This window comes from Chitinimonas taiwanensis DSM 18899 (assembly GCF_900119825.1).
Classification (GTDB): domain Bacteria; phylum Pseudomonadota; class Gammaproteobacteria; order Burkholderiales; family Chitinimonadaceae; genus Chitinimonas; species Chitinimonas taiwanensis.
Genome location: NZ_FPKR01000008.1, coordinates 1 through 55,529, shown reverse-complemented (window position 1 = coordinate 55,529; position 55,529 = coordinate 1). Strand labels below are relative to the sequence as shown.

The 55,529-nt window shown below is 63.6% G+C and carries 57 protein-coding genes, 1 rRNA gene and 1 pseudogene (1 of these 59 running past the window's edge); 42 read left to right on the top strand and 17 right to left on the bottom strand.

Annotation, left to right across the window (positions count from 1 at the left end; translation table 11 throughout):
- Positions 1-504 carry the 3' portion of a potassium transporter Kup gene (locus BT173_RS10930; RefSeq protein ID WP_072428699.1) on the top strand. It extends 1,389 nt beyond the left edge of the window, so 504 of the gene's 1,893 nt are visible here — the last part of the coding sequence; its start codon lies off the left edge, out of view; the stop codon is at positions 502-504.
- A gap of 67 nt (positions 505-571) precedes the next feature.
- Here BT173_RS10930 and tal read toward each other — a convergent pair whose 3' ends face one another.
- A complete protein-coding gene (gene tal, locus BT173_RS10925) occupies positions 572-1,645 on the bottom strand; it encodes a transaldolase (RefSeq protein ID WP_072428698.1) in 1,074 nt (357 codons plus the stop codon).
- Between the two features lie 180 nt (positions 1,646-1,825).
- On the opposite strand from tal, the gene BT173_RS10920 reads away from it, so the two are divergent.
- From BT173_RS10920 to arsC, 5 genes are all read left to right on the top strand, one after another.
- Positions 1,826-2,149 (top strand): ArsR/SmtB family transcription factor, encoded by a 324-nt coding sequence (locus tag BT173_RS10920; protein ID WP_072428697.1) that lies wholly within the window; start codon positions 1,826-1,828, stop codon positions 2,147-2,149.
- Positions 2,150-2,166: 17 nt separating this feature from the next.
- Positions 2,167-2,649, top strand: a complete 483-nt coding sequence (locus BT173_RS10915) for an ArsI/CadI family heavy metal resistance metalloenzyme (RefSeq protein WP_072428696.1) — start codon at positions 2,167-2,169, stop codon at positions 2,647-2,649.
- Positions 2,650-2,680: 31 nt separating this feature from the next.
- Positions 2,681-3,178, top strand: coding sequence for an arsenate reductase ArsC (locus BT173_RS10910; protein ID WP_072428861.1), 498 nt, complete (start codon positions 2,681-2,683; stop codon positions 3,176-3,178).
- Between the two features lie 63 nt (positions 3,179-3,241).
- Positions 3,242-4,315, top strand: a complete 1,074-nt coding sequence (arsB, locus tag BT173_RS10905) for an ACR3 family arsenite efflux transporter (RefSeq protein ID WP_072428695.1) — start codon at positions 3,242-3,244, stop codon at positions 4,313-4,315.
- A gap of 17 nt (positions 4,316-4,332) precedes the next feature.
- The gene (arsC, locus tag BT173_RS10900) at positions 4,333-4,764 is read left to right on the top strand and encodes an arsenate reductase (glutaredoxin) (RefSeq protein ID WP_072428694.1); all 432 of its coding nucleotides are present in this window, start codon (positions 4,333-4,335) and stop codon (positions 4,762-4,764) included.
- A 74-nt stretch (positions 4,765-4,838) separates the two neighbouring features.
- Here arsC and phoR read toward each other — a convergent pair whose 3' ends face one another.
- Both phoR and phoB read right to left on the bottom strand, forming a co-directional pair.
- Positions 4,839-6,149: a phosphate regulon sensor histidine kinase PhoR gene (gene phoR / locus BT173_RS10895; RefSeq protein WP_072428693.1), complete on the bottom strand. Its 1,311-nt coding sequence runs from the start codon at positions 6,147-6,149 to the stop codon at positions 4,839-4,841.
- Positions 6,150-6,184: 35 nt separating this feature from the next.
- Entirely contained in the window at positions 6,185-6,871 is a 687-nt protein-coding gene (gene phoB, locus BT173_RS10890; RefSeq protein WP_072428692.1) for a phosphate regulon transcriptional regulator PhoB, read from the bottom strand.
- Between the two features lie 210 nt (positions 6,872-7,081).
- Here phoB and BT173_RS10885 point away from each other — a divergent pair, with 210 nt between their 5' ends.
- From BT173_RS10885 to BT173_RS10830, 12 genes are all read left to right on the top strand, one after another.
- Positions 7,082-7,453: a gamma-butyrobetaine hydroxylase family protein gene (locus BT173_RS10885; RefSeq protein ID WP_072428691.1), complete on the top strand. Its 372-nt coding sequence runs from the start codon at positions 7,082-7,084 to the stop codon at positions 7,451-7,453.
- A gap of 4 nt (positions 7,454-7,457) precedes the next feature.
- Positions 7,458-8,195 carry a bifunctional demethylmenaquinone methyltransferase/2-methoxy-6-polyprenyl-1,4-benzoquinol methylase UbiE gene (gene ubiE / locus BT173_RS10880; RefSeq protein WP_072428690.1) on the top strand — a complete coding sequence of 246 codons (738 nt, stop codon included), beginning with the start codon at positions 7,458-7,460 and terminating at the stop codon, positions 8,193-8,195.
- Between the two features lie 31 nt (positions 8,196-8,226).
- Positions 8,227-8,895 carry a hypothetical protein gene (locus tag BT173_RS10875; protein WP_139256123.1) on the top strand — a complete coding sequence of 223 codons (669 nt, stop codon included), beginning with the start codon at positions 8,227-8,229 and terminating at the stop codon, positions 8,893-8,895.
- A gap of 276 nt (positions 8,896-9,171) precedes the next feature.
- Positions 9,172-9,795 carry an NYN domain-containing protein gene (locus BT173_RS10870; RefSeq protein ID WP_072428688.1) on the top strand — a complete coding sequence of 208 codons (624 nt, stop codon included), beginning with the start codon at positions 9,172-9,174 and terminating at the stop codon, positions 9,793-9,795.
- A gap of 3 nt (positions 9,796-9,798) precedes the next feature.
- On the top strand, positions 9,799-10,362 hold the full coding sequence (locus tag BT173_RS10865) for a ubiquinone biosynthesis accessory factor UbiJ (RefSeq protein WP_072428687.1): 564 nt from the start codon (positions 9,799-9,801) through the stop codon (positions 10,360-10,362).
- Between the two features lies 1 nt (position 10,363).
- A complete protein-coding gene (locus tag BT173_RS10860) occupies positions 10,364-11,074 on the top strand; it encodes an alanyl-tRNA editing protein (protein WP_072428686.1) in 711 nt (236 codons plus the stop codon).
- Between the two features lie 31 nt (positions 11,075-11,105).
- Positions 11,106-12,626, top strand: a complete 1,521-nt coding sequence (ubiB, locus tag BT173_RS10855) for a ubiquinone biosynthesis regulatory protein kinase UbiB (RefSeq protein WP_072428685.1) — start codon at positions 11,106-11,108, stop codon at positions 12,624-12,626.
- A 199-nt stretch (positions 12,627-12,825) separates the two neighbouring features.
- Positions 12,826-14,076, top strand: a complete 1,251-nt coding sequence (locus BT173_RS10850; RefSeq protein ID WP_139256122.1) for a porin family protein — start codon at positions 12,826-12,828, stop codon at positions 14,074-14,076.
- 11 nt (positions 14,077-14,087) lie between these two features.
- The gene (locus tag BT173_RS10845) at positions 14,088-14,498 is read left to right on the top strand and encodes a type 2 periplasmic-binding domain-containing protein (protein WP_072428683.1); all 411 of its coding nucleotides are present in this window, start codon (positions 14,088-14,090) and stop codon (positions 14,496-14,498) included.
- A gap of 179 nt (positions 14,499-14,677) precedes the next feature.
- Complete coding sequence (gene ppc / locus BT173_RS10840; RefSeq protein ID WP_072428682.1) at positions 14,678-17,437, top strand: phosphoenolpyruvate carboxylase; 2,760 nt, start codon at positions 14,678-14,680, stop codon at positions 17,435-17,437.
- A gap of 79 nt (positions 17,438-17,516) precedes the next feature.
- A complete protein-coding gene (locus BT173_RS10835) occupies positions 17,517-17,972 on the top strand; it encodes a hypothetical protein (protein WP_139256121.1) in 456 nt (151 codons plus the stop codon).
- Between the two features lie 13 nt (positions 17,973-17,985).
- Positions 17,986-18,882, top strand: a complete 897-nt coding sequence (locus BT173_RS10830; protein ID WP_072428680.1) for a hypothetical protein — start codon at positions 17,986-17,988, stop codon at positions 18,880-18,882.
- A 1,025-nt stretch (positions 18,883-19,907) separates the two neighbouring features.
- On the opposite strand, the gene BT173_RS10825 is transcribed toward BT173_RS10830, so the two are convergent.
- The 6 genes from BT173_RS10825 to BT173_RS10800 all read right to left on the bottom strand — a co-directional run bounded on the left by BT173_RS10825 (position 19,908) and on the right by BT173_RS10800 (position 24,200).
- The gene (locus BT173_RS10825; RefSeq protein ID WP_072428679.1) at positions 19,908-20,387 is read right to left on the bottom strand and encodes a DoxX family protein; all 480 of its coding nucleotides are present in this window, start codon (positions 20,385-20,387) and stop codon (positions 19,908-19,910) included.
- Positions 20,388-20,390: 3 nt separating this feature from the next.
- On the bottom strand, positions 20,391-21,155 hold the full coding sequence (locus tag BT173_RS10820) for an HvfC/BufC N-terminal domain-containing protein (RefSeq protein WP_072428678.1): 765 nt from the start codon (positions 21,153-21,155) through the stop codon (positions 20,391-20,393).
- Entirely contained in the window at positions 21,152-21,985 is an 834-nt protein-coding gene (gene bufB, locus BT173_RS10815; protein WP_072428677.1) for an MNIO family bufferin maturase, read from the bottom strand. The genes BT173_RS10820 and bufB overlap by 4 nt, the downstream gene beginning before the upstream one ends.
- Before the next feature lie 68 nt (positions 21,986-22,053).
- A complete protein-coding gene (locus BT173_RS10810; RefSeq protein ID WP_072428676.1) occupies positions 22,054-22,323 on the bottom strand; it encodes a BufA1 family periplasmic bufferin-type metallophore in 270 nt (89 codons plus the stop codon).
- A 153-nt stretch (positions 22,324-22,476) separates the two neighbouring features.
- Entirely contained in the window at positions 22,477-23,469 is a 993-nt protein-coding gene (locus BT173_RS10805) for a 2-hydroxyacid dehydrogenase (RefSeq protein WP_072428675.1), read from the bottom strand.
- The gene (locus BT173_RS10800; protein ID WP_072428674.1) at positions 23,466-24,200 is read right to left on the bottom strand and encodes a substrate-binding periplasmic protein; all 735 of its coding nucleotides are present in this window, start codon (positions 24,198-24,200) and stop codon (positions 23,466-23,468) included. The genes BT173_RS10805 and BT173_RS10800 overlap by 4 nt, the downstream gene beginning before the upstream one ends.
- Positions 24,201-24,270: 70 nt before the next feature.
- Here BT173_RS10800 and murB point away from each other — a divergent pair, with 70 nt between their 5' ends.
- The 6 genes from murB (at position 24,271) to BT173_RS10770 (ending at position 30,734) form a co-directional block, all read left to right on the top strand.
- The gene (murB, locus tag BT173_RS10795) at positions 24,271-25,269 is read left to right on the top strand and encodes a UDP-N-acetylmuramate dehydrogenase (RefSeq protein WP_072428673.1); all 999 of its coding nucleotides are present in this window, start codon (positions 24,271-24,273) and stop codon (positions 25,267-25,269) included.
- A gap of 211 nt (positions 25,270-25,480) precedes the next feature.
- The gene (locus BT173_RS10790) at positions 25,481-26,491 is read left to right on the top strand and encodes an ABC transporter permease subunit (protein ID WP_072428672.1); all 1,011 of its coding nucleotides are present in this window, start codon (positions 25,481-25,483) and stop codon (positions 26,489-26,491) included.
- 10 nt (positions 26,492-26,501) lie between these two features.
- Positions 26,502-27,407 (top strand): ABC transporter permease subunit, encoded by a 906-nt coding sequence (locus BT173_RS10785; protein ID WP_072428671.1) that lies wholly within the window; start codon positions 26,502-26,504, stop codon positions 27,405-27,407.
- Positions 27,408-27,416: 9 nt separating this feature from the next.
- Entirely contained in the window at positions 27,417-28,397 is a 981-nt protein-coding gene (locus tag BT173_RS10780) for an ABC transporter ATP-binding protein (protein WP_072428670.1), read from the top strand.
- The gene (locus tag BT173_RS10775; protein ID WP_072428669.1) at positions 28,390-29,373 is read left to right on the top strand and encodes a peptide ABC transporter ATP-binding protein; all 984 of its coding nucleotides are present in this window, start codon (positions 28,390-28,392) and stop codon (positions 29,371-29,373) included. Before BT173_RS10780 ends, BT173_RS10775 begins: the two co-directional genes overlap by 8 nt.
- 224 nt (positions 29,374-29,597) lie before the next feature.
- Positions 29,598-30,734, top strand: a complete 1,137-nt coding sequence (locus tag BT173_RS10770) for an ABC transporter substrate-binding protein (RefSeq protein ID WP_072428668.1) — start codon at positions 29,598-29,600, stop codon at positions 30,732-30,734.
- A 193-nt stretch (positions 30,735-30,927) separates the two neighbouring features.
- Here the strand turns inward: BT173_RS10770 and BT173_RS10765 are convergent, their stop codons facing one another.
- Positions 30,928-32,049: an ABC transporter substrate-binding protein gene (locus tag BT173_RS10765; RefSeq protein WP_072428667.1), complete on the bottom strand. Its 1,122-nt coding sequence runs from the start codon at positions 32,047-32,049 to the stop codon at positions 30,928-30,930.
- Between the two features lie 210 nt (positions 32,050-32,259).
- Between BT173_RS10765 and coaD the strand changes: the two genes are divergently transcribed.
- From coaD to BT173_RS10710, 11 genes are all read left to right on the top strand, one after another.
- Positions 32,260-32,769 carry a pantetheine-phosphate adenylyltransferase gene (coaD, locus tag BT173_RS10760; RefSeq protein ID WP_072428666.1) on the top strand — a complete coding sequence of 170 codons (510 nt, stop codon included), beginning with the start codon at positions 32,260-32,262 and terminating at the stop codon, positions 32,767-32,769.
- Positions 32,770-32,775: 6 nt separating this feature from the next.
- On the top strand, positions 32,776-34,545 hold the full coding sequence (locus tag BT173_RS10755; protein ID WP_072428665.1) for a putative bifunctional diguanylate cyclase/phosphodiesterase: 1,770 nt from the start codon (positions 32,776-32,778) through the stop codon (positions 34,543-34,545).
- Positions 34,529-35,458, top strand: a complete 930-nt coding sequence (locus BT173_RS10750; protein WP_084658443.1) for a sugar phosphate isomerase/epimerase family protein — start codon at positions 34,529-34,531, stop codon at positions 35,456-35,458. Before BT173_RS10755 ends, BT173_RS10750 begins: the two co-directional genes overlap by 17 nt.
- Positions 35,459-35,497: 39 nt before the next feature.
- A complete protein-coding gene (locus tag BT173_RS10745) occupies positions 35,498-36,433 on the top strand; it encodes a class I SAM-dependent methyltransferase (RefSeq protein ID WP_072428664.1) in 936 nt (311 codons plus the stop codon).
- 118 nt (positions 36,434-36,551) lie between these two features.
- Positions 36,552-37,880 (top strand): aminopeptidase P N-terminal domain-containing protein, encoded by a 1,329-nt coding sequence (locus BT173_RS10740; protein WP_072428859.1) that lies wholly within the window; start codon positions 36,552-36,554, stop codon positions 37,878-37,880.
- Positions 37,881-37,888: 8 nt separating this feature from the next.
- On the top strand, positions 37,889-38,476 hold the full coding sequence (gene nudK / locus BT173_RS10735; protein WP_072428663.1) for a GDP-mannose pyrophosphatase NudK: 588 nt from the start codon (positions 37,889-37,891) through the stop codon (positions 38,474-38,476).
- Positions 38,473-39,636: an FAD-dependent oxidoreductase gene (locus BT173_RS10730; protein WP_072428662.1), complete on the top strand. Its 1,164-nt coding sequence runs from the start codon at positions 38,473-38,475 to the stop codon at positions 39,634-39,636. The genes nudK and BT173_RS10730 overlap by 4 nt, the downstream gene beginning before the upstream one ends.
- Positions 39,633-40,787, top strand: coding sequence for a UbiH/UbiF family hydroxylase (locus BT173_RS10725; protein WP_072428661.1), 1,155 nt, complete (start codon positions 39,633-39,635; stop codon positions 40,785-40,787). The genes BT173_RS10730 and BT173_RS10725 overlap by 4 nt, the downstream gene beginning before the upstream one ends.
- A gap of 30 nt (positions 40,788-40,817) precedes the next feature.
- Positions 40,818-41,573 carry a DsbC family protein gene (locus BT173_RS10720; protein ID WP_072428660.1) on the top strand — a complete coding sequence of 252 codons (756 nt, stop codon included), beginning with the start codon at positions 40,818-40,820 and terminating at the stop codon, positions 41,571-41,573.
- A 20-nt stretch (positions 41,574-41,593) separates the two neighbouring features.
- The gene (locus tag BT173_RS10715) at positions 41,594-42,292 is read left to right on the top strand and encodes an energy transducer TonB (protein ID WP_072428659.1); all 699 of its coding nucleotides are present in this window, start codon (positions 41,594-41,596) and stop codon (positions 42,290-42,292) included.
- Between the two features lie 25 nt (positions 42,293-42,317).
- Positions 42,318-43,043, top strand: coding sequence for a substrate-binding periplasmic protein (locus tag BT173_RS10710; RefSeq protein ID WP_072428658.1), 726 nt, complete (start codon positions 42,318-42,320; stop codon positions 43,041-43,043).
- Position 43,044: 1 nt separating this feature from the next.
- Here BT173_RS10710 and BT173_RS10705 read toward each other — a convergent pair whose 3' ends face one another.
- The 3 genes from BT173_RS10705 to ppa form a co-directional block, all read right to left on the bottom strand.
- Complete coding sequence (locus BT173_RS10705; RefSeq protein ID WP_072428657.1) at positions 43,045-43,578, bottom strand: hypothetical protein; 534 nt, start codon at positions 43,576-43,578, stop codon at positions 43,045-43,047.
- An 87-nt stretch (positions 43,579-43,665) separates the two neighbouring features.
- Positions 43,666-45,675 (bottom strand): M13 family metallopeptidase, encoded by a 2,010-nt coding sequence (locus tag BT173_RS10700; RefSeq protein WP_072428656.1) that lies wholly within the window; start codon positions 45,673-45,675, stop codon positions 43,666-43,668.
- Between the two features lie 179 nt (positions 45,676-45,854).
- On the bottom strand, positions 45,855-46,379 hold the full coding sequence (gene ppa / locus BT173_RS10695) for an inorganic diphosphatase (RefSeq protein ID WP_072428655.1): 525 nt from the start codon (positions 46,377-46,379) through the stop codon (positions 45,855-45,857).
- A gap of 144 nt (positions 46,380-46,523) precedes the next feature.
- Between ppa and BT173_RS10690 the strand changes: the two genes are divergently transcribed.
- The 6 genes and pseudogenes from BT173_RS10690 to bioH all read left to right on the top strand — a co-directional run bounded on the left by BT173_RS10690 (position 46,524) and on the right by bioH (position 52,689).
- A complete protein-coding gene (locus BT173_RS10690; RefSeq protein ID WP_072428654.1) occupies positions 46,524-46,880 on the top strand; it encodes a DUF3703 domain-containing protein in 357 nt (118 codons plus the stop codon).
- A gap of 3 nt (positions 46,881-46,883) precedes the next feature.
- Positions 46,884-47,621: pseudogene (locus BT173_RS10685) on the top strand (YoaK family protein); the annotation flags it as partial.
- Positions 47,622-47,660: 39 nt separating this feature from the next.
- Positions 47,661-47,867, top strand: coding sequence for a heavy-metal-associated domain-containing protein (locus tag BT173_RS10680; protein ID WP_084658440.1), 207 nt, complete (start codon positions 47,661-47,663; stop codon positions 47,865-47,867).
- 143 nt (positions 47,868-48,010) lie between these two features.
- Positions 48,011-50,728: a bifunctional acetate--CoA ligase family protein/GNAT family N-acetyltransferase gene (locus BT173_RS10675; RefSeq protein ID WP_217651449.1), complete on the top strand. Its 2,718-nt coding sequence runs from the start codon at positions 48,011-48,013 to the stop codon at positions 50,726-50,728.
- A 30-nt stretch (positions 50,729-50,758) separates the two neighbouring features.
- The gene (bioF, locus tag BT173_RS10670; RefSeq protein ID WP_245794166.1) at positions 50,759-51,928 is read left to right on the top strand and encodes an 8-amino-7-oxononanoate synthase; all 1,170 of its coding nucleotides are present in this window, start codon (positions 50,759-50,761) and stop codon (positions 51,926-51,928) included.
- Positions 51,925-52,689: a pimeloyl-ACP methyl ester esterase BioH gene (gene bioH, locus BT173_RS10665; protein WP_072428650.1), complete on the top strand. Its 765-nt coding sequence runs from the start codon at positions 51,925-51,927 to the stop codon at positions 52,687-52,689. The genes bioF and bioH overlap by 4 nt, the downstream gene beginning before the upstream one ends.
- A 12-nt stretch (positions 52,690-52,701) precedes the next feature.
- On the opposite strand, the gene BT173_RS10660 is transcribed toward bioH, so the two are convergent.
- The 4 genes from BT173_RS10660 to grxC all read right to left on the bottom strand — a co-directional run bounded on the left by BT173_RS10660 (position 52,702) and on the right by grxC (position 54,926).
- Positions 52,702-53,691 (bottom strand): NAD(P)H-dependent glycerol-3-phosphate dehydrogenase, encoded by a 990-nt coding sequence (locus BT173_RS10660; protein WP_072428649.1) that lies wholly within the window; start codon positions 53,689-53,691, stop codon positions 52,702-52,704.
- Positions 53,688-54,110 (bottom strand): SH3 domain-containing protein, encoded by a 423-nt coding sequence (locus BT173_RS10655; protein ID WP_217651448.1) that lies wholly within the window; start codon positions 54,108-54,110, stop codon positions 53,688-53,690. Before BT173_RS10655 ends, BT173_RS10660 begins: the two co-directional genes overlap by 4 nt.
- A 7-nt stretch (positions 54,111-54,117) precedes the next feature.
- A complete protein-coding gene (secB, locus tag BT173_RS10650) occupies positions 54,118-54,579 on the bottom strand; it encodes a protein-export chaperone SecB (protein ID WP_072428647.1) in 462 nt (153 codons plus the stop codon).
- A gap of 89 nt (positions 54,580-54,668) precedes the next feature.
- Positions 54,669-54,926 carry a glutaredoxin 3 gene (gene grxC / locus BT173_RS10645; protein WP_072428646.1) on the bottom strand — a complete coding sequence of 86 codons (258 nt, stop codon included), beginning with the start codon at positions 54,924-54,926 and terminating at the stop codon, positions 54,669-54,671.
- A gap of 426 nt (positions 54,927-55,352) precedes the next feature.
- Here grxC and BT173_RS10640 point away from each other — a divergent pair.
- Positions 55,353-55,529, top strand: a 16S ribosomal RNA gene (locus BT173_RS10640); the annotation flags it as partial.

Sequence of the window (55,529 nt, the reverse complement as noted above, 5' to 3'; positions counted from 1 at the left end):
CCCTTGGAGATGTTTGTGCAGAGCATCGAGGCGAGCCCGCCGCACCGGGTGGATGGCACGGCCATCTTCATGACCGGCTCCGCCGACACGACCCCGCATGCGCTGCTGCACAACCTCAAGCACAACAAGGTGCTGCACGAGCAGGTGGTGTTCCTGACCATCCAGTCCACCGATATCCCGCGCGTGGCGGAAAAGCAGCGTCTGAAGGTCACCCGCCTGTCCGAGTCGTTCTGGCAGATCATCGCCACCTACGGCTTCACCGAAGATCCGTCAGTGCCGGAAATTCTCGCGCTGGCCGAGCGTGACCATGGCCTGGTCTGCGATGAGATGACTACTTCCTTCTTCCTATCGCGCGAGACCATCATCTGCGACAAGCAGTCGGAACTGCCCTGGCTGCAGCTGCGCCTGTTCGCCTGGATGCAGCGCAATGCTTCGCGTCCAACCGATTTCTACAAGATTCCCCCCAACAGGGTGGTCGAGATGGGCACTCAGGTCGATCTATAAGGCCTGCCAAGCATGAAAAAAGCCGGATCATCGATCCGGCTTTTTTGCGTCTACCGTACTGCTGCGCTTAGGCCAGCAAGGCCAGCAGCTTGTCGAAGGCTTCGTCGAACAGCTTGAGGCCATCGACTTGCAGCTGTACGGCCACGGCATGCATATCGATACCGGCAGCGGCCAGCTTGGCCAGCACGGCCTGGGCTTCTTCCTGGCCATGGGTGAGCTTGGCCGTCGCCGTGCCATGGTCGCGGAAGGCGGCTAGTGTGGCGTCGGGCAGGGTGTTCACCGTGCTGGGGCCGATCAGCTCATCCACATACAGGGTGTCCGGGTAGGCTGGGTTCTTGGTGCCGGTGCTGGCCCACAGCAGGCGCTGGATATTGGCGCCGGCCGCGCGCAGATCGGCGCATTCATCGCTGTGCCAGCGCGCCATCCAGCCCGCATAGGCCACGCGCACCATGGCAATGGCTGCCTGGCCCTTCAGGCTCAGGGCTTCGCCGCCGATGGCGTCGAGCTTGCCGTCGATCAGCGTATCCACGCGCGACAGGAACAGGCTGGCTACCGACTGCACATGGCGCAGATCTCCGCCTTGAGCCAGACGCTGGCGCAGGCCGGCCACATAGGCATCGAACACCGCATCGCAGTGCTGTTGGCCGAACATCAGCGTGACATTCACATTGATGCCGGCGGCAATGGCGGCGGTGAAGGCGGGCAGGCTTTCCGGCGTGGCGGGAATCTTGATCATGGCGTTCGGGCGCGCAATCGCGGCCCACAGGCGCTTGGCCGCCGCCTCGGTGCCCTGGGTGTCGCGCGCCAGATAGGGCGAGACTTCCAGGCTCACATAGCCATCCAGACCTTCGGAGGCTTGGTAGCTGCTGGCAAACAAATCGCAGGCGCGCTGCACATCGGGCACGGCCAGCGCTTCGAAGCGCTGTTCGGTGCTCAGGTCCTGGGTCTTCAAACGGGCCAGGTCATCGGCATAGCCGGCGCCCGAGGAGATCGACTTCTGGAAGATGGCCGGATTGGAGGTCACACCGGCCAGGCCGTCCTCGGTGATCAGCTTCTGTAAGGGGCCAGCCAGCAGCTCACGCGAGAGGTTGTCCAGCCAGATGCGCTGGCCCAGTTGTTTGGCTTGCAGCAGGGGATTCATTGTCTTGCACCGCGTAAATCAAGGGGGAAGTCCATGGTAGGGGAGGGGTCTGGCACTGGCAACAGCTGTAGCGCGGCTAATTTGACTACATTCGAACCGAATATCGGCGAGGCGTTCTCTGCGTAAGTGGCGCAGCAAACACTGCTTGATTTTCTTCTATATTTCGATAAATATAGAAATATGGAAAACAAACACGCCGTCCGCAGCCTAGCTGCCCTTGCGCAGGAATCGCGCCTCGCCATCTTTCGCCTGCTGGTTACGGCCGGTCCCGCTGGTCTCGCGGTCGGCAAGATCGGCGAGCAACTGGGTGTGGCGCCGGCCACGCTGTCCTTCCATCTGAAGGAGCTCAGCCACGCCGGTCTGGTCGATGCGCGCCAGGACGGCCGCTTTGTCTTTTACTCGGCCAATTACGCGGCCATGAATGCACTGCTCGGTTTCCTGACCGAGAACTGCTGCGCGGGCGAATCCTGCGCGCTGCCTGCCAGCACGACATCCTGCTGTTGAACCCCAAGGAGCCCAGCATGAAACGCTTCCATGTACACGTCTCGGTCGACGATCTGGCCGCCAGCATCCGCTTCTACTCGGCCGTGTTTGCCAGCACGCCCACCGTGCAGAAACCGGATTACGCCAAGTGGATGCTGGACGACCCACGCATCAATTTCGCCATTTCGCAGCGTGGTGCACCGGTTGGTGTCGATCATCTGGGCATCCAGGTCGATAGCGCGGAGGAGCTGGCCGGTCTGCACGCTCAGCTGCAGGCGGCCGAGCTCGCCAGCGTGGCCGAGTCCGGTACCTGCTGTTATGCCGAATCGAACAAGCACTGGACCACTGACCCGAGCGGTATCGCCTGGGAGAGCTACCACACCCTGGCTGATGCGCCGACCTTCAACGGTCAGCCCGATGCACAGGCCAGCGCCAGCGCCTGTTGCGCACCCGCAGCCGAGCCGGTGCGCTTTACCGTGCGCCCCAAGACCAGTTGTGCCCCCGGCAGCGGCTGCTGCTGATTGCCCACCCCATTTGCTGAACGAGCTGATCATGAGCGACAAAGTTTTCAATGTGCTGTTTCTGTGTACCGCCAACTCCGCACGCAGCGTGATGTCGGAGGGCTTGCTGAATGTGCTGGGCAAGGGGCGTTTTCGCGCTTTCAGCGCCGGTAGCTATCCGAGCGGCCGGGTCAATCCGCATGCGATCGCCCTGCTGGATGGCATTGGCTACGACACCAGTGTCTTGCGCTCCAAGTCCTGGGAGGAATTCGAAGGCCCGGATGCGCCGCAGATGGATATCGTGATCACAGTGTGTGACAAGGCCAAGGGCGAGGTGTGCCCAATCTGGCCCGGTCATCCGATTACCGCGCACTGGGGCTATGAAGACCCGCACGGTGAAACCGAAGAGGCGCTGCGCGCGTCCTTCAGCAAGATCTTTGCCCAGATCAAGCGCCGTATCGATCTGCTGGTCAGCCTGCCTGAGGACAAGCTGGCCCATCTGGCCCTGGCTGATACTGTGCGTGAAATCGGCGCGACCGATCCGCGCTGACTGCTCCAGCTCCCTTGAAACCGTCGCCCGGCCTGTGTCGGGCGGCGCATTTTGGAATATCCGATGACAACGCATTGCGATGTGGCCGTGTCCCCCTCGGCTGGCATGAGCCTATTTGAACGCTACCTGACCCTGTGGGTCGCCCTGTGCATCGTGGCCGGCATCGCGCTCGGCCAGCTGTTTCCCACCGCCTTTCAGGCCATCGGCGGGCTGGAAGTGGCCAAGGTCAATCTGCCGGTGGGCGTGCTGATCTGGGTGATGATCATCCCCATGCTGCTCAAGATCGACTTCGGCGCGCTGCACCAGCTGCGCCAGCACGGACGCGGCATCGGTGTGACCCTGTTCGTCAACTGGCTGGTCAAACCCTTCAGCATGGCCTTCCTGGCCTGGCTATTCATTCGCGAGCTGTTTGCGCCCTGGCTGCCAGCGGCCCAGCTCGATAGCTATGTGGCTGGGCTGATCCTCTTGGCCGCCGCACCGTGCACGGCCATGGTGTTTGTGTGGAGCCGCCTGACTGGTGGCGACCCGCTGTTCACACTCAGCCAGGTGGCGCTCAACGATCTGATCATGCTGTTTGCCTTTGCGCCACTGGTGGCGCTGCTGTTGGGCGTGGCCAGCATTGCCGTGCCCTGGGCCACACTCTTGGTATCGGTCGGCCTCTATATCGTGTTGCCACTGCTGATTGCCCAGCTGTGGCGGCGCGCCTTGCTGGCGCGCGGGCAGGCGGCTTTCGACGCCGCGCTCACACGCATCCAGCCCTGGTCGATGGCGGCGCTGCTGGCCACCCTGGTGCTGCTGTTTGCCTTCCAGGGCCGTGCCATTCTGGCCCAGCCGCTGGTCATTGCGCTCTTGGCCGTACCCATCCTGATCCAGGTGCTGTTCAACTCGGGCCTTGCCTACTGGCTCAATCGTCGCCTGGGCGAGCAACATGCGGTAGCCTGCCCCTCGGCGCTGATCGGTGCCTCGAACTTCTTCGAGCTGGCCGTGGCCGCCGCCATCAGCCTGTTCGGCTTCGAATCGGGCGCGGCGCTCGCCACCGTGGTCGGTGTGCTGATTGAAGTGCCGGTCATGTTGCTGGTGGTGCGTGTGGTCAATGCCAGCAAGCCCTGGTATCAGGCCGGTTTGGCCAAGTCTTGATTTAATAGGGAAGTCTCATGAGCGATATCACCATCTATCACAACCCGGCCTGCGGCACCTCACGCAACACCCTGGCGCTGATCCGCAATAGCGGGGCGGAGCCGCGCGTGGTGCTGTATTTGCAGACGCCACCCAGTCGCGATGAGTTGCTTGGCCTGATCGCCGCCACTGGCCAGCCGGTACGCGCGCTGATCCGCGCCAAGGCAGAGCCCTATGCCGAGCTGGGCCTGGACGACCCGCAATGGACGGACGATCAGCTGGTCGACTTCATGCTCGCCCATCCGATTCTGATCAACCGCCCCATCGTGGTAACGCCGCTCGGCACGCGGCTATGCCGGCCGTCCGAGCTGGTGCTGGACATCCTGCCCCAGCCGCAGCAAGGCGCGTTCAACAAGGAGGATGGTGAGCCGGTGGTGGATGCGCAGGGGCGGCGTGTGTCAGTTCGCTAAGCGCGAAGACCTTGGTCTTGCTGGACAAAAAAAGCGCCCCTCAGGGGCGCTTATTCATGCGGTACAGCGGAAAACTAGGCCTTGCTCAGCTGGGCTTCCGGCTCCACCACCCGGTTGGGCGGGAAGTGGATGGCGAAGCAGCTGCCCTGGCCGAGTTCGCTGCGGATATCGAGCTTGGCCTGGTGGCGTTGCGCGATGTGTTTGACGATGGCGAGGCCCAGGCCGGTGCCGCCGGTGGCGCGCGAGCGGCCGCGGTCAACGCGGTAGAAGCGCTCGGTCAGCCGCGGAATGTGCTGGGCTTCGATGCCGAGGCCGGTGTCCTGTACCGAGAAGATCGGCGCGCCGTTTTCCTGCTGCCAGCGCAACGTGATCTGCCCGCCTTCTGGGGTGTAGCGCACCGCGTTCGACACCAGATTGCCAAAGGCGCTGTGCAACTCGTCGTAATTGCCACGCACCTGTACAGGGCTGTCCAGCTTCAGGGCGATGCGATGGCGGCCTTGCGACAAGCCCTGCGCCTCGCTGGCCAGCAGCTGCAGCAAGCCCGGCGTATCCACGCGCTCATCGCGCGCCTCCACGCCGTTCTCCAGGCGCGACAGGGTGAGCAGGTCTTCCACCAGGCGCTGCATGCGCTGGGTCTGCTCGAACATCATCTTCAGCTGTGCCTCGCGCGTGCTGGCATCCATATCGGGCATGTCCAGCAGCGTTTCCAGAAAGCCGCCCACCACGGTCAGCGGTGTGCGCAGTTCGTGCGAGACATTGGCGACGAAGTCGCGGTGCACGGTCTGCACGCGTTCGAGCTGGGTAATGTCACGGGTCAGCAGCAGCTTGCGCGTGCTGTCGAAGGGCACCAGCTGCACGCTGAGCACAAAATCATTGCCGGCCACATTGCGCAGGATAACCGGCTGGCTGTAGTCCTGATTGAGCAGGTATTGCTGGAAGGCCGGCTGGCGCACGAGGTAGGCGATGTGCTGGCCGAGGTCCTTCTTGCGATCAAGGCCCAGATGCTGCATCGAGCGCGGATTGCACCACTCGATACGGTCTTCCGCATCCATCACCACTACGCCTTCCGGCATCGCCTCGCCGGCCGCCACGAAGCGGTCGAGGGCGGCCGAGAGCATGCGCTGGCTTTTGCCCTGCGCGCGCACCATGCGGTAGAGCTTGCTGTAAACGGGCTCCCAGCTGCCATTCGCCTCAGGCACGCTGTTCGGGCTTGGGTCGTTCAGCCAACGGTTCAGGCGCTGCAGATTGCGCAGATGGTAGGCCAGCACCCAGGCCATGCCGGCCAGGATGACCAGCAGGGTGATATTCCAGCCAAAGAAAGGCTGGAACAGAAGCCCCAGCAGGCTGAAGCCGGCCAGGATCAGGGCAGAACGCCACCAGAGCATGACAAATCCGTTTCGGTTTGGGCGTGGGTGGGTGTTTACAGCGCAGACAGGCGATAGCCGGTACCGCGCACAGTCTGGATCAGCGCATCGTGACCGGTGGATTCCAGCGCCGAACGCAGGCGGCGGATATGCACATCCACTGTGCGCTCTTCAACGAACACATGGTCGCCCCAGACATGGTCGAGCAGCTGGGCGCGCGAGTGTACGCGCTCCGGGTGCGTCATGAAGAAATGTAGCAGGCGGAATTCGGTTGGTCCGAGATCGAGCGGCGCGCCGTTGCCCGATACGCGGTGGGTGGCCGGATCGAGCGACAGGCCCTTCACTTCCACCACATCATCGGTGATCTGCGGCGCGCGGCGGCGCAGCACGGCCTTGATGCGCGCCTGCAGCTCGCGTGGGCTGAACGGCTTGGTGATGTAGTCGTCGGCACCGGTCTCGAGGCCAATGATCTTGTCGCTCTCTTCCGAGCGTGCGGTCAGCATGATCACCGGCACTTGGCGGGTGCGCTCGTCGGCGCGCAGCTTTTTGGAGAACTCGATGCCGCTCATGCCGGGCAGCATCCAGTCGAGCAAGATGAGGTCGGGCAGGGCGCTCTTGACCAGGTTCATGCCGGCTTCGGCCGAGTCGGCGCGCAGCACATGGTGGCCGGCTTGCTGCAGATTGAAAGCAATCAATTCCTGGATCGCGGGTTCGTCTTCGACGAGCAGAATATTCGCGGGCATGGTTTCCACCTCGGGGCTAAGTATGCGCAACAGATTGAGCGGGGTTGCTGAATTTGTTGCGAGCTTAAGTACTCAGCATGACCGAAATATTACAAGTCTAAGCCGTCGCTGCGATTGCTGCCCAAGCGGGTGGATTCCCCACATGCTTGCGCCAGCGGTGGCTGGCTCGCGGTATCATGGCGACCTTGTCTTGTGTTGGCATGTTTTCCCATGGCTGGCCTCAGCGCGCATACCCCCATTCCCACCGCCCTTACCCTGCATAGCGCCAGCCGCATGCTGGAAGTGCATTTCGACGATGGTGCGCAGTTCACCCTGACGTGCGAATACCTGCGCGTATTCAGCCCTTCGGCCGAGGTGCGCGGCCATGGTGGCCCGATGCAGACCGTGCCGGGCAAGCGCCTGGTGAATATCGTCGCCATCGAACCGGTCGGCCACTATGCGGTCAAGCTGGTATTCAGCGATGGCCACGATAGCGGCCTGTATGGCTGGGACACCCTGTACGAGCTGGGGCGCGAGCAGACGACCCTTTGGCAAGATTATCTAGACCGCCTGGCTGCTGCCGGCCTTACCCGTGATGCCTGATCCCATGAGCGAAAACACCACCCACTTTGGTTTCAAGACCGTTGCCGAATCGCAGAAGGCCCAGAAGGTGGCCGAAGTGTTCCACTCGGTGGCGCAGAAATACGATGTGATGAACGACCTGATGTCGGGCGGCCTGCACCGCATCTGGAAGGCCTTCACCATCGCCCAGAGCGGCGTGCGCGAGGGTAGCCGCGTGCTCGATATCGCTGGCGGTACCGGCGATCTGTCGCTGGCCTTTGCCAAGCGCGCCGGCAAATCGGGCCAGGTCTGGCTCACCGATATCAATAGCTCGATGCTGACCGTGGGGCGTGACCGCCTGATGGACAAGGGCCAGATGCTGCCGGTAGCCCAGTGCGATGCAGAGAAACTGCCCTTCCCCAGCAATTACTTCGATTGCGTGAGCGTGGCCTTCGGCCTGCGCAATATGACCCACAAGGACGCGGCGCTGGCCGAGATGCTGCGCGTGCTCAAGCCGGGCGGGCGCCTGCTGGTGCTGGAGTTCTCCAAGGTCGCCAAGCCGCTGGCACCCTTGTACGACCTGTACTCGTTCAAGCTGCTGCCCAAGATGGGTGAGCTGGTGGCCAACGATGCCGCCAGCTACCAATACCTGGCCGAGTCGATTCGCATGCACCCTGGCCAGGAAGAGCTCGCGCAACTGATGCGCGATGTGGGCTTTGGTCGCGTCGATTATCACAATCTGACCGCCGGCGTGGTGGCGCTGCACAAGGGTTTCAAGCTTTAACGTGCCGGCCTGCCCCAATTGCCGCCAGCCCATGCTGGCACAGCGTTATGCCAGCAAGCAGGGCGGCCAGGTCGAGGTGGATTTCTGCTTCCCCTGCCGCCTGATCTGGTTCGATCAGTATGAGAGCAACCAGCTGTCGCCCGATGCGGTGGTCGAGCTGTTCGAACTACTGCATGCGCACCGCGCCGAGCTGCAGCCCACTCAGCCGCTCAGCGCACGCTTGGCATGCGTGCATTGCCAGAGTGATCTGCTCCCCACCCAGGACCGCGTGCGTAGCACGACCTTCCAGTACTTCCGCTGTGGCGGCGGGCATGGGCGCTTGATCAGCTTCTGGCACTTTCTGCGCGAGAAGCAGTTTGTACGCGACCTGACTGCGCCCGAGCGCCAGCAGTTGGCCGCTCAGGTGGCGCAGCGTCGTTGCGAGAGCTGCGGCGCGACGGTGGATGTACGCGATCACAGCGCGTGCAGCTATTGCCGCGCGCCCTTGGCCGTGCTGGACCGCGATGCGGTCGGCAAGGCCCTGGAGGCCTATCGGCGCCCTAGTGCGCGTACGGTGGCCTTGGATCAGGCTGATGCGCTGCTTGCGCGCGAGAAATCCGCCAAGTACCGCTCGACCGCCGAGCCGGCCAGTTTCAGTGCGGATGAATTGATGGACAGGCTGTTCGATGGCCTGGGTGAGCTGTTTCGTCTGCTGCGCTAGGTGCCGCTGGCTAGAACCCTGTGCTGCGGCACAGGTCAAATTACCAATAGTTTATAAAATATCGAGCCAATATTCTAAGCCGCAGAGGATGAAACTCGCATAAAATTTCCTATTCTGCGTAGGGACTTTATTTCCCTGTACGCACTCTATTTACATATGTAGTGCAGTATCCGCGCGCGTTGTGCTTCGCATGGACTGTGTGCGCGGCGGCCGGAGGTGGAAGTCAGGCCGAAGAAAATAATTGAATACTCTGAAATGATTAATGAAGGTTGCTAGATGACTATCGGATTGTTTATTGACGGCGCCTATGCGTATAAGGCGTTCGGGCGCGACAAGATCAACTATCTGGAATTGCGCAAGCTGATCGAGGAGGAACTGGGCGACGAGGTGGATGAAGGTTATTTCTTCAATGCCGACGACAACCAGGCCATGTCCTCCAAGCTGCACAATGCGCTGTCCTTCCCCTACCCCAAGGGGCCGGGCCTGCGAGTGAAGAATTACTGGCTGCAGAAGAAGCAGCTGTACTGGCCCAACCATCTGGGTGGCGGGCCGGTTACCCATCCCGAGCAGAGCCATATCAACTACGAGATCACCACCCAGAAGGCGGTTGATGTCGGTCTCGTCTACCACATGACGCGTTCCTTCCATAAGCGCAAATGGACCAAGCTCGCGCTGTTCGCCGGCGATGGCGATTTCCATGAGCCGGTGCAGAACCTGGTCGAGTACGAGAATGTGGATCTGTATCTGATCGGTTCCTTGAACAGCATTGCCGATGTGTTGCGCCCCTATGCGCGCCGCATTATCGAGGTGGACGTGGAGCCGGTGCGTACGCGCCTGCGTTTTGTCGACCGCTGGCGCGAAGGACAGGCCGAGCGTTACGGCGACGAACAGCCGGTCTGAGCGATGCTGCGTCTTGCGCTGCTCAACCATCTGCTGCAGCAGCGTGCTGATCTGCGCGCTGAGCTGCAGTCCTGCGCCGGCCGTACCGCTCGGTTGAGCGTTCCCCCGTTCCGGCTCAATTTCCAGATCGGCACTGATGGCTTCCTGCTGGCCGGCGAAGGCGAGCCCGAGGCCAGCATCACGATCCCGCCCTGGTTGCTGCCGCGCCTGGCCCTGCACGACCCGGCGGCCGAGCGCGAGCTGCAGATTGTTGGCGATACCCAGCTGGCGGCCACGCTGGGCCGTGTCTTGCAGGCGCTGGATTGGGATGCCGAGGCCGATCTGGCCCGTCTGCTCGGTGATATCCCCGCGCACAGGCTGGCGGAAAGCGCGCGCAATCTGATCGGCGACCCGCGCCATATCGCCCGCAATCTGGCCGAGAGCACGGCCGAATACCTGCAGGAAGAGGCACGCTTGCTGGTCGCCCGCCCCTCGGTCGAACATTTCGTGGCCGAGGTTGACCGCCTGCGCGACGATGCGGCCCGCTTGGCTAAGCGCCTGCAGCGCCTGGAAAAACCGGAGCACTGAGATGAGCGAGCTGCTGTTTCGTCAGGATGCCTATCTGCAGCACTGCAGCGCCGTGGTCACCCAGGTGGCTGAGCAGGGCATACAGCTTGATCGCACCATTTTCTACCCGAACGGCGGCGGTCAGCCCGGTGATAGCGGCTTGCTACGCCTGGCGGATGGGCGCGAGATCGCTATCGTCAATAGCGTGAAGGGCGGGGCGGCGGACGAGGTCTGGCATGTGCCAGCCGAGGGCAGCATCTTGCCGGCGGTGGGTGAGGCCGTGCAGCTCGAGCTCGATTGGGCGCGTCGCTACACCCATATGCGCTACCACACCGCCCTGCACCTGCTGTGCGCGGTGGTGGATGCGCCGGTGACGGGTGGCCAGGTCGCGCACGACAAGGCGCGGCTCGACTTCGGGGTTGAGATGGCAGCGCTGGATAAAGACGCGATCGAGGCGCAGCTGAACGCCCTGGTTGACGCTGCCCAGCCGGTGACGGCGCGCTGGATCAGTGATGCCGAACTCGATGCGCAGCCCGAGCTGGTGAAGACCATGTCGGTCTCCCCACCGCGTGGCGCCGGCGAAGTGCGTCTGATCGAGGTGGCCGGCACTGATTTGCAGCCCTGTGGCGGCACCCATGTGCGCAATACGGTCGAGATCGGTCGGCTGGTAGTACAAAAGATCAAATCCGAAGGCAAGCAGAACAAACGTATCATCATCGCCTTCGCAGCCTAATCACACGACCGGCCCCGCGCCGGCCCGCCCCATGTTCCTGCTTCGCCTGTTCAAAATCATCCGCATCGTGTTCGCCTTCGGCCTCGATGAGTTCATCCTCGGCCATGAACGTGTGCGCGGCCTGGAGCGCCTGGTTAAGCTCGTGCTGTTCTGGCGTCGTCTCGATGCGCCGCGCGCGGTGCGCCTGCGCCGCGCGATGGAAAAACTCGGTCCTATCTTCGTCAAGTTCGGCCAGGTGCTGTCCACCCGGCGTGACCTGCTGCCCGCCGATCTGGCCGATGAGCTGGCACGCCTGCAGGACCGTGTGCCGCCTTTCGACTCCGACCTGGCCGCCCAGATCATCCAGCAGAGCCTGGGCAAGATGCCCGAGCAACTGTTCCGCCGCTTCGATACCAAGCCGATCGCCTCGGCCTCGGTGGCCCAGGTCCACTATGCCGAGATGCACGACGGCCGCCGCGTGGCGGTCAAGGTCTTGCGGCCCGGCATACGCCCGATCATCGAACAGGATCTGGCCCTGTTGGGCGTGATGGCCTGGCTGGTGGAAAAGCTGTTTGCCGACGGCAAGCGCCTCAAGCCGCGCGAGGTGGTGGCCGAGTTCGATCGTTATCTGCATGACGAGCTCGACCTGCAGCGCGAGGCGGCCAATGCCAGCCAGCTGCGGCGTAACTTTCTCAATAGCCCCATGCTGCTGGTGCCTGAGGTGTTCTGGGACTACAGCAGCCGTGATGTGATGGTGCTGGAATGGATGGATGGCACGCCGATCTCGCAGATCGACAAGCTGCGTGCCGACGGTATCGACCTAAAGAAGCTCAGTCGCTTCGGGGTGGAGATCTTCTTCACCCAGGTGTTCCGCGACGGCTTTTTTCATGCCGATATGCACCCGGGCAATATCTTCGTGGCGGCCGACAATCGCTATATCGCGCTGGATTTCGGCATCGTGGGCAGCCTGGCCGATGAAGACCGCCGCTATCTGGCGATCAACTTCCTGGCCTTCTTCCAGCGCGACTACAAGCGCGTGGCTACCGCCCATATCGAATCAGGCTGGGTACCGAAGGAGACGCGCGTCGCCGATCTGGAAGCGGCCATCCGCACCGTGTGCGAACCGATTTTCGACCGGCCGATCAGCGAAATCTCGCTCGGGCAGATTCTGCTACGCCTGTTCGAAACCTCGCGCCGCTTCAATGTGGAAATCCAGCCCCAGCTGGTGCTGCTGCAAAAAACCCTGCTGAACATCGAAGGCCTCGGACGGCAGCTCGACCCTGAGCTCGACCTCTGGCAGACCGCCATGCCCTTTCTTGAGCGTTGGATGAACGAGCAGGTCGGCTGGCGTGCACTCTTGCGCCAGATCAAACGTGAAGCGCCATATTGGGCGGAAACTCTCCCTGCCTTGCCGCGCGCCATCGCCACCCTGGCCGACCCGGTTCGCCAGGATCGGCTACTAGAAGCGTCGGAGCGGCTGGCGCAAGTGCAGCGTCAGCGCAACGAATGGCTGGCGGTCATTGCCGGTTTGCTGACCGCCTTGCTGATTGTGCTGGCCTTTGTACTACGCTGAAACGAGGCCGGTTAGCCCCACACCACTTTCCTGATGCCCTGCTGCGCAGGGCATCCACCTGGTACGGGCGCCGGTACTGCCTCCTGGCCGGCGCTGCTGCTGGCCGGGTGGATAGAAGACCTGCCCCCGGCACGGCTGGCAATGTGACGAGGATGGCGGGCGGCCCGAAGCAAACTTCCCCATCTCCAGGAGAGTGACTGTGTCAAAGATCCGTCCCCTCGCACTCGCGATTTCCCTCGCCCTGCCGGCTGCTGCCATGGCGGAAGAGTCGATTTTCCATTTCTCCGGTTTTGGTACGGTCGGCGTCGTGCAGACTGATACCAACGATGCCCAGTATCGCAATGGCTTGCGCCAGCCCGAGGGTGCGGACAAGTCGGCCTCGTTGGATGTAGATTCCAAGCTTGGTCTGCAAGTGGTGGGCAAGTTCCACCCGCGCTTCTCGGCCACCGCCCAGGTGCTGGTGCAGCCGGACGAGGAGGGTGACTACAAGCCCGAGCTCGAATGGGCATTCGCCAAATTCGATCTGACCCCCGATCTATCGCTGCGCGGCGGCCGCATCGGCGCGCCGATCTTCCTGATCTCGGATTTCCGTAATGTTGGTTACGCCAACCCCTGGGCTAGGCCGCCGGTCGATGTGTATGCGCAGGTGCCGCTGTCCACCTTCGATGGTGTGGACTTGGTCTGGCGCCAAGCAGTGGGTGATAACACGCTGACCGTACAGCCCTTTGTCGGCCAAACCGATTTCGATCTGGCGTTCGATCTGGAAGGCGAAGCGAAGAAGATGGTTGGCGTGAATGCCACTTATGAGATCGGTTCGCTCTTGCTGCGTGCCGGCTATACCCAGATCGATCTGACCGTGACCAGCCCTTCGATAAAGACGCTATTCGGAGCAATGCGTACCGTGGGGCAGGCGATTCCTGGCTGGAGCGCGGCGGCTGATGCGCTGGAAGCCAAGGACAAAAAAGCCAGCTTCTCCGGCATCGGTGCCACTTGGGACGATGGCCAGCTACTGGTACAGGGTGAATACACGCAACGCCGTACCGAGAGTTATGTCGAGGACACCAATGCCTGGTATGGCACGGTCGGCTATCGCTTTGGCAACTTCATGCCCTATGTCAGCTATGCCAGCATTGAAACCCAGCACGATGACACGGCTGACCGCTTGACCGTGCCGGCACCCACTGCACCATGCACGGGGGCTGGGGCCGTTCCAACGCAGCCCATCTGTATCCGCGGCGCGATGATGAGCGCCATGTCGGGCGCCGACCAGAGCACCACCAGCCTTGGTGTGCGCTGGAATGCCTACAAGAACATCGCCCTGAAGGCCCAGTTCGACCGGGTCAAGAACGAGGCCGGCAAGGACAACTGGTTCACCACCCCGACCGGTAAGCCTGGCGTGGCCGGTAAGACCGTCAATGTCTACAGCCTCGTCGCTGACTTCGTGTTCTAAGGGAGGCCACCATGAATCAACGTCTGATTGCCCTGGCCGCCCTGCTTGCTGCCAGTTATGCCGCCGCGGAAGTCGCGGTTGTCGTCAACCCCAAGGCCGGTGTGGACAGCCTGTCGCAGGAGCAGGTCGCCAACCTGTTTCTCGGCAAGGCCACCAGCTTTCCCAGCGGCGGCGCTGCCACCCCGGTTGAACAGACCGATGGCGCCACCCGCAATGAGTTCAGCACCAAGGTGCTGAAGAAGGATGCCGCCGGCGTGAAGGCTCACTGGGCCAAGATGCAGTTCACTGGTAAGGGCACACCGCCCAAGGAAGTGGGCGGCAGTGGCGATGTGAAGAAGTTTGTCGCCGGCAACCCAAACGCGATTGGCTATATCGACAAAGGTGCTGTCGATGGCAGCGTGAAGGTGGTGGGCAGTTTCTAATGCCCACAAGCCTGAGAAAGCCCGCCTTGGCGGGCTTTTTTCTTTTGCATCAGCCTGTTGTGTTCTGCCCTCGAATGCGGGAAAACGGAAATTGTAGTTAGACTACAATTCCCTACGCGCGCCGGCTCCGTTACATTCGAATGACGCATCGCAGCATCCTTCCCATACAGAGAAACATCATGGCCCTCTACGACAACGCTACCGCCAAAGACCTGCCGCTGGAGCAGGATCTCGATCTGCTCGCCCGCCTCCTGGCCGATACCATTCGCACCGAAACCGGCGAGGACACGCTCAAGCAGATCGAGAATGTGCGCGAGCTGGCGGCCCGTTTTGTCTGGGAAGCCGATTCCGGCGCGGCCGATGAGCTGGCCGCTACGCTGGCCAATCTGAACGATGCCCACACGGTGGCGCTGGCGCGGGCCTTCAGCTATTTCTCCCATCTGTCGAATATCGCCGAAGACCTGCACCACAACCGCCGCCGTCGCTATCACCGCATCCAGGGCAGCAAGCCGCAGCGCGGCAGCCTGTCGCATTCGCTGGAAGAGCTGAGCGCGCGCGGCATCTCGCCCGAGGCGATCAAGACCATGGTGGCCGCCACGTTGATCGCCCCGGTGCTGACAGCCCACCCGACCGAGGTACAGCGCAAGACGCTGCTCGACTGCGAGCGCACGATTGCACGCACGCTGCGCATGCGCGACCGGGTCACGCTGACCCCGGAAGAGATGGAGGAAAACGATGCTGCGCTCAAGCGCGTGGTGCTCACTCTGTGGCAGACGCGCGAAATCCGCGCCTTCAAGCTCTCGGTCAAGGACGAGATCGAGAACGGCCTCAGCTACTTCCGCTCCACCTTCCTCAAGCAGCTGCCGCGCATCTATATCGAGCTGGAAGACCGCCTGAGCGCCATGACGGGCGAGCCGGTGCAGCTGCCCACCTTCATGCATGTGGGCTGCTGGATCGGTGGCGACCGCGACGGTAACCCCTTCGTGGTGCCTGAGGTGACCCTGCATGCGGTGGCGCGTCAAGCCGCTGTGGCTTTCGATTTCTATTTCGAGGAAGCGAACAAGCTTGAGGGCGAGCTGAGTCTGTCCTCGCGCCTGATCGAAGTGAGCCCGGCCGTGCGCGCGATTGCCGAGCGCTCGCCCGATCAGCCGCTCAGCCGTGCCGAGGAACCGTATCGCCAGGCCATGGCCGCCATCCGTCAACGCATCCTGGCCACTGCCCATCTGCTCGGCAAATTCCGCGCCGACATCCTGCCGTTTGAAGGCGCCGAGCCGTATGCGAATGCGCAGGAACTGGGTGACGATCTGCGCGCGGTCTCGGCCTCGCTGCATGCGCATAACTCGGCCATCCTGGCCAGCGGTCGCCTGCGCCGCCTGATCCGCGCCGTGGATGTATTCGGTTTCCATCTCGCCCCGCTCGATATGCGTCAGCACAGCGGTGTGCACGAGAAGGTCGTAGCCGAGCTGTTTGCCAAGGCCGGCCTGGAAGACTATCTGGCGCTGGACGAGGCGGGGCGCCGCACCGTGTTGCTGCGCGAGCTGGCCAGTGCGCGTCTCTTGGTCACGCCCTATGTGGACTACAGCGAGGACAGCGCCAAGGAGCTGGCCATCTACCGCACCGCGGCCGAGGTGCAGCGCAAATATGGCCAGGCCGCGCTGCCCAACTACATCATCTCGAATGCGCAGAGCGTGTCCGACCTGTTGGAAGTGGCCGTGCTGCTCAAGGAAGTGGGCCTGATTGCGCTCGCGCCCACCGCGCATGCGGCGATCAATATCATTCCCCTGTTCGAGACGATTCCCGATCTGCGCGCCTCGGACGCCATCGTGCGCGAGCTCTTTGCCCTGCCGCAGTGGATGCAGCTGGTTGCGGCGCGCGAAGGCGTGCAGGAGATCATGCTCGGCTATTCCGACAGCAATAAGGATGGCGGCTACCTGACCAGCAACTGGGAGCTGTACAAGGCCGAGGTCAAGCTGGTGGAGGTGTTCAAGCAGGCCGGTGTGCGCCTGCGTCTGTTCCACGGGCGTGGCGGCTCGGTCGGTCGCGGCGGCGGCCCCAGCTACGAAGCCATCCTGGCCCAGCCGGCCGGCTCGGTGGCCGGACAGATCCGCATTACTGAGCAGGGCGAAATCATCGCCGCCAAGTATTCGGATGCCGAAGTGGGCCGGCGCAATCTGGAAACCCTGCTGGCCGCCACGCTGAGCGCCAGCTTCCCGGCCGCCAAGGCGCTGGAAGCCGATACCCCGGAACGACTGGGCCTGATGGAAAAACTGTCCGGCATCGCCTACCGCGAGTACCGCGACCTCGTGTATGCCACGCCCGACTTCATCACCTATTTCCGCGAAGCGACGCCGATCTCGGAAATTGCCAAGCTCAATATCGGCAGCCGTCCGGCTGCGCGCAAAGCCACCAATAGCATTGCCGATCTGCGCGCGATTCCCTGGGTGTTCTCCTGGGCGCAGAGTCGGTTGATGTTGCCGGGCTGGTATGGCTTTGGCACGGCGATTGCCGCCTACCGCGAGGAAAAAGGCGATGCCGCCATCGAGGAGCTGGCCGCCTTGTACCGCGACTGGCCGTTCTTCCGCGCCACCATCAGCAATATGGAAATGGTGCTGGCCAAGAGCGATATCCACCTGGCCAGCCGCTATGCGGGCCTGGTAAAGGATGCCGATATCGCCGCGCGCATCTTCGGCCGCATCAAGACCGAATGGCGCCGCGCGGTGGATGCGGTGCTGGCAATTACCGGTCACAAGGAATTGCTGGGCGACAACCCGCTGCTGGCGCGCAGCCTGAAGAACCGGCTACCCTATCTGGACCCCCTCAACCACCTGCAGGTGGACCTGATCAAACGTTTCCGCGAGGGGGACGAGAGCGAGGATGTGCTGTATGCGATTCACCTCACCATCAACGGGATTGCCGCGGGTCTGCGCAACTCGGGTTGATGCACAGCGGCCAGCCGGATGGCTGGCCACGCTGTTTGCTGGCCGGCGGGCTGCCTGTGTGGCGGCCTGGTCCGGCCTTTTGTTTGCGTTGCCCGCCCAGGCCCTGCCCATCGATTTCAACGACAAGGTCGAAGCCGCGCTGCTGTGCCGCTCGGACTGGAGCACGGCCTGGTGGCATGACTACTTCAACACCCATCTGCAGGCCTCGATCCGCGACTGGGGCGAGGCGCGCTGGTGGGACTCACAGGACGCGCGCCTGGGCGGCGCCAACTCCATCGAGATGTTCGCCAATATCGACACCAGCCGCGCGCTGATGGTGGGCACGCTGATCGATCAGCCGGTGGAGGAGGTGAAGAAGGTGATCGAAGACACGCTGAAGGTGCAGTTCAAGCCGGTGCAGACGATTTACGGCCTGCGCTATATGACCGATACCTTGAGTGTCTTGGTGGGTTTGGATAATCAGCAGACCAAGTGGTATTGCGCGCGGTGGAATATGGGGAATCGGGAGCGGGTTAAGCCGATGACGCCGAATTGAGGATAACTTTTCTATGTCGTCATTGATTCTTTTAGGCGCAGGTGCAAGTTTTGGAAGCGGCAATGTTCATCCTAGTGCGCCACCTTTGGGTACTGGCCCTGATGGACTTTTCGCACGGCTGGAGGCTGCCGGCGGGGAAGCTGCCAGCTTGCCTGAATCACTTAAGGAATTATTCCGCAGTGATTTTGAGAAAGGCATGGCGGAGTATTATGAATACTCCGGTGGGAATGTAATGCGTTTCCAGCGTGAAGTAGCTTCGTGCTTGGCGCAATTCACGCCGGGGGATTCAAATGCTTATGTTCGCTTGTTACAAGCTGTTGGTGGTCGACGTGTAGTATATGCAAGTCTAAATTATGATCTATTAATTGAGTTGTCCGCTGCCTCGTTGGGCCTTGGTACTTGCTACGGATTAGATTTCTCTGAGTCACATATAAATGTTCTTAAAATCCATGGGTCAAGTAATTTTTGGCCATCATTGACCCTTAAGGGCTGTACTTTTGCTAGGAATCAGGTGGATGTGGAGGCGCCAATTCAACCTCTAGATCAAGCTGCAACACTCCACCGTTGTGCCAATGAAGATAGTCTGTCTCCTGCAATCGCGATGTATGCAGAAGGCAAGGCCGTTAAAGTAAGTCCAAGTTATGTTCAGCATCAGCAGACGCTTTGGCGGCATGCAGTGAGCATGGCAACTAGGGTATTTGTTGTTGGAGTTAAAGTTCACAACGTAGATGTTCACATCTGGGGTGAGTTGGCAAAGTCAAAGGCACCTTTGACGTATTTTGGCCGATCACCAGATCGATATCAGTTTGAAGAGTGGAAGGCCAATTGTGGCAAGAAGAATGCTTATTTTTTTGAGAAGACATTTCAAGAATGTATCGAAGTTATTCGAGGGCGACTGCTAAGAAAATAGTCGAGCATAACGGGGTGAGTCACGTTACTCCCCAACATGTCTTTGGGAATGGTCACTAGCGTGATGCCGAAGTCCTTGTTTCAGAGCCTACGGCGCGATTTTCTGGCTGAAGCCAAGTAGGGTGGGTAGTAATGCTGCCCACTTCATCTCTCTTTGAGTGAATGTCGGTGTGCTGTTGGCGTTCTTGTTTTAGCGCCTGCGGCGCGAATGTTTCTAGCGGGAGTGCTTGCTCTGCATGGCCAGTTCTAAGCTCGCTTTGCTCACTAAGAACTTGGCGCACCGCAGCCGCCTTACTTTTCTTGTCTCGCCATACCCCTGCGGGGCACAAGAGAAAAGTAAGCAAAAGAAGGCGCGCCCACGGTCTCGCCGGCCTGCGGCCGGTTCCCTGCGCTGCTCGAATCTCGCGGCCGGAGCAAAAACTCGCCAGCTACGCTGGCTCAGACAGTTTGCCCCGGAATGCCCCGCGAGCTTCTGTGCTGCTCGGCGAGTACCGAGGGCAGATGGGCACTCCGTAGAACGGACACATTCATATGACATAACCCCCTACGGGCGCCATGGCGCTTAAGTCGGTGTCGGGGTGTATGTCTGGGTCTCAACCGCATTTGGCGCGGGGCGACAAGCTACCAAATAGACCTTTGGAATATGCACTACCGGCTACCACAAAGCGCCCAAGCCCCGTCGGAACCGCCGAGCACCGCAGGTTGGCGTGGCTTGGTCCGGGGCAAGCTGTTTGAGCCGGCCGGTACGGACGGCGAGTTCTTGACCTGGCCACGCCAACCGAGGAGCACAGGGAACCCCGCGAAGCGGGGCGGTTTCGTCGGGTCGCCTTTCTTTGCACACTTTCTTTGGCGAAGCAAAGAAAGTGAGGCGGGTACGGGACGCACCCCCGCATCTAAACTGCGCAAAGCGCAGGCTCAGCGGCGAAGCCGCCAAACCACTTCGACACTTCGAATTGCAGAACGTGATTCGCCCGAAGAAATGAAAAAAGCCACCCATCCAGGCGGCTTTTTCAATGCGAACTACGTTTAAACCGGCCAAGCCTTGAAGCGCCGCTGCAGGAGCGTATCGATACTCCATTTGCCCGCGCCATGCGTGGCCAGCATGGCCAGCAGTAGGCCCCAGACCAGGTGGTGGGTGAGGCCGGCGGCTTGCTCGGGTGTGCCCAGCACATGCCAGTAGGAGACGACCGCCATGATATTGACCAGAAACAGGCCCAGCGCGCCCAGGCGGCCGAAGAGGCCGAGGGCGAGCAGGGTGGGGAAGATCAGCTCGCCGGCCGTGCCGGCCACGGCGGCCAGCGGCGAGGGCAGCAGCGGTACGCGGTATTCCTCGCTGAACAGAAAGAGCGTGGTATCCCAGTCCTGCAGCTTGCTCAGACCCGCGCGGAAGAAGACCTGGGCCAGGTAGAGGCGGGCAGCCAGATCGGCCAGCGGGGCGAGGTAGCGCTCGAGCAGGATGTTGGCGCATTGGGCGGCGTGCAGCGCGCGTTCGGGCAAGGTGGGCATGGTTTAGGTATCCAGATGAAAGTCGACGATCACTTGGTCGGCCACCCAGCGCTGTAATGACAGGCCGAAATCAAAATCCATGTCCTCGTCCAGCGCGCGCTCGAGCGCTTCGGCCAGCGGCAGCTGCAGCTGGCAGGCAGCCAGGAAGGCATGCTCTGCCGGCAGGAGGCGGCGTACCTGCACCTTGTTGTGCGCATCGCGCCAGACCAGCGCGCGCTCGCCGCCCTGGTCGGGCGAGGGGAAGGCATTCGCGGCATCGTGCTCGAGCGGCTGGTGGGCGCGCCACAGGCTGGCTACAGGCCAGGGCGAGACCAGCTGGCCAACGGCATCGGCCAGCCGGAAACCCAGGCTGGCCTGGCGCTCGGCCGGGATGCTGGCTAGCGCATCCAGTTTCAGGGCGGGCTGGTCGGGTGCGTAGTAGGCGCGCTGGCACAGCCAGTCCAGCCGTGCGCAGTCGGCCAGATAGGGCAGTTCGGCCGCGGGCGGAAACTGGGCGATAAAGTCAGCGAACTCGGCCCCGTAGGCATTCATATCGCCCGAGCGCGACGGGTGGCGGCGCGCATAGGCGCGTGCCATGCCGCCAAAGAAGTCCGCGCCGACCAGCTGCTGTACGACCGGGTAGGCCTCACCCAGCGCATCGGCACGGTTGAACAGCGTGTTGTTCGCATAGGCGCTGGCCCCCTTGGCGCTGGCGCCAAACAAGGCCTCGGCCGCGACCGGATCATGGGTGGCGGCGATAAAGCGCGCCTGCAGTTCGGCGAGTGTCATGCCTGGGCCTCCAGCTGGTCGAGTGCGCGCTGCGCGCGGCTGGCTTCGTCGAGCAGCTCGGCCAGCGGCGGCAGGTGGGTATCGCGTTCCAGCAGCACCGGCGTCGCGCCGCAGCGCGCCAGCGCGAAGTCGAGCAAGTGCCATACTGCTTCGCGTACCGGCGTGCCGTGGGTGTCCAGCCACAGGCCGTCGCTGCGCTCTTCGAAGCCGGCGATGTGAATCTCGCCAATGGCGGCGGTTGGCAGGGCCGCGATGGCGCTGCGCGCATCGCGGCCCAGGTTGTGTTCGTTCACATACAGATTATTCAGGTCCAGCAGCAGGCCGCAGCCGCTGCGCCGCGCCAGCTCGGCGAGGAACTCGCCCTCGGCGATCGTATCGTCGGCAAACGCCACATAGCTCGATAGGTTTTCGATCAGCAGGCGCCGCCCCAGGGCCGTCTGGGCCTGGTCGACCTGCTCGACCATAAAGGCCAGCGCGGCTTCGCTATAGGGCAGGGGCAAGAGATCGTTGAAGCACTCGTCGGCAGTGCGGTTCCAGCACAGGTGTTCGGACACGCTAGCCGGCTCAAGCGCATCCACCAGGCTTCGAAAGCGGCGCAGGTGCTCGGCGTCGAGCCCACAGGCCGAACCGAGGCCCATGCCCACGCCATGCAGGCTGATCGGGTAGTGCTCGCGCACCGCATGCAGGGCGGCCAGATTGGCGCCACCGCCAAAGTAGTTTTCCGGGTGGACTTCCACCCAGGCGATAGCGGGCCTTTCGGCCAGGAATTGGCGTATATGGGGCAGGCGCAGTCCGATGCCGGCAGCGCGCGGCAGGCTGGGGTGGTGCATGGCAGGAATCCGAGCGTCAGAATGAAAACGGGCAGCCCAGGCTGCCCGCAATAACCGGCTAAGTAGGCTTACTTGGCGCCAGGCGTGGTCTTGCCGCCCATTTTCTCGCACGTGCCCTTGGCCACATACTTCCACTCATTGCTGTCGTTATCCACCTTGGCCTGGCCGGCACAGCTGTGGCTGCCATTGGCGGCCGCACAGTCGTTCTTACCGGCCTTGGCGACGCCATAGCACTTTTCCTTGGCCGACTTTTCATCGGCAGCCACGGCGCCGCTGGAAAGACCCATGGCGATCAAGCTGCTGATGGCACCGGCGATAAGGGCGTGTTTCTTGTCCATGTTCAAACTCCTGTTGAGGTTCGTGAAGCGGTTGCGATCAACCGTGCGCCTTGGTCGGGCGCGGGTCGGCTTTTCTTACACGCAAGCGCAGCATGCGTGCGAATTCTGGCACAGGGCAGTGAATCGGCGCTGAACGATTGATGACAGCGCGACTCAGCCCACCGCATTGCGCAGGGGTTCGCCGGCCGCGAAGGCACGCGCGTTTTCCAGCGTGGTCTCGGCGATATTGGCGAGCGCCTCGCGGGTCAGAAAGCCCTGGTGCGAGGTGATCAGTACATTCGGAAAGGTCGTCAGCCGCGCCAGCTGGTCGTCGGCGATGCCGCTGGCGGACAGGTCCTGGAAGAACACCCCTTCCTCCAGCTCGTACACATCGAGCGCCACACCGCCCAGGTGACCGGATTTCAGCGCGGCGATCAGTGCGCCGGTATCGACCAGGCCGCCGCGGCTGGTATTGATGAGGATGGCCCCCGGCTTCATGGCCGCCAGCGCCGCCGCGTCGATCAGATGCTGGGTCTGCGGGCTGAGCGGCAGGTGCAGCGAGACGATGTCCGACTCGGCCAGCAGGGTTTCGCGCGCCACATAGTGCGCGCCAATGCTGGTGGCGAAGGCGGTATCGGGCTGCGGGTCGGCCAGCAGCACGCGACAGCCGAAGCCGGCGCCGATGCGCGCGGCCACCTGACCGATCTTGCCGGTGCCAATCAGTCCCAGGGTCTTGCCATGCAGATCGAAGCCGACCAGGCCGTCGAGCGAAAAGTCGGCCTCGCGCACCCGGTTGTAGGCGCGGTGGGTCTTGCGCACCAGGGTCAGCAGCAGGGCGAATGCGTGTTCGGCCACCGCATGCGGTGAGTAGGCCGGCACGCGTGCTACCGCGATGCCCAGCTGCTTGGCGGCGGCGAGATCAATGCCATTGAAACCGGCCGCGCGCAGCGCCACCAGACGGGTGCCACCTTGCTGCAACTGGGCCAGGGTGGTGGCATCGAGCCGGCAGTTCACAAAGGGGCAGACCGCTTCGAAGCCCTGTGCCAGCAGGGCGGTACTGGCATTCAGGCGCGGCTCGAAGAACTGCAACTGGTGGCCAAAGCGCGCATTGGCCAACTTCAGTGCCTGCTGGTCGTAGTGGTGGCTGTCGAAGACGGCGATTTTCATTCGATCTGGTACTTTCGTTTCAATGCATCCAGGCTGCCGCGCTCGTCCAGGCGTTGCAGGGCGGCTTGCAGGCGTTGGGCGAGCTCGGGCGGGGACTGGCGGTTCAGGGCAAAGTAAAAGCCTTCGGGCCCCTGATTCAGGATCAACTGGATGCTCAGCTGATCAGGCGAGAGCCCGGCGCGCCGGGCCACGTAGTGCATGATGTTCGGGCTGGCCACCACGAAGTCGATCGACTTCAGCTGCAAGAGGCGGATCAGGTCATTGCGCTTGTCGAGCGCGATCAGGTTCTTGCCGTGCACAAAGCCCTGTGCGCGCAGCATTTCCATGCCGGCATCGCCGTTGATCACCCCGATCCGGTAGCGCTTGGCCTCCTCCAGCGAGCCGACCCGCAGCGGTGAGTCGCGCAGGCGCATCAAGGCCGTGGTGCGGTTGGCGAACGGGCCTATCCAGTAGAAGAAGGCCTCGCGCTCGCTGGTGCGCGCGATGGTGAAGATCAGGGTGTTGGGCATCTGTTTGCCCAGGGTCAGCGCGCGTGCCCAAGGCACCAGTTCGAGCCGGTAGTCCTGCTGGGCTTCCTGCATCAGCTGGGCCAGCAGTTCGACCGCATAACCACTAGGGCGGCCCTGCTCGTCCAGCACATTGAAGGGCGGAAAATCCTCGGTGTAAACCTTGAGCGGCTGGGCCAGCGCGGTCAGGCAAACGAGTGCGGCAAACAACAGACGGGCAAACATGAGCCTGTCGCCTTGGTAGATGGGACCGGCTCAGTATAATCGGCCGATTATTCCCTGACTGCGTAATCTCATGCTGCCCATTCCCGCCTGCGATCTGGCTCCTCTGCACACCTTGGGCCTGCGCGCCCAGGCTAACCACCTCGTGCATTTCAGCGATGCCCAGCAGCTGGAAGCGCTGCTGCGCGAGGCCGAGCGGCCGCTGCATGTGCTCGGCGGCGGCAGCAATCTGGTACCGAGCGAGCAGGTGGACGGTACGGTGCTCAAGGTCGAGCTGCTGGGGCGCACGCTGCTGGGCGAGGATGCCGACGCCTATTATGTGGCCGCGGCGGCCGGCGAGAACTGGCACGACTTCGTGCAATGGACGCTCGCGCAGGGCTGGCCGGGGCTGGAGAACCTGTCGCTGATTCCCGGCACGGTGGGTGCTGCGCCGATCCAGAATATCGGCGCCTACGGGCTGGAGCTCAAGGATCGCTTTCATGGCCTCGCCGCGCTGAGCCTGGAGGATGGCGCCACCTGCATCTTCACCGCCGAACACTGCGAGTTCGGCTACCGCGACAGCATCTTCAAACGCGAGCAGGCTGGGCGCTGGCTGATTACCGAGGTCTTGTTCCGCCTGCCCAAGGCCTGGCAGCCGCTGCTCGACTACGGCGATCTGCGCGCGCGCCTGGAGGGCCAGGAAATCACCGCCCAGGCGGTGGCCGACGCGGTCATGGCCACCCGGCGCAGCAAGCTGCCCGACCCGGCCGAGATTGGCAATGCCGGCAGCTTCTTTCACAACCCCCTGGTCACAACTGAGCAGGCCGAGGCACTCAAAGCCCTGCATCCCGGTCTGCCTTGCTACCCGCAGGCCGATGGCCGGGTCAAGCTGGCGGCCGGTTGGCTGATCGAGCAGGCGGGCTGGAAAGGGCGCCAGCTGGGGCCGGTGGGCATGTATGCGAAGCAGGCGCTGGTGCTGGTCAACCATGGCGGGGCCAGTGCGGCAGATGTGGCGGCGCTGATGCGCGCCGTGCAGGACGATGTGTATCAACAGTTCGGCGTGCGGCTGAATCCCGAGCCGGTCTGGTGGTAAGGATGCTACTGAGGGAAAACCCTTAATTCGGATGGGGTAGGGGGCTGGCAGCCGCATCCGTATTCGCTTCGCGCCCCTTGCATGCTCTGGCGGTCCTGGCAGAAGACCCGCCTGGCGCCGGGGTGAAATTGCCGCTGACGTCACTCGCGCGTAACATCGCGCGCTTTTCCCAACCCCGGCCCGGCAATCCCGGCCGTCAGGAAGGAACTCTATGTTTTCCTTTATCCTCAGGAAACTGGCGACGGTCATCCCGACCTTCATCGGCATCACGCTGGTCGCCTTCGCCCTGATCCGCATGATTCCGGGCGACCCGATCGAGGTCATGGTGGGCGAACGCCGTCTCGACCCCGAGATGCACGCGGCGGCCATGCAGCGCCTTGGTCTCGATCAGCCCCTGCATGTGCAGTACTTCACCTATCTGGGCAAGCTGGCCGAAGGGGATCTGGGCATCAGCCTGGTCACGCGCGAGCCGGTGACCAAGGAATTCCTGACCCTGTTCCCTGCTACCGTCGAGCTGGCCATCTGCGCGCTGATCTTTGCGGTGCTGTTCGGCCTGCCAGCCGGCATGATCGCCGGCCTCAAACGCGGCTCGGTCTTCGACCATGGCGTGATGGGGGCGGCCATGACCGGCTACTCGATGCCGATCTTTTGGTGGGGCCTGATCCTGATCATGTTCTTCTCGGTCAGCCTGGGGCTCACCCCGGTGTCCGGGCGCATCGCCATCGAATACGACATCCCGGTCAAGACCGGCTTCCTGCTGATCGACAGCTATCTGTCCGGTGAAGAGGGCGCGTTCAAATCTGCCTTCATGCACCTGATCCTGCCCACCATCGTGCTGGGTACCATCCCGCTGGCGGTGATTGCGCGCATGACGCGCTCCTCGATGCTGGAAGTGCTGCGCGAGGACTATATCCGCACCGCGCGCGCCAAAGGCCTGGCCCCGACCCGTGTGGTGGTCGTGCATGCGCTGCGTAATGCGCTGATTCCGGTGATCACCGTGATCGGCCTGCAGACCGGTGCCTTGCTGGCCGGCGCCGTGCTGACCGAAACCATCTTCTCCTGGCCTGGCATCGGAAAATGGCTGGTCGATTCGATCTCGCGCCGCGACTACCCGGTGGTACAGGCCGGCATCCTGGTATCGGCCACCATCTTCATCGTGGTCAACCTGGTCGTGGACATCCTCTACGGCGTGGTCAACCCGCGTATCCGTTCGCACAAATAAGGAAGCCATCATGACGACACCGGTTCAAACCGTGGAAGCCGTGCCCAGCTTCCCCTCACCCCTGAAAGAGTTCTGGCAGAGCTTCTCGGCCAATAAGGGCGCCGTGGTGGCCCTGTTCATCTTTCTGTTCATCCTGTTCTGTGCGCTGTTTGCCGGCGTGATCGCGCCGCATAGCCCAATCGAGCAATACCGTGACCATATGCTGACGCCGCCGGCCTGGGCAGAAGGCGGTTCGACGCAGTTCCTGTTCGGCACCGACGAGCTGGGGCGCGACATCCTGTCGCGCCTGATCCACGGCGCGCAGGTCTCGCTGATGATCGCCTTCATGTCGGTGGTGATGTCGATGATTCCGGGCGTGGTGCTGGGCCTCATGGCGGCCTTCTTCCAGCGCTATCTGAGCCCGGTCATCATGCGCCTGATGGACATCATGCTGGCCCTGCCTTCGCTGCTCCTGGCCATCTGCATCATCACCATCCTCGGACCTGGTCTGATTAACACCATGATCGCGATCGCGATCGGCACCTTGCCCAGTTATGTGCGCTTGACCCGTGCTGCCGCCATGGCCGAAATCAACAAGGAATATGTGACCGCCAGCCGCGTGGCCGGCGCCAGCACCTTGCGCCTGATGTTCGTGACCGTGCTACCCAACTGCATGGCGCCGCTGATCGTGAACGCCACGCTGGGCTTTTCCAGCGCGGTGCTTGAAGCGGCTGCGCTGGGCTTCCTGGGCCTGGGTGTGCAACCGCCTACGCCCGAGTGGGGCACCATGCTGTCCGCCGCGCGCGACTACATCGAACGCGCGCCCTGGGTGGTGACCATGCCGGGTGTGACCATCCTGATCTCGGTGTTGGCCATCAATCTGATGGGCGACGGCCTGCGCGATGCGCTTGATCCGCGCCTGAAGCGCGCAGCGTAAGGAGTGGCCATGAGCCTGCTGAAAATCAAAAACCTGCGCGTCGAGTTCGGTTCGCTCGCGCATCCCTTCCCGGCCGTGGATGGCCTGGATTTCGAGATCGAGCGCGGCGAGCTGGTCGGCATCGTCGGTGAATCGGGTTCCGGCAAGTCGGTGACCATGATGGCGCTGATGGGCCTGATCGACGCCCCCGGCCGCGTGACGGCTGACGAGCTGGTGTTCGACGGCCACGATCTGCTCAAGCTCTCGCCCAGCCAGCGCCGCAAGATCGTCGGCAAAGACATCTCGATGATCTTCCAGGATGCCTTAAGCAGCCTGAACCCTGCTTACACGGTCGGCTTCCAGATCAAGGAATCGCTGAAGGTGCATATGGGTCTGCGCGGCGCGGCGCTCGAGCAGCGCGCGCTGGAGCTCCTGGAACTGGTGGAGATTCCCGACGCGAAGAACCGTCTCAATGCCTATCCGCACCAGCTGTCGGGCGGCATGAACCAGCGCGTGATGATTGCGGTGGCGATTGCCTGCAACCCCAAGCTCTTGATCGCCGACGAGCCGACCACGGCGCTGGACGTGACCATCCAGGCCCAGATCATGGATCTGCTGGCCAAGCTGCAAAAAGAGCACAACATGGGCCTGATCATGATTACCCATGATCTGGCCGTGGTGGCCGAAATGGCCCGCCGCATCTGCGTGATGTATGCGGGCCAGGTGGTGGAAGAGGCGCCGGTGGCCAAGCTGTTCGCCCAGCCGCATCACCCCTATACCCAGGCCCTGCTCGACGCGATTCCCGAGCACAACAAGGGCGCGCGCCGCCTGTCGGCCCTGCCCGGCATCGTGCCCGGTCATTACGACCGCCCGACGGGCTGCCTGCTCAGCCCGCGCTGCCGCTTTGCGCAAGACCGCTGCCGCAGCGAGCGTCCGCAACTGCTGGGCGAAGCCGGCCGCGTGCGCTGCTTCTACCCGCTGAACATCGAAGGGAGCGCCCAGCATGGCTGAGCAGAACAACGAGCTGCTGGTCGCGCGCGACCTGACCCGCTACTACGAAGTGAGCCGCGGCTTCCTCAAGGGCCACGCCACGGTCAAGGCACTCAATGGTGTGTCCTTCAGCCTGCAGCCTAAGCGTACGCTGGCGGTGGTCGGTGAATCGGGCTGCGGCAAGTCCACCCTGGCACGCCAGCTGACCATGATCGAGCCGGCCACCTCGGGTCAGCTGCTGGTCGAAGGCGTCGATGTGGCCCATGCCGACAAGGCCACGCTGAAGGCCATGCGCAGCAAGGTGCAGATGGTGTTCCAGAACCCCTATGCCTCGCTGAACCCGCGCAAGACCATCCTGGCTACGTTGGACGAGCCCTTGATGATCAATACCGGCCTGAGCAAGTCCGAGCGCCTGGAAAAGATCAAGGCCATCGTCGCCAAGGTCGGCCTGCGCCCCGAGCATATTCACCGCTACCCGCACATGTTCTCGGGCGGCCAGCGCCAGCGCATCGCGATTGCGCGCGCCATGATCCTCAACCCGAAGATCGTGGTCGCCGATGAGCCGGTGTCGGCGCTCGATGTGTCGATCCAGGCGCAGATCCTTAATCTGTTCATGGACCTGCAGGACGAGTTCAACACCGGCTATGTGTTCATCTCGCACAATCTGAGCGTGGTCGAGCATGTGGCGGACGATCTGATGGTCATGTACCTGGGCTCTACGGTCGAATACGGCAGCAAGGCCAGCATCTATGCCAAGCCGCTGCATCCGTACACCCAGGCGCTGATGAGTGCGACCCCGGCCATCCGCGAGGAAGACCGCCGCATCAAGATCAAGATCCAGGGCGAGCTGCCCAGCCCGCTCAATCCGCCCTCCGGTTGCAGCTTCCACAAGCGCTGCCCGCATGCCAGCGAGCGCTGCAAGCAGGAAGTGCCGCAGCTGCGCCAGGTGGATGACCGCCTGGTGGCCTGCCACCATGTGGAAACCATTAACGCCTGATCGCGCAGCGCTCGGCGTTCAAAAAGCCACCCCGCGGGGTGGCTTTTTTCTAATTTGCAACACGGTTAGTCAGTTTTCCGTAAGAAAAGTACCAAAGCGCTTAGACTGCGGGCGGCCCGGCCGGGCATGAGACACCCATCAGGCCGGGTCACGACCAAGGGCATGCTGCCGCTCCGGCAGCCACGACACCTTGGCGCCTACCCACCCAGACTTGGAGCAACTCTATGCGGTCTTGCCTGCGCTGTTTCGCCTTGCCCTCCCTTTATCTAACCCTGGCCTTGCTGGCGGGTGCCGCCCGGGCCGAGATCGTGCTCGGCCAGTCGGCCGCGCTGTCCGGCCCTACCGGCGATAGCGGCCGTGGCCTGTCGCTGGGCGTGGCGGTGGCGATTGCAGAGACCAACAAGGCCGGCGGCATCCAGGGTGAAACCCTGCGCCTGGCCCTGCTCGACGACCAGGGCAAGCCGGCCCAGACCCTGGCCAATACCCGCAGCCTGATCAGCCAGGAGAAAGCCAGCCTGCTGCTCGGCTACCACGGCAATCACGATCCGAGCGAGCTGGCGCGCCTCTTGGCCGAGCAGCGCATTGCCCTGGTAGGCAGCGGTTCGGGCGCGGCCCAGGTGCTCAGCCAGGCCGGCCCTTATGCCTTCCATCTGCGCACCGGCTACCAGGGCGAGGTGGAGAAGATGGTCAGCCTGCTGGTCGACAAGCTCAGCATGCGCCGCGTGGCGCTACTCGCGCAGGATGATGATTTCGGCGCCAGCGTTCAGCAGCTGGCCCAGCAGGCACTGCGCGCGCGTGGCCTGGCGCCGTTTGCACAGGCGAAGCTGGATGGCGAGGGGCAGAAGGCGGGCGCCGCTGCGCAGAGTCTCGCCAAGGCTGGCGCGGATGCGGTGCTACTGCTCGCGCAGAGCCGCCCGGCCGGGCTGTTCGTCCAGCACTTCCGCGCCGCAGGCGGCACGGCCCAGCTCTACAACCTGTCCAGCGCCAATTACGAGGAAATCGTCCAGCTGGTCGGCGGTGACCAGGCGCGCGGCGTGGGCATTGCCCAGGTCTACCCCTACCCGGCTGATACGCGCCTGAAGCTGGTACGCGACTACCAAGCCGCCATGCGCGCGCATGCACCGAAGAGCGCCAAGCTGTCCTATGCCTCGATCGAGGGCTATATCGCCGGCCGCACCGCCATCGAGGCGCTGCGCCGTGCCGGCAAGGGCGCCAGCCGCGAGGCATTGGTGCAGGCGCTCGCCGGCCTGAACGATTTCGATCTGGGCGGCTTCGTGCTCGATTTCGATGTCGAGCGCCGCGTGGGTTCGCGCTTTGTCGAGCTGACCATGATCAGCGCGAATGGCAATCTGACGCGCTAGTGCCGCGGCGGAGTTGGATAGCGGCGGCGCCTAGGCAGCGCTGATTCAATGTCCTGTCGCGCTGCTGCGTGGTGCCCCGCGGCGGAGGGGGGAGTAAAACAACGGGGAATCATTGCGCAATCGCGGCCGGCGAGCACCCGGCTTTGCCGGGAGATGCACTCATGGCTGAGGGGCTGAATGGTTCAGGGCCTCCCTAGCGCGACAGCTCACCCTTCTGGTTGATGATGGTCAGCTCGACAAAGCGCGAGCCCACGCGCCGGCCGGGGCCGTAGTCGAGGCGGAAGCCGCCGTAATTGGTTTCGCCCAGGCTGGCCAGCGCCTGATAGACCTTGGCGCGATTGGGTTTGGGGCCGGCGCGGCTGATCGCCTCGGCCAGCAGCTTGGCCATGATGTAACCCTCCAGCGCGGCATAGCTCATGGGCGTGGAGGTGGAGGCGTAGTTGCTGACCGCGGTGCGAAATTCGCGGATCAGCTTACTCTGACTATCCCAGGGGTAGGGGTAGACCTGGGCGATGGCCAGGCCGTGGGCGAGCGTAGCGCCGATCTCGTCCACCAATTGGTCGAAGTCCAGCGTCGAGGTGTGGTAGAGCGCCGCGCTGCCGCCCTGGCCGCGATAGGCCTTGATAAACGCACCGCTGGGCTTGGTGATCGAGATCATCAGGATGGCGGGCGGGTTGGCGGCTGCCAGCTTGGCCACCGCGGCGCTGACATTCGCGCTATTGCTGGCATAGCTGGCGCTGGCCACGATGCGCACGCCGGCCGCCTTGGCCGCCTGTTCGGCCGCGCGCAGGCCATCCTGGCCAAAGCTGTCGTCGGCATGGAATACGCCGATCTCGGCCAGGCCCAACCCCTTCATCTGCGCAATCAGCTTGCTCACTTCCTCGCGCTGGCCAGCGCGGGTATGGAACAGGAAGGGCGAGCCGGGTTCGCGTACCGTGCGCGCACCGTTCGCCACGCCCACTAGCGGGATGCCAGCCTGCTCTAGCCATTTGCGCTGCAAGAGCTGGTGGGTGGCATCGGCCCCGAAATAGCCCATCAGTGCCACCGCCTGGTCATCGTCGATCAGGGTACGGGTATTGGCCAGGGTGCGTGCGCTATCAAAACCGTCGTCGTACAACAGATGCTTGACCGGCTCGCCATTGATGCCGCCCGCGTGCTCGTTCAGCCACAGGAAGTAGGCGCGTGCGCCCTGGGCGACCTGGCGACCGTATTCGCCGGCTACGCCGGACAAGGGGGCGCTCTGGCCAATCACGATGGCGGCCTGGCTGGCCAGGCTGATCAACAGGCTGACAAGGCCGACTCCGATGCTGCGCATAAGCTGTCTCCACGGTAGGTAAGCGGTGCGCGGCAGTGTGCGCTTATGCTTAAGTGGTTACAATATGGTTTGATTATTGTGCAAAGTGGTATTGCAATATTCTTTTGGCATGCGAAAAAACCTTTGATTGCGTTGCTTTTTGACTTAACTGGTCTTATCGGCGCTTGCCGCTTATTCGCCTAGAATGGGCGGCCCGAGGAGAGACAGACCATGACGATCAAACGAGCCGTGTATGCCGGCAGCTTCGACCCTGTGACCAACGGCCATCTATGGATGATCGAGCAGGGTTATGAGCTGTTCGACGAGATGATCGTGGCCATCGGGGTGAACCCGGACAAGCGCAGCACCTTCACGGTGGAAGAGCGCGAGGCGATGCTGCGCGAGTGCACGAGCCATCTGCCGCGCCTGAAGGTGGCCAGCTTCGAAAACCAGTTCCTGGTCAATTACGCGCAGACCATGCATGCCAACTACATCCTGCGCGGCATCCGCACCGCCAGCGATTACGAGTTCGAGCGCACCATGCGCTATGTGAATGCCGATCTGGTGCCCAGCATCGACACGATTTTCCTGATGCCGCCGCGCGAGATCGCTGAAGTCAGCTCGACCATGATCAAGGGCCTGGTCGGCCCGACCGGTTGGGAAGAGGTGTTGCGCAAATATGTGCCGGCCCCCGTGCATCGGCGTTTTATCGAGATGTCGCTGCAGGGCGCGGCGGGCTGAGCCGCGATGGCCTATCTGGTCCTGCTGATCCTGGCGATGCTGCTCGGCGGCCTGCTCGCCGCGCTATGGCTGCGTCGCCGCCCCGCGCCCGAGGTCGAAGGCCGCCAGCGCGGGCTGCTGGCCCAGCAGCTGGCGCTGATGGACAGCATTGATGACCTTGCCTGGCTGAAGGACACCGAGAGCCGCTTCGTGCTGGTCAACCGCAAGTTCGCCAGCGTGTTCAACTGCACGCCCGACAGCCTGATCGGTAAGACCGACCGCGATCTGAGCCCGCCCGAGATGGCCGAGCACTTTCTGGCCGAGGACCGTGAAGTCATGCAGAGCGGCCAGCCCAAGCGGGTGGTGGAGAAGATTCATCGCGAGGAGGGTGGTTTTGGCTGGGCCGAGACCATCAAGGTGCCGGTATTCGACGAGACCGGCAGCCTGATCGGCACGGCCGGCGTAGCGCGCGATATCACCGCGCGCAAGGCAGCCGAGGAGCAGATCAGCCAGCAGGCGCGTCACGATCCGCTGACCGGCCTGCCCAACCGCCTTTATCTGGCCGAGCGTTTCGAACAATACCGCGCCGAGCATGCGCAGTTCGCCGTGCTCTTCCTCGATCTCGACAATTTCAAGCTGATCAATGACACCGACGGCCACACGGTCGGTGATGCGCTGCTGCAGCAGATCGCGCTGCGCCTGCGTGGCGAAGTTGAGGACAGCGGCTTCGTCTGCCGGCATGGCGGCGACGAGTTCCTGATCCTTTATCCCTCGCCGCATCCACTCGAGGTCGAATCCTTTGCCCAGCGCGTGGCGCGCGCGCTGGTGCGCCCCTATCTGATCGCCGGCAATGAATATGTGATCAGCGCCAGCATCGGCATGGCCAGCTTCCCCGCGCAGGGCGAGGACAGGCTGACCCTGATCAAGCACGCCGATATCGCCATGTACGAGGCCAAGCGCCAAGGGCGCAATCGCTTTACCTGGTTTGCCGCCCCGCTGGCCGAGCAGGCCGCCCACAAGCGCAAGGTGGAAATGCAGCTGCGCGCGGCGCTCGAGCACGAGTCGCTGAGCCTGCATTTCCAACCACTGATCGACCTCGCCAGCGGGCGCATCATCGGCGCCGAGGCGCTGGTACGCATGCGCGCCGCCGACGGCAGCCTGGTTTCGCCGGCCAGCTTTATTCCGCTGGCCGAGGAAACTGGCCTGATCCTGCCGCTGGGTGACTGGATTCTGAGTGCGGCCCTGCGCCAGCTCGCGCAATGGCGCCGCGCCGGCTGGGATGATTTCGTACTGGCGGTCAATATCTCCGGCATCCAGTTCCGCCAGAGCCAGTTCGTGCCGCGCCTGGCCGAGATGCTGGAGGTGTGCGCGGTGCCGGGACGTTTTCTCGAGTTGGAGCTGACCGAGGGAGTGCTGGCCGAGCAGAGCGTGGATGCGATTGCCGGCCTGCAGCAGCTGAAGGCGCTCGGTGTGCGCCTGGCCATCGACGATTTCGGCACTGGCTATTCCTCACTGTCCTATCTGAAGCGGCTGCCGATTGATCGCCTGAAGATCGACCGCAGCTTTGTGGATGACTTGCCCGGCCATGCCGGCGATGTGGCGATCACCCGCTCCATCGTGCATATCGCGCGCGCCTTTGATCTGGCCGTAACGGCGGAAGGTGTGGAGAACCAGGCGCAGCGCGACTTCCTGCGCGAGCTCGGTTGTCAGAGCGCGCAGGGCTACTGGTTCAGCAAACCGGTGCCGGCCGAGGCGCTGGAAGTGCTGCTGCGGGAAGGCCATGGCCGCCCGGCATAGCGCGCGCCTGTGCGCGTTCAGCACCGCCCTGCAGGATCGCGATCTGCCGGCCGCGCTGCGCTTTTGCGCCGAGCAAGGCATAGGCGCGCTTGAACTCGGCGTGGGTGGCTGGCCATCGACCGCGCATGCCGATGCCGAGCAGCTGGCCCGCGACCCGGCGGCCGTGCGTGCCTTACGGACTGATAGCCAAGCGGCTGGTGTGCGCCTGGCTGCGTTGTCCTGCCATGGCAATCCACTCCACCCGGAAACGGCACGCGCGGCGCGCGATGACCGCCAGCTGCGTGCCGCGCTGGAAAGCGCGCATGCGCTCGAGGTGCCGGTGGTAGTGGCCTTCTCCGGCCAGCCCGGCCCCGGTGTGCCGAACTGGCCGGTGGTGGCCTGGCCGGACGATTACGCCGCGCTGTGGGAGCGCCAGTGGCAGGACGCACTGATTCCCTACTGGCAGGGTCTGGCCCAGCGCGCCAGCGAGCTGGGCGTGGTGATTGCGCTCGAGCTGCATGGCGGCTTTGCCGTGCACTCGCCATCTACGCTGCTACGCCTGCGCGACGCCTGTGGTCCGGCCATTGCCGCCAATCTCGACCCCAGCCATCTATGGTGGCAGGGCATAGACCCGCTGGCGGCCGTGCAGCTGCTCGGGCCCGCCGTCGCACATTTTCATGTCAAGGATCTGCTGGTCAACCCGGCCCGGCTGGCCGAACATGGCTGGCTGGACCACACGCCGTTTGCCCAGCGTGATCAGCGCGCCTGGCAATTCGTCAAACCCGGTGATGGCCACGACGCCAGCACCTGGCGCACGCTGCTGGATGGCCTGCTCGCACAAGGCTATGCGGGCGTTTTCAGCATCGAACACGAGGGCGTGGAAGCGCCCGCCCAGGGCCTGGCCCTGGCGGCAGACTTCATTGCCCAGCTCTGATTCACCCCCTGCGCTTCGCGCAACCCCGAATGGAACCGTATGTCGGCCTTGCAAGACTTTCATAACCGCCTCGCCAAGAGCGCCAAGCACCAGGCCAAATGGGCCAAGCGCGTCGGCACCGAGGCCTACCGCATCTACGACCGTGATATCCCGCAATACCCGGTGGCGGTGGATGTGTATGGCACACGTGCCCATGTGGCCGAATACGACACCGGCTGGCAGCAGAGCGACGAGGAACACGCGGCCTGGGTGGCCGAGGTGCGCGCCACGGTGGCCGAGGTACTGGGCATGGAGCCCAAGACGATTGCCTTCAAGCTGCGCCGGCGCCAGAAGGGCGATTTCCAGTACAGCCGCACCGGCTTTCATAGCAAGGACTTCGCCGTGCACGAGCAGGGGCGCAAGTTCTGGGTCAATCTGGATGAGTACCTCGATACCGGTCTGTTCCTCGATCACCGTCCGACCCGCAAGCGCGTGGGCGAGGAGGCGGCCGGCAAGCGCTTTCTCAATCTGTTTGCCTACACCGGCAGCTTCAGCGTGTACGCGGCCACTGGCGGTGCCAGCAGCTCGGTGACGGTGGACCTGTCGAATACCTATCTCGATTGGGCCAAGCGCAATTTCGAACTGAATGGCGTGGATCTGCAGCGCCATCAGCTGGTGCGCGCCGATGTGTTCCGCTACCTGGAAACCGCCATCGATGAGGGCCAGCTATTCGACCTGATCGTGATGGACCCGCCGAGCTTTTCCAACTCGGCCAAGATGCAGGACATCCTCGATGTGCAGCGCGACCATGTGGCGCTGGTGCACAGCTGCCTGAAGCTGCTGATGCCGGGTGGCGTGCTCTACTTCAGCAATAATCTGCGCGGCTTCACGCTCGACGCCTCGCTCGCGCCGCTCTGCCGCGATATCTCGGCCCAGTCGGTGCCCGAGGATTTCCGCAATCGCAAGATTCACCAGTGCTTCCGCTTTCAGGTGTAAGGCACCGCTCATCCCGTGCTGGCCCGCTCCCGTCGCAGCAAACATGCCTCCGGCATGAAGCGGCTATAATCGCCAGTCTGTGCGCCTACCCGCGCCAACCCATCGTGAACTGCTGACCATGCATATCCATGTTGAACGCCACCAGGCCCGCCGTGCCGCGCTGAACCAGCAGCTGCAGAGCGGCCTGCTGATCCTGCCCACCGCCCGGGTGCAGAATCGCAATAACGACAATGATTTCCCCTTCCGCTTCGACTCCAGCTTCTACTACATGACCGGTTTTCACGAGCCGGAAGCGGTGCTGGTCATGCAGCTGGGCAGCCAGCCCAAGTCCATGCTGTTCTGCCAGCCCAAGAACGAGCTGCGCGAAATCTGGGAAGGCTTTCTGTATGGCCCGGAGGCGGCGCGCGAGGTGTTCGGCTTGGATGAGGCCTACTCGATTGAACAGCTGGACGGCAAGCTGCTCGAGCTGATGGCTGGTAATGCGCAGCTGCACTTCCCGGTAGGTGCAGATGCCGCCTGGGATGCGCGCCTGTTCAAGCTGGCGCGCCAGGCAGCCGGCAAGGTGCGCGAGGCGGTGGAGACGCCAAACCGCTTCCTCGATGTGCGCCCGGCCATCGACGAGCTGCGCCTGTTCAAGGACGAGAGCGAGATTGCCCTGATGCGCGAGGCGGGGCGCATTTCCAGCGAGGCGCATATCCGCGCCATGCGCAGCACGCGCGCCGGCCAGTTCGAGTACCAGGTGGAAGCCGAGCTGCTCTACCACTTCATGCAGCAGGGCGCACGCTCGCCCGCCTATGGCTCCATCGTGGCCGGCGGGTCGAATGCCACCTGCCTGCACTACCACGAGAACAATTGCCGCCTGCAGGACGGTCAGCTGCTGCTGATCGATGCCGGTTGCGAGCTGCACGGTTACGCGGCCGATATCACCCGTACCTTCCCGGTCTCGGGCAAGTTCAGCGGGCCGCAGAAGGATATCTACCAGCTGGTGCTGGCGGCCATGGTGGCGAGTTTTGAGCAGGTGCGCCCGGGCGTGCCGCGCCTTGCCTACCACGATGCCTCGGTGCGCACGCTGACTCAGGGTCTGGTCGATCTGAATATCCTGCAGGGCACGGTGGATGGGCTGATCGAGCAGGAGGCCTATAAGCAGTTCTATATGCATGGCACCGGCCACTGGCTGGGCCTGGATGTGCACGATGCCGGCCGCTACAAGATTGCCGGCCAGACCCGCCCGCTGGAGGCCGGCATGGTGCTGACCGTGGAACCCGGTCTCTACTTCCGCCCGCTGCTGGCCGATTCGCCCGCCAGCTATGTCGAAGTGCCCGAGCACTTCCTGCACATCGGCGTGCGTATCGAGGACGATCTGCTGGTCACGGCCGAAGGCCATGAGAACTTCACGGCGCTGACGCCGAAAACCGTGGCCGAGATCGAAGCCACCATGGCGCGCTAGGGACTAGCATGCAAGCGCTCGAACTGCTGGATAGCCAGTTGCTGTCGGATAACTGGTACCACTTGCACAAGCACACCTATCGGCGCCAGCAGCGCGATGGCCAGGTGGTCACCCAGACGCGCGAGGTGTACGACCGCGGCAATGGCGCGGCCGTGCTGCTCTACAACCGCGCGCGCCAAAGCGTGGTGCTGACCCGCCAGTTCCGCCTGCCCACCTATCTGAACGGCAACCCGGACGGCCTGCTGATCGAGGCCTGTGCGGGCCTCTTGGACGACGATGCACCGGAAGACTGCATACGCCGCGAAGCGATCGAGGAAACCGGCTACCAGGTCGGCGCGGTGCGTAAGGTGTTCGAAGCCTATATGTCGCCCGGCGCGGTGACCGAGGTGCTGCATCTCTTCGTGGCCGAATACGACCCAGCGGCGCGCGAAGGCGAGGGCGGTGGGCTCGCGCACGAGGGCGAGGACATCGAGGTGCTGGAAATGCCCTTCGCCGCCGCGCTGGAAAGCGTGCGCAAGGGCGAGATCCGCGATGCCAAGACCATCATGCTGCTGCAATACGCACAGCTGAACGCCTTATTGGAGATGCCCGCATGAGCCTGCCTGCCCATGTCGATGTGCTGATCGTCGGTGGCGGCCCGGTGGGCGGCGCGCTGGCCCTGTCCTTGCAACAGAGCGGCCTGCGCATTGCGGTACTGGAAGCGCGCCAGGCGCCCGGCCAGGATGCGCGCGCCTTGGCCGTCGCCCATGCGAGTGCCGAGACGTTGAGTGAGCTGGGCGTGTGGCCGGCTGCTGCTGCCACGCCCATCCATCAGGTGCATGTGTCGCAGCAGGGCGCGTTTGGTCGGGTCAAGCTGGCCGATGCCGACCTCGGCCTACCCGCGCTTGGCTATGTGCTGCCCTATGCAGCGCTGGCCCAGGCTATGCACGCGCGCCTGTCCGGTGTGGCCGGGGCAGACCTTCACTACCTGACCGGCTGCAAAGCCACCCGCCTGCAGGCGCTTGATGGCTATGCGGCAGTCAGCATCGACCAGGCGGGGCAGAGTGAGCTGATGACCGCCAAGCTGGTGGTGCTGGCCGAAGGCGGCCAGCTGCTGGCCGAGGCCGGTATAGGCCAGGATCAACATGATTACCAACAGACGGCCATCCTGGCCGAGGTCCAGACCGACCGGCCGCAACGCGGCGTTGCCTATGAGCGCTTCGCCAGCGATGGGCCGATTGCCCTGCTGCCGAAGGGCGAGGGCTATGCCGTGGTGTGGACCCGGCCGCAGTCCGATCACCTCGACGCGCTGCATCTGTCCGATGCGGACTTCCTGCGCGAACTGCAGGACCGTGTGGGCGAGCGGGCTGGTCGCCTGGTCGCGGTCGGTCCGCGCGCCAGTTTTCCGCTACGCCTGAAATGGGCGAGTAGCCATCAGGCGCGCCGCCTGGCCGTGGTCGGCAATGCCGCACAGACCCTGCACCCGGTGGCCGGCCAAGGTTTCAATCTCGGCTTGCGCGATGCGCTGGCCCTGGCGCGGGTGATACGCGCCACCGCCCCTGGCCAGCTCGGCGAGCCAGCCATGCTGGCGCGCTACGCGAGTTTGCGCAAACGCGACAGCCTCGCCACGGTCGGCTTCACTGACGGGCTGATCCGCCTGTTCGGCCGCGAGGAAGCACCACTACGCCATGCGCGTGCGCTCGGCTTCCTGGCTATGGACAACCTCAAACCGCTGCGGCGTGGCTTTGCCCAGCGCATGGTGTTTGGCACGCCATGAGTGAACACGATTTCGATATCGCCATTGTTGGCGGCGGCCTGGTCGGCGCTAGCTTGGCGCTTGCGCTGGCGCCGCATTGGCGCGTGGCGTTGCTTGAGCGCAGCCCCGCCCCGCAGCCCAGCCATGCCGAGCAGGATTGGGACAATCGCGTCTACGCAATCAGCCCGGGTAGCCAGCACTTTCTGCGCCGTATCGGCGGCTGGCCGCCCGTGCGGCCGGGTTGGATACGCAAGATGGATGTACGCGGCGATGGTGGCGGTGCGCTGGGCTTCGATGCACTCGATCTGGCAGTCGATGCCTTGGCCGCTACCGTAGAGAACCGCAGTCTGCAGGCCAGCCTGTGGCAGGCCTTGGCTGGCCAGGTGAGCATTTTGTGTCCGGCCCAGCTGCAGTCCGTGCAGTTCGCCGGCGACGCGGTCAGCCTGCAGCTGGCAGATGGTGTGACCGTACGCGCTCGCCTCGCGGTTGCTGCGGATGGCGCGCAATCCTGGCTGCGCGAGCAGGCCGGCATTGCCTTTCAGCGCCAGCCCTATCAGCAGCGCGGTGTGGTGGCGAACTTCCACTGTGAACGCCCGCATGGCGATATCGCGCGTCAGTGGTTCCGTGCCGACGGCATCCTTGCCTATCTGCCGCTGCCGGGGAACCGGATTTCCATCGTCTGGTCTACCGACGACGCACAAGCCGAGGCCTTGCTGGCCTTGTCGCCCGCCGAGCTGGCCGCCAAGGTGGCCGCGGCCGGTGGGCACGCGCTGGGTGCGCTCGACGTGATCACCCCGGCGGCGGTTTTTCCGCTTGCGCTCGGTCGGGCCGAACGGGTCTGGGCACCACGCCTAGCCCTGATCGGTGATGCTGCCCATACCATCCACCCGCTGGCCGGCCAGGGCGTGAACCTGGGCTTTGGTGATGCGAGCGTGCTGGCCGACATCCTGAACCAGGCTATCGGGCGCGACCCAGGTGATGCGGCGCTGCTGGCTCGCTATGCGCGCAGCCGTGCCGAGGACGTGCTGCGCATGCAGACCGTCTGTGATGGCCTGCAGAAACTGTTTTCCCCGCAACGCCCCAAGCTAGGCCTGCTGCGTAATCTGGGCCTGAATCTGGTGGACCATGCCGGTCCGCTCAAACGCCTGCTGATGCAGCAGGCATTCCGTTAATTCCGTTTTCTCCTGCAAGGACTTCGCACCATGAACCCGATCGCCAAACGTATCGCCGCTGTCAGCATCGGCCTGGCCCTGGCCGCCTGCGCCAATGCGGCCGGCGACAACACCGCCTCGGTCAAGGCCGCGGTGGAAAAGAAATTCCCGCAGCGCCCGGTGGCCAGCGTACGTGCCACCCCGGTCAAGGGGGTGTACGAGGTGGTGTTCGCGCCTAAGCAGGTGGTGTACACCGATGCCAAGGTCAGCCACATCTTTGTGGGTGATTTGGTGGACCTGACAACCCGTACCAGCCTGACCGAGGCCCGTATCAAGGAATTGTCGCGCACCGATTTCGCCAGCCTGCCGCTGGACAAAGCGATCAAGGAAGTGCGCGGTAATGGTGCGCGCAAGGTGGCGGTGTTCTCCGATCCGGACTGCCCGTTCTGCAAGAAGCTCGAGCGCGAGACGATTGCCAAGCTGGACAATGTGACCGTCTACACCTTCCTGATGCCGCTGGCCCAGCTGCACCCGGATGCCGCACGCAAGTCGGCGCTGATCTGGTGCGCGGCCGATCCGGTTAAGGCCTGGAAGGACTGGATGCTGGATGGCAAGCTGCCGCAGGGCGAGGCTCAGTGTGCGACACCACTGGCGGATACGGCTGCCCTGGCGGAAAAGCTTGATGTCAGCGCGACCCCGTCCATGGTGTTTGAAAGCGGTGAGCTGGTATCGGGCGCCATTGACCTGGAAAGCTTCGACGCCAAGCTGAACGAGAAGCCGGCCGCCAAGCCGGTTGCCAAGCAGTAATCCGTCGGGAGCAGCCCGGGGTGAGCTGGCGCCTGCCATTCCGCTTCGCCCTGGCCTTGCTGCTGTCTGCCTGCGCGCACCTGCTCGGGCTGTATCTCACCGATCAGCCCGCCGCGCGCCGCAATGGCGCCGCGCAGCCGATGACGGTCACCCTGCTGCATACCCCATCACAGCAGAGTGCGCCGGCTGAGCTTGCTCCCCTGGCGCTGGCCAGCCCGCGCCCGAGTGAAGCAGTCCTGCCGCCACTCCCGCCGCTATCCCCTCCGTCCACACCGCCCACGCAAGCGCCGACCGGCGCCGTGGCGGAACTGGCCTCGCCTGCCGCGGACCAAGAAGCAAGCTGGCCCGATTGGCTGGCGGTGTTCGGCCAGGACGAGGACAGCGTGTTCTATCCGGCCAATGAGCTCGATGTGCGCGCCGCGCCGCTGACCTTGATCGAGCCGGCCATGCCGACTGATCTACCCAGTCATATCCAGAGTGGGCGCGTGGAGCTGGAACTGCGCATCAATGAGTACGGCATCGTCAGCGATATTCGGGTGATGGCCGCCGATCCGCCGGGCTGGTTCGATCTGGCGGCCATACACAGTTTCGAACAGACGCGCTGGCAGCCGGCCGTGCGCCAGGGGCGCTTCGTGAAGAGTCTCAAGCGCATCGAAGTGTGTTTTGGCGAGTGTATTCTGTCGCTGCCTGCTACAACGGAGCCTGAGCAAGCAGATTAGATAGCCATGCATGGCGGGGGCGCGGATGAGGGCGGTTTTACACGGCATTTTCCTGTGCTGGCTCAGCCTGACGGCCTGGGGCGAAACCCTGCGTGTGGGGCTAGGCACCAATAAGCCGCCGTATATCTTTGAAGCCGAGCGGCGTGGGCTGGAATTCGACCTGATCGATAGTGCCGCGCGCGAAGCCGGCATGCAGATGGAGCCCTTCTTCGCGCCCATGGAGCGCCTGCACCTGATGCTGGCCAGCGGCCAGATCGATGCGATTGCCACGACCAATGCGCAGAGCGGGGTCAGCGCGCATTACTCGCAAGCTTATATCCATTACCAGAACTATGCGGTCAGCCTGGCCAAGCGCCAGCTGGATATCCGTGAGATCAAGGACCTTGGACGCTATTCGGTCAGCGCCTTCCCGCGTGCGCGCCTCTTGCTCGGCCCGGAGTTCGGCGCCATGGCCGCGCGCAACCCCAACTACCGCGAGGAAGCGCAACAGATCACCCGCAATCGTCTGCTGTATGCGGGGCGGGTGGATGTGATTGTTGGCGATCGGCGCATCATCGAATACTTCCGCGCCGAGGTGGCCAAGCAGGTCGATAGCCGCCAGCCTTTGAGCTGGCATGCGCTATTCCCAGCCACCGATTACCACGTCGGCTTTCGCAACCCCGAACAACGCGACCGCTTTGACCTGGGCCTGTTGGCCTTGCGCAAATCGGGCCAATACGCGCTGATTGAACAGCGCTACGCGAGCTATTAGCTCAGGCCTCCAGCAACGCCTTCACCTGGGCCAGATAAGGCGCCGCCAGCTGGCTGCCCTGGCGGCTTTCGCGCAGGGCCAGGCTCCAGCGTGCCAGGCAGTTGCGCAGCGCCAGCGCATCCTGGGCCTGTTCGATGCGGGCCTGAATCTCTACCCCCATCAGGCCCAGATAATCACGGCTGCTGTCCAGCATCAGGCGTTTGACCAGCTGTAGTTGCGCGTTGCTGATGGCGGGCTGTGCCGGCGCCGGTGCCGCGGGCGCTGGCGCAGGGATCGTCGCGGTGACTGGGCCAGGCTGTACCGCGGCGCTGGCCGCGCCACCCGGCTGCATCGCTTCGATAAAGCCATCCGCATGCAGTGCCTGCAGCAGGCTGTCGGTCTGTGCGCCGGCGCCGCTCAGCGCGCTCAGCTGTGCCAGCGTTTTGGCGCCATCCACCAGAATCAGCAGCCGGCGCGCCAGCGCAGGCAGGCCCTGGCTGCGCTGGGCAATCTCGCTATGGCCAAGCGGGGTTTTGCGGAACAGGGTGGCGGACATGGCGGCGCTCGAAAGGGAACGAGCGCGCCATGTTAGTCAGGGCCGGTTACGCCGGTTTTACAGCGGCGCAGCGGCCCTGCGCAGGGCTTACCAGATGCGGATGCGCTCCTCGGCCGGCTTATACATGCCGTCGCCGGCCTGCACCTCGAAGGCCTGCATAAAGCCATCGCTATTCACCGCGGCGCCGACCGGGCGCAGGCTGGACGGCGAATGCGGGTCGATGGTCAGCAGCTGCAGGGTACGCTCGGCGCGGGTCTTGTTACGCCAGACCTGAGCAAAGCCGATGAAGAAGCGCTGCTCGCCACTGAAGCCATCGAGCTTGGGCGCGGGCTGACCGTTCAAGCTCAGCTGATAGGCCTTGTAGGCGATCTGCAAGCCGGACAGATCGGCGATGTTCTCGCCCAAGGTCAGCCTGCCATTCACGAAGCGGCCGGTGACCGGCTGGTAGCGCTCGTACTGGGCGATCAGCTTCTCGGTCAGGTTGCCAAAGGCCTGGCGGTCGCTGTCCTGCCACCAGTTGCGCAGATTGCCCTGGCCGTCGAACTGGCTGCCCTGGTCATCGAAACCATGGCTGATCTCATGCCCGATCACCGCGCCGATGCCGCCGTAATTGACTGCATCGTCCGCCTCGGCGTCGAAGAACGGCGCCTGCAGGATCGCGGCCGGGAACACGATCTCGTTCAGGCTCGGGTTGTAATAGGCATTCACCGTCTGTGGTGTCATGCCCCACTCCTCGCGGTCGATCGGCTGACCGAGCTTGGCCAGGTCATAGCGATACTCGAAGGCACGCCCGCGCTGCACATTGCCGACCAGGTCGTCGGCCTTCACGCTCAGCGCGCTGTAGTCGCGCCACTTGCTCGGGTAGCCGATCTTGACGCGGTAATTGGCCAGCTTCTGTTGGGCGGCGGCCTTGGTGGCCGGGCTCATCCAGGCCAGCTTATCAATGCTTTGCGCATAGGCCTTGATCAGATTGCCGACCAGCTCATCCATCTTCTGCTTGGCGGCGGGCGGGAAGTATTTGGCCACGTATTGCTGACCGACCGCCTCGCCCAGATAGGCTTCCACCTGCTCCACGCCGCGCTTCCAGCGCGGGCGCAGGTCTTTCGCACCGGTCAGGGTCTTATCGTGGAAGCTGAAATGCGCATTCACATAAGCCTGGGACAGCAGTGGCGCATAGTTGTCGAGCGCACGCAGCTGCAGGTAATCGCGCCATACCGCCATCGGCTGGCTGTGCAGCAGCTGGGCGATGCCCTGCACATAGCTCGGTTGGGCGATATTGATCTCGCGGGCCTGGCTGGCCTCGGCACTGGCCAGCAGGGACGACCAGTCGATCTTGCTGCTCAGCTTGTTCAGCCCAGCCAGGCTAAGCTTGTTATAGGTCTTGGCCGGGTCGCGGTTCTGCACGGCGCTCCATTGCAGGCGCGCCAGCTTGGTTTCCAAGGCCAGAATCGCATCGCTGCGCTTGGCCGCGGCGGCTGGGCTCACACCCTGCAGGGCAAACAGTTCGCGCAGATAGTCGCGGTAGGCCGCGCGCGCAGCCACGAAGCGCGCATCCTTCTCCAGATAGTAATCGCGGTCGGGCAGGCCCAGGCCGCCCTGGCGCAGCTGCAGCAGATAGCGGCTGGCATCCTTGGCATCCGCCCATACCGCCAGGCGCACGGGCAGGTTCAAGCCCAATGCCTGCAGGCGGCCAATGGCAACGGTCAAATCAGCCGGGCTGCGCAGGCGGGCGATTTCATCCAGCAGCGGCTGCAAGGGCCGGCTGCCAGCCTGTTCGATGGCGGCCTCGTCCATGAAGCTCTGGTAGAAGGCGGCGATCTGGCGTGCGCTGGGGCTGTCCTCCTGGGCTGCCTGTTCGATCAGGCCGCGCACGCGCTGCTCGGACAGGTCGCGCAGCTCATGAAAGGCGCCCCAGCTGGTGCGGTCGGCCGGAATCTCGGTACGGGCTTCCCAGCCGCCGTTCACGGCCGCATATAGATCATCCTGAATGCGCACGGCCGGGTTGAAATTGCCGAGTTCGATACCCGACTTGGGCGCGGCGAAAGCCGCCATGGGCAAGGCCAGCGCCAGTGCGCAGGCAAGACGTTTGAGCTGCATGATTTCCCCTGAGAAGTCGCCGGGATCGCCGGCGGAGCAGGGCGCTTATGCCAGAGGCCGCCGCTGCGGCGCCACTTGCTGCGACGAGCTGCATGCAGCGCAGATGAACGGGGAGCGCGTACGCCACACAAGCAAACGGCCACCCTGGGGTGGCCGTTGCAGGCAGGCGGTGCGGCGTATTACTTGTAGCGTGCCACGCCGTCGACCAGTTCCTTCTGAGCGGCTTCGATGCCATCCCAGCCGGTCACCTTGACCCACTTGCCCTTCTCCAGGTCCTTGTAGTGCTCGAAGAAGTGCTTGATCTGCTCAAGCAGCAGGGCCGGCAGGTCGGCGGTGGACTTGATGTCCTTGTACATCGGGCACAGCTTGTCCACCGGCACGGCGATCAGCTTGGCATCGATGCCCGACTCGTCTTCCATCTTCAGTACGCCCAGTGCGCGGCAACGCACGACCACGCCCAGGCTGAGCGGGAAGGGGGTGACCACCAGCACGTCGACCGGATCGCCATCTTCGCTCAGGGTCTGCGGCACATAGCCGTAGTTGCACGGGTAGAACATGGCGGTGCCCATGAAACGGTCCACGAACATGGCGCCGGTTTCCTTGTCCAGCTCGTACTTGATCGGGGCGGCATTGGCCGGGATTTCGATCACGACATTGAAGTCGTTGGGCACATCTTTGCCGGCAGGCACGCGGTCGAGAATCATGGTGAAGTCCTTGTAAATGCATAGAGGAATGGAAACCGCGCGATTATAACCGCCCGATCCCTGCCGCGGTCGCTGCTTGTTCGATCAGAACCTGCGGCATACAGTGGCCGGGTTTAATACCGGAGCGGTGTCTTGGAGCGCGTCATGCAGCCATCCTTGTCGCAGATCTATGTCAGCAGCCTGGACCAGGCGCGCCAGCACTATGCGCGCGGCGCCTGGACAGAGGCTTTGCGTGCGCTCGAGTGGGCGCATATCGCCGGGCAGGCCTCCTTCCCGCGTCATGCTCATGTGCATTGGTGGATGTTGAAGGCCGCCTGGCGTCTGCGGGATGCGCGCGAGGTGTTGGGTCAACTCTGGCGCCTGTTGCTCACGCCACTCGGCCATCTGAGCGGTCGCCTGCCGCGTGGTAATACCGGCCGCGCGGCCGTCAATCCTTTCCGGCCCATGCCGCTACCTGCGGACTGGCCAGTGGTGGATGCCGCGCCGCGCCATCAGGGCTGAGCGATGCCGATTGCCTATTTGCGCAGCCTGAGTGGCAAGGAGCGCCAGCCGGCCGCCAATCACCAGCTCGGCTACTCGCTGTGTTTCATCGCCGGCGCAGTGAATGCGGGCGGCTTTCTGGCGGTGGGCCAGTACACCTCGCATATGAGCGGCATGGTGTCGAGCATGGCCGACCAACTGGTGCTGGGCCAGCTCGGTCTAGCACTGGCCGCCCTGCTGGCCGTGCTGGCTTTTCTGTCTGGCGCGGCGTTGACCGCCATCCAGGTCAACTGGGCGCGCCAGCGCCAGCTGCATAGCGAGTTCGCCCTGAGCCTGATGCTGGAAGCCGGCCTGTTGCTACTGTTCGGCCTGCTAGGCACCGCCTTGGCGCGCTTCTTTGACTGGCTGATGCCGCTGACCACCTTGCTGCTCTGCTTCATCATGGGCTTGCAGAACGCCATCGTGACCAAGCTCTCGCATGCCGAGATCCGTACCACTCACCTGACCGGCATGCTGACCGATATCGGCATCGAGCTGGGCAAGCTGCTGTATGTGAACCGCCAGCCGGGCTTCGAGCCGGTGCGGGTTAACCGGCGCAAGCTCAGCCTGCTGCTGGGCCTAGTGGGAAGTTTTTTTGCAGGTGGCCTGGCCGGTGCGCTGGGTTTCAAATGGCTGGGCTATGCGACCACGCTGGCGCTGGCCCTGTGGCTGGCGGTGCTGGCCGTGGTGCCGCTGTGGGATGATCTCCGGGCGCTATGGCAGGCGCGCCGCACGGCACGTTGATAGAGAAGGAGTGGGATGATGGAACAGGTTTTTCAGATTGAAGGCATGAGTTGTGGCGGCTGTGTGGCTTCGGTGGAGCGCGCTTTGCGTGCCCAGGCCGGTGTGCAGCAGGTAGCGGTCAGTCTGGCCGACAAGCAGGCGAAGGTGGCTTTCGATGCTGCGCAGATGGATGCTACGCGCCTGCGAGCCGCGATCGAAGCGGCTGGCTTCGAGGTCGTCGGCTGAAGCAGATCCCAGCTGATGCATCGTTCAGGCGGGCAGCCTGATCAGAGACTGCTATGGTGTACGCAAGCCGCGCGGGTGGGGGCTGATCGCCTGGCCACAGCGCAGGGACGTTACACTGCCATTTTCGTCACCGAGTGCACGCAATGGAACGCTGGACCGCCATGAAAGCCCATTACCTGTCGCCGCTGTTCCAGCCGCGCTGCGTGGTGGTGATCGGCGCCTCCGAGACCGAGGAATCGGTCGGCGCACGGGTGTTCCGCAATCTGCTTGATGCGCACTTCAAGGGCCAGCTGTTCGGTGTCAATCTGCGCCATCCCAAGGTATTCGGCGAGACCGTCTACCCGACCATCGCTGCGGTACCGGTGCCGGAAATCGACCTCGCCATTATCGCCACCCCGGCGCGCACCCTGCCCGGCCTGCTGCGTGAATGCGGCGAGCGCAAGGTCAAGTCGGTGCTGGTGCTGTCGCGCGATTTTGTTGCGGTGGATACACGCAACCGTGCGCTGCTGGACGAGGCGGTAGCGATTGCACGCCGCTATGGCGTGCGCATGCTTGGCCCGAATCTGCTCGGCATGATGCGCCCGGCCAGCGGGCTGATTGCTGCCAACTACCAGGGCAAGGTGAAGCCGGGCAATCTGGCCTTGGTGGCGCAGTCGAGCTCGGTGGCCAGCGCTATCCTCGACTGGGCCGAGGCGCATGAGGTGGGCTTTTCCGCCGTGGTCTCGCTCGGCGCTACCGCCGATGTGAACTTCGGCGAGATCCTCGACTTCCTGGCCCAGGATGGCAGCACGCGTGGCATCCTGCTGTACCTGGAAGACGTGGGTGAGGCGCGCGGCTTTATGAGCGCCCTGCGTGCCGTGGCGCGCCAGAAGCCGGTGGTGTGCCTGAAAGTGGGGCGCGAGCCGGTTAGCAGTACCCGCGCTGCACGCACCCATTCTGACCGCCTGATTGGCCGCGATGATGCCTTCGACGCGGCGCTGCGCCGCACCGGCGTGCTGCGTGTGCCGACCATGGTGCATATGAGCATTGCCGCGCGCATGCTGGCCGCTAATTTCCGCACCAAGGGGCGCCGTCTGGCGGTGATCTCGAATGGCTATGGCGCCGGGCGCATGGCGGTGGACCGGGCGCAGGAAATGGCCGTGGAGCTGCCGCGCCTGACGCCGGCCACCGTGGCCCGGCTGGATGCGGCCTTGCCGCCGATCGGCAGCCACGACAACCCGGTCGACATCCTTGGTGATGCGCCGCCCGAGCGCTTTGTGGCTGCGACGGAGGCCTGCCTGGCCGATCCGAATGTGGATGGCGTGCTGGTGATCCTGACCCCGCAGGCCGGTACCGACCATCTGGCCACTGCCCAGCGCATGATTGAATTGCGCCGCAAGACCGACAAGCTGCTGATGCTGGTCTGGCTGGGCGACAAGAAGATCGCCCTGTCGCGCAAGCTGCTCGACCGCGCCCATATGGCGTATTTCTTCTCGCCCGAACACGCGGTGGAGGCCTTCGCCAGCCTGGCCGCCTGGGCCTATATCCAGGAACTGAGCCTGCAGACACCGGGGCCGCTGGCCAGCCGCAGCGAGCCCGATGTGGGTCGTGCACGCGAGGTGATCGCCAAGGCGCTGGAAGCCGGGCGCAGCCTGCTGACCACGGCCGAGGCCTTGGCCGTGCTGGATGCCTTCCATATTCCCCACCCGCCCACCCTATTGGCCCGCACAGCGGATGAGGCGGTGGCCGCCGCCGGACGCATCGGCCTGCCGGTGGCGTTGAAGATCGATGCCGACAATCTGATCCACAAGAGCGATATCGATGGCGTACTGCTGAACCTGAACACGCTGGAACAGGTGGCGGAGGCCGCGGAGGCCATGCTGGCCCATGCGCGCCAGCGCCTGCCCAAGGACAGCGTGCATGGCATTGTGGTGCAGAAGATGCACGGCAAGCGCCATGGGCGCGAGCTGATGCTGGGCGTGGCGCGCGATGCGGTATTCGGCCCGACGATTGCATTTGGCTCGGGCGGCCTGAGCGTGGATGTGTTCGAGGACGTGGCAGTCACCCTGCCCCCGCTCAACGATATGATCGCCGGCAATCTGATCCGCCGCACCAAGGTGGCGCGCGTGCTGGGTGCCTTCCGCAACCACCCGGCCGCGGATATGGAAGCCGTGCGCGATGTGCTGCTGCGGGTATCGGAAATGGTTTGCGAGCTGCCCGAGATGGTGGAGCTGGACCTGAACCCGGTGGTGGCCGATGAGCATGGCGCCATCGCCGTGGATGCCAGCATCCTGGTCGCGCCGCTGCCCAAGGGCTTCCGGCGCTACAGCCATATGGCGGTCCATCCTTACCCGGCCCATCTGCTGGCGCGCGGCCAGCTCAAGGATGGCAGCGCCTGCGTGTTCCGCCCGATCCGCCCTGAGGACGCCGACGAGCTGCAGCGTTTCGTGCGCGAGGAGCTATCGGATGAAAGCCGCTTCAACCGTTTCATGAGTACGCTCAAGCAGCTGCCGCCCAGCATGCTGGTGCGCTTTACCCAGCTCGATTACGCACGCGAGATGGCCGTGGTGGCCATGCGCGAGGAGGACGGCGTGGAACGCATGGCCGGCGTGGCGCGCTATACGGCCAACCCCGATGCGGCCAGCGCCGAGTTCGCCATCTCGATTGGCGACCGCTGGCAGGGCAAGGGCCTGGGCGCACAACTGATGACGACACTATTCAATGCCGCGCTGGATGCCGGCCTCGACACCATCGAGGGCGATATCCTGGCCTCTAACGCGCCCATGCTCGGTCTGATGAAGAAACTCGGCTTCGCCATCCGTCCCCATCCGGACGATGCCAGCCTGAAGTGGGTGGTCAAGCCGCTGCGCAGCGCCAGCTGACAGCCGCGGCGCGCCGGTTAGAATGCGCGCATGGCTATTTCACACCCTATGCTGGCTGAGCTGGAAGCTGGCCTCGCCGAATTGTCCGAGCAATATCTGCTGCGCCAACGCCGCGTGGTACAGGGGCCGCAAGGCACCCGCGTCCAGGTGGATGGGCGTAGCCTGCTCAACTTCTGCAGCAATGATTACCTGGGCCTGGCCAATGACGCGCGCCTGCGCAGCGCAGCGAGCATGGCCATCGTGCACTACGGTGTCGGCAGCGGCGCCTCCCATCTGGTCTGCGGCCATCAGTTGCCGCACGAGCAACTGGAAGCACGCTTCGCCGCCCTGCTGGGCCTGCCGGCCGCGCTGGGCTTCGGTTCGGGCTATATGGCCAATCTGGGCGTGATCACCGCCCTGCTCGGGCGTGGCGATGCGGTATTCGCCGACAAGCTCAACCATGCCTCGCTCAACGATGCCTGTCTGCTCAGCCGCGCTGATTTCCAACGCTTCGCGCACAACGATCTGGCCGCCTTGGAAGGCTTGCTGGCGCGCTGCACGGCACGCCGCAAGCTGATCGCGGTGGATGCCGTGTACAGCATGGACGGCGATCTGGCGCCCTTGCCGGCGCTGCTGGCCCTGGCCGAGCGTTACGACGCCTGGCTGTATGTGGACGATGCGCATGGTTTTGGTGTACTCGGTGAGGGACGCGGCAGCCTCGCACACTGGGGGCTCAGCTCGCCACGGCTGATCTATCTCGCCACCCTAGGCAAGGCTGTGGGAGGCGCCGGTGCGCTGGTGGCCGGCCCACAGGCCGTGATCAGCTGGCTGCAGAACAAGGCGCGCACCGCCATCTACACGACCGCAGCTTTGCCGGCCCAGGCCGCTGCCGCCCTGGCGGCGCTGGAGATCATCGCCAGTGATGCCGGCCGGCGCAGCCAGCTGCAGGCACGCATTGCCCAGCTGCGCACCGGCCTTGCCGCGAGCAGCTATCGCCTGCTTGATTCGCCCACCCCGATTCAACCCATCCTGCTGGACAGCAGCGCGCAGGCCCTGCAGCTCGCGCAAGCGCTGTGGCAGCGCGGCATCTGGGTGGCGGCCATTCGTCCGCCCACGGTGCCGAGCGCCCGCCTGCGTATCACCCTGTCGGCCGCGCATAGCGAGGCTGAGGTGGCCAGTCTGCTCGCGGCCTTGCTGGAACTGGAACGGGACATCGCATGAGTCTGTATATCGAAACCCTTGGCCAGGGCGAGGACCTGGTGCTAATCCACGGTTGGGGCATTCATGGCGCGGTCTGGCAGCGCACGGCCGAGCAGCTGGCACGCAGCCATTGCGTGCATATCGTCGATCTGCCCGGCTGCGGTGCCAGCCCCATGGTGACGCCGTATACGCTGGCCGAATTGGCACGCCTGCTCGATCAGGCCTTCCCCTTGCCCGTGCATGTGCTGGGCTGGTCGCTGGGCGGGGCGGTGGGCGTGCAATGGGCGCTGGTGGCGCCGGACAAGCTGCGCTCGCTGACCCTGTGCGCGTCCTCGCCCAGTTTCATGCAGCGCCCTGACTGGCCACATGCCACGCCCGAGGCCACGCTGGCCGCCTTCGCCCAGGGTTTGAGCCAGGATTACGCGGCCACGCTGGAGATGTTTCTGGGTCTGCAGGTGATGGGCAGCAAGGATGGACGTAGTGTGCTGCGCGCGCTGCAAGCGAGTCTGGCCAGCCGTCCGGCACCGCAAGCTGATGCCTTGATGGCGGGGCTGGCTATCCTGCGCGATACCGATCTGCGCGCCAGACTGGCCGAGCTGGCGTGCCCGGTGTTGCTGCAATATGGCGAGCGTGACCGCATGACGCCGCCACAGGCGGGCCAGTGGCTGGCAGCCCAGCTCAATGCGCAATTGATCTTGCATCCGGGCGCGGGCCACGCGCCGTTTATCTCGCACGAGGCCGCCTTCCTGGCTGCTCAGCAGGACTTCCTGGCGCGGGTATGAAAAAAGCGGCCCTCAGGCCGCTTCTTTTTTGGTTTCCCGCCCCATCAGCGAGGCAATCGCCTCGGCGGCAGGCAGGTCTTCAAACAACATCGCACACACGGCTGCGGTAATCGGCATGTCCACGCCCAGCTTCTGGGCCTGGCCCAACACCGCCTTGGCGGTATTCACGCCCTCGGCCACATGACCGAGATTCTCGATGATCTCGGCTAGCGGTTTACCCTCGGCCAGGAGCAGACCGACCTTGCGATTACGCGATAGATCGCCAGTACAGGTGAGTATCAGGTCACCCAGGCCGGACAGGCCGGTAAAGGTCTCCGGCTTGGCACCGAGCGCCACACCAAAGCGGGTGATCTCGGCTAGACCGCGCGTGATCAGTGCCGCGCGGGCGTTATTGCCGAGCTTGAGCCCGTCGCCTACGCCGGTGGCAATCGCCATGATGTTCTTCACCGCGCCACCGATTTCCGCACCGATCACATCGCCGCTCGAATAGATGCGCAGGCGGCTCGAGTGCAGCTTGGCCGCCATCTCGCGCGCAAATGCCTCGTCCTCGGCAGCCAGGGTCAGCGCGGCGGGCAGGCCGGCCGCTACCTCCTGCGCAAAGCTGGGGCCAGTCAGGCTGCCACCGTGCACACCGGCCGGCAGCTCGGCGGCGGCCACCTTGTGTGCAGGTAGTTGTGAATCGGCTTCCAGGCCTTTGCACGCCCATAGCACCGGTACGCGTCGGCCCAGCTCAGTCAGCGCGCGCAAACTGCCGCGTAGACCCGCGGTTGGGGTGACGATCAGTACCAGCTCGGCTTCGGCGGTTGCCTCTGCCAGCGAATCGCTGAGCTGCAGATTGGCGGGGAAGGGCAGGCCGGGCAGATAGCGGCTGTTCTCGCCCGCCACCCGCATGGCGGCAATCTGTGTGGCATCGCGGCCCCACAGCGTGACCTCGTGGTGGCGCGAGAAACTCATCGCCAAGGCGGTGCCCCAGGCACCGGCACCCATCACTGCGAGCTTCATACGCCCCATACCTCTTCAATGCGGATAAAGCCTACCGCGCCATCACGATGCTTGACCTTGACCCAGCCCGTCTTGCCCGCTTCCAGCAGCTGAAACAGCACGCCTTTCTCGGCCACGAACAGCAGGCTGGACTTGGCATCTGCTGCCACACGCACCTCGGCCTTGCTGACCGCCACCACCACCGAGCGCTTATCGCTGAGTGCCTTCTTTTCCACCCAGGCCAGCGCGCCGGACTGATCGCGCACCCGCAACCAATCGCGGTTCTCGATCAGTACCTCGAGCGGCATGCCGCGGCTACCGACAAAGAGCTTGCGTGCCTGCGCGGATGGCGCGTCATAGAAGACCGTGCCGTGCTCGGCCAGCGTACGAAATTCCAGCGCCTGGACAGACCATGCCGCTGTGGCCAGCAGCGCGGCCACCCATGCCTTACTGAACCGTGGCAGGCGCATCTTGGCCGGCAGCCTGGTTCTGGCGCTGCATATAGAGTTGCTCGAAGTTGATCGGCGCAAGAATCACCGGTGGGAAACCGGCGCGCGATACCACGTCCGAAATCACTTCGCGCACATAGGGGAACAGGATGTTCGGGCAAGCCATGCCCAGGATCGGTTCGAGGTCTTCCGCCGGCACATTGCGGATCTGGAAGATACCGCCTTGGGTGGCTTCGGCCAGGAAGACGGTCTTCTCGCCCAGCTTGGCGGTCACGGTGACGGTCAGCGCCGTTTCGTAATAGCCCTGATCGAGTTGCTGGGTCTGGGTGTGCAACTGCATATCCACTTCGGGCTGCTGGGCTTCCAGATAAATCTGCGGTGCATTCGGCACTTCCAGCGACAGGTCTTTTACGTACAGTTTCTCGATGGAGAAGATAGGTTGTTCTTGTTGATCGCTCATGGCGACTCCTGCTGAATTCGAAGGTGGATGAACAAATAAAAGCGGCTGAATCATCGCAGATTCAGCCGCCCCGCGCCACGCGCTGGCGCCTAGTTGCTTAGCAGGGCCTCCAGGCCGCCCGCACGGTCGAGTGCTGCCAGGTCATCGAAGCCGCCGATGTGGCGCTCATCGATATAGATCTGTGGAACGGTGCGCCGACCGGTGCGCGCCATCATGGCCTCTCGCTCCGCCGGGTCGGTATCGATGCGAATCTTGTTGATCTCGCTCACGCCTTTACTGGCCAATAGCTGCTCAGCCCGCATGCAGTAGGGGCAATAAGCGGTGGTGTACATGGTGATCTTGGCCATTTGCTTCTCCAAAGCCGATTTGTAAGGACGAACTAAACCTATATATGTGTTTGAAAACACCCATTACAAGCCTGCACCCAAGCGTTTCTTCTTTTTTGCCGCTCCTGGCTAAAAAATTTCACGGAGCTGAATATTAATAATCAGTCACTTATGTGTTTGGTGGTTGTGTTTGGTGGAATTTGTTGTTTGGAGGTGTTGACGGGATTCGTGTGGCTGCGTATAGTTCGCCTCTCTGCTGCTGACGCAGACAAAAGCGAAGCGAAACGGATGAGTCTAGCTGAGTGGGTCTGAAGAAGCAAACGCTCTTTAACAAGATACAACCGATAAGCGTAGGCGCTTGGTTGAGAAGCCAAGGCTTACGCAGATATTGAAATCGTTTCGACGGTTTTGATTTTGCAAGCCAGAAATTGAAGCAAAACAGAGATTGAACTCAAGAGTTTGATCCTGGCTCAGATTGAACGCTGGCGGCATGCTTTACACATGCAAGTCGAACGGGCTTAGGGGCTTGCTCCTAAGTTAGTGGCGAACGGGTGAGTAATGCATCGGAACGTACCGTGTAGTGGGGGATAACCCGGCGAAAGTCGGATTAATACCGCATACGAT

Coding starts and splice junctions, on each gene's coding strand:
- BT173_RS10920 (WP_072428697.1), top strand. CDS start 1,826: ATGGAAAACAAACACGCCGTCCGCAGCCTAGCTGCCCTTGCGCAGGAA.
- BT173_RS10875 (WP_139256123.1), top strand. CDS start 8,227: ATGCTGGCACAGCGTTATGCCAGCAAGCAGGGCGGCCAGGTCGAGGTG.
- arsC (WP_072428694.1), top strand. CDS start 4,333: ATGAGCGATATCACCATCTATCACAACCCGGCCTGCGGCACCTCACGC.
- BT173_RS10800 (WP_072428674.1), bottom strand. CDS start 24,200: ATGTTTGCCCGTCTGTTGTTTGCCGCACTCGTTTGCCTGACCGCGCTG.
- BT173_RS10725 (WP_072428661.1), top strand. CDS start 39,633: ATGAGTGAACACGATTTCGATATCGCCATTGTTGGCGGCGGCCTGGTC.
- BT173_RS10785 (WP_072428671.1), top strand. CDS start 26,502: ATGACGACACCGGTTCAAACCGTGGAAGCCGTGCCCAGCTTCCCCTCA.
- BT173_RS10845 (WP_072428683.1), top strand. CDS start 14,088: ATGAATCAACGTCTGATTGCCCTGGCCGCCCTGCTTGCTGCCAGTTAT.
- ubiB (WP_072428685.1), top strand. CDS start 11,106: ATGTTCCTGCTTCGCCTGTTCAAAATCATCCGCATCGTGTTCGCCTTC.
- BT173_RS10770 (WP_072428668.1), top strand. CDS start 29,598: ATGCGGTCTTGCCTGCGCTGTTTCGCCTTGCCCTCCCTTTATCTAACC.
- BT173_RS10700 (WP_072428656.1), bottom strand. CDS start 45,675: ATGCAGCTCAAACGTCTTGCCTGCGCACTGGCGCTGGCCTTGCCCATG.
- arsB (WP_072428695.1), top strand. CDS start 3,242: ATGACAACGCATTGCGATGTGGCCGTGTCCCCCTCGGCTGGCATGAGC.
- BT173_RS10730 (WP_072428662.1), top strand. CDS start 38,473: ATGAGCCTGCCTGCCCATGTCGATGTGCTGATCGTCGGTGGCGGCCCG.
- nudK (WP_072428663.1), top strand. CDS start 37,889: ATGCAAGCGCTCGAACTGCTGGATAGCCAGTTGCTGTCGGATAACTGG.
- ppa (WP_072428655.1), bottom strand. CDS start 46,379: ATGATTCTCGACCGCGTGCCTGCCGGCAAAGATGTGCCCAACGACTTC.
- ubiE (WP_072428690.1), top strand. CDS start 7,458: ATGAGCGAAAACACCACCCACTTTGGTTTCAAGACCGTTGCCGAATCG.
- BT173_RS10805 (WP_072428675.1), bottom strand. CDS start 23,469: ATGAAAATCGCCGTCTTCGACAGCCACCACTACGACCAGCAGGCACTG.
- BT173_RS10865 (WP_072428687.1), top strand. CDS start 9,799: ATGCTGCGTCTTGCGCTGCTCAACCATCTGCTGCAGCAGCGTGCTGAT.
- phoB (WP_072428692.1), bottom strand. CDS start 6,871: ATGCCCGCGAATATTCTGCTCGTCGAAGACGAACCCGCGATCCAGGAA.
- ppc (WP_072428682.1), top strand. CDS start 14,678: ATGGCCCTCTACGACAACGCTACCGCCAAAGACCTGCCGCTGGAGCAG.
- BT173_RS10740 (WP_072428859.1), top strand. CDS start 36,552: ATGCATATCCATGTTGAACGCCACCAGGCCCGCCGTGCCGCGCTGAAC.
- BT173_RS10870 (WP_072428688.1), top strand. CDS start 9,172: ATGACTATCGGATTGTTTATTGACGGCGCCTATGCGTATAAGGCGTTC.
- BT173_RS10860 (WP_072428686.1), top strand. CDS start 10,364: ATGAGCGAGCTGCTGTTTCGTCAGGATGCCTATCTGCAGCACTGCAGC.
- bufB (WP_072428677.1), bottom strand. CDS start 21,985: ATGCACCACCCCAGCCTGCCGCGCGCTGCCGGCATCGGACTGCGCCTG.
- BT173_RS10910 (WP_072428861.1), top strand. CDS start 2,681: ATGAGCGACAAAGTTTTCAATGTGCTGTTTCTGTGTACCGCCAACTCC.
- BT173_RS10790 (WP_072428672.1), top strand. CDS start 25,481: ATGTTTTCCTTTATCCTCAGGAAACTGGCGACGGTCATCCCGACCTTC.
- BT173_RS10765 (WP_072428667.1), bottom strand. CDS start 32,049: ATGCGCAGCATCGGAGTCGGCCTTGTCAGCCTGTTGATCAGCCTGGCC.
- BT173_RS10775 (WP_072428669.1), top strand. CDS start 28,390: ATGGCTGAGCAGAACAACGAGCTGCTGGTCGCGCGCGACCTGACCCGC.
- BT173_RS10825 (WP_072428679.1), bottom strand. CDS start 20,387: ATGCCCACCTTGCCCGAACGCGCGCTGCACGCCGCCCAATGCGCCAAC.
- bioF (WP_245794166.1), top strand. CDS start 50,759: ATGGCTATTTCACACCCTATGCTGGCTGAGCTGGAAGCTGGCCTCGCC.
- BT173_RS10915 (WP_072428696.1), top strand. CDS start 2,167: ATGAAACGCTTCCATGTACACGTCTCGGTCGACGATCTGGCCGCCAGC.
- BT173_RS10690 (WP_072428654.1), top strand. CDS start 46,524: ATGCAGCCATCCTTGTCGCAGATCTATGTCAGCAGCCTGGACCAGGCG.
- BT173_RS10680 (WP_084658440.1), top strand. CDS start 47,661: ATGGAACAGGTTTTTCAGATTGAAGGCATGAGTTGTGGCGGCTGTGTG.
- BT173_RS10885 (WP_072428691.1), top strand. CDS start 7,082: ATGGCTGGCCTCAGCGCGCATACCCCCATTCCCACCGCCCTTACCCTG.
- BT173_RS10830 (WP_072428680.1), top strand. CDS start 17,986: ATGTCGTCATTGATTCTTTTAGGCGCAGGTGCAAGTTTTGGAAGCGGC.
- BT173_RS10660 (WP_072428649.1), bottom strand. CDS start 53,691: ATGAAGCTCGCAGTGATGGGTGCCGGTGCCTGGGGCACCGCCTTGGCG.
- BT173_RS10810 (WP_072428676.1), bottom strand. CDS start 22,323: ATGGACAAGAAACACGCCCTTATCGCCGGTGCCATCAGCAGCTTGATC.
- BT173_RS10820 (WP_072428678.1), bottom strand. CDS start 21,155: ATGACACTCGCCGAACTGCAGGCGCGCTTTATCGCCGCCACCCATGAT.
- bioH (WP_072428650.1), top strand. CDS start 51,925: ATGAGTCTGTATATCGAAACCCTTGGCCAGGGCGAGGACCTGGTGCTA.
- BT173_RS10750 (WP_084658443.1), top strand. CDS start 34,529: ATGGCCGCCCGGCATAGCGCGCGCCTGTGCGCGTTCAGCACCGCCCTG.
- BT173_RS10780 (WP_072428670.1), top strand. CDS start 27,417: ATGAGCCTGCTGAAAATCAAAAACCTGCGCGTCGAGTTCGGTTCGCTC.
- grxC (WP_072428646.1), bottom strand. CDS start 54,926: ATGGCCAAGATCACCATGTACACCACCGCTTATTGCCCCTACTGCATG.
- BT173_RS10705 (WP_072428657.1), bottom strand. CDS start 43,578: ATGTCCGCCACCCTGTTCCGCAAAACCCCGCTTGGCCATAGCGAGATT.
- BT173_RS10755 (WP_072428665.1), top strand. CDS start 32,776: ATGGCCTATCTGGTCCTGCTGATCCTGGCGATGCTGCTCGGCGGCCTG.
- BT173_RS10720 (WP_072428660.1), top strand. CDS start 40,818: ATGAACCCGATCGCCAAACGTATCGCCGCTGTCAGCATCGGCCTGGCC.
- coaD (WP_072428666.1), top strand. CDS start 32,260: ATGACGATCAAACGAGCCGTGTATGCCGGCAGCTTCGACCCTGTGACC.
- BT173_RS10710 (WP_072428658.1), top strand. CDS start 42,318: ATGAGGGCGGTTTTACACGGCATTTTCCTGTGCTGGCTCAGCCTGACG.
- tal (WP_072428698.1), bottom strand. CDS start 1,645: ATGAATCCCCTGCTGCAAGCCAAACAACTGGGCCAGCGCATCTGGCTG.
- murB (WP_072428673.1), top strand. CDS start 24,271: ATGCTGCCCATTCCCGCCTGCGATCTGGCTCCTCTGCACACCTTGGGC.
- BT173_RS10745 (WP_072428664.1), top strand. CDS start 35,498: ATGTCGGCCTTGCAAGACTTTCATAACCGCCTCGCCAAGAGCGCCAAG.
- phoR (WP_072428693.1), bottom strand. CDS start 6,149: ATGCTCTGGTGGCGTTCTGCCCTGATCCTGGCCGGCTTCAGCCTGCTG.
- secB (WP_072428647.1), bottom strand. CDS start 54,579: ATGAGCGATCAACAAGAACAACCTATCTTCTCCATCGAGAAACTGTAC.
- BT173_RS10675 (WP_217651449.1), top strand. CDS start 48,011: ATGGAACGCTGGACCGCCATGAAAGCCCATTACCTGTCGCCGCTGTTC.